At 29.4% G+C, this 57,671-nt stretch carries 60 protein-coding genes, 1 tRNA gene and 2 pseudogenes (2 of these 63 only partly in view); 45 read left to right on the top strand and 18 right to left on the bottom strand.

The window, feature by feature from the left end; translation table 11 throughout:
• From KMP11_RS07475 to KMP11_RS07460, 4 genes are all read left to right on the top strand, one after another.
• On the top strand, window positions 1–134 hold the end of the coding sequence (locus KMP11_RS07475; RefSeq protein ID WP_215756930.1) for an amidase family protein. It extends 1,909 nt beyond the left edge of the window; only the last 134 of its 2,043 coding nucleotides appear in the window; the start codon falls outside the window, past its left edge; the stop codon is at window positions 132–134.
• 434 nt (window positions 135–568) lie between these two features.
• On the top strand, window positions 569–1,006 hold the full coding sequence (locus KMP11_RS07470) for an Rrf2 family transcriptional regulator (RefSeq protein ID WP_215756929.1): 438 nt from the start codon (window positions 569–571) through the stop codon (window positions 1,004–1,006).
• The gene (locus tag KMP11_RS07465; protein WP_215756928.1) at window positions 984–2,003 is read left to right on the top strand and encodes an NADP-dependent oxidoreductase; all 1,020 of its coding nucleotides are present in this window, start codon (window positions 984–986) and stop codon (window positions 2,001–2,003) included. The genes KMP11_RS07470 and KMP11_RS07465 overlap by 23 nt, the downstream gene beginning before the upstream one ends.
• A 5-nt stretch (window positions 2,004–2,008) precedes the next feature.
• Entirely contained in the window at window positions 2,009–2,845 is an 837-nt protein-coding gene (locus KMP11_RS07460; RefSeq protein WP_215756927.1) for an alpha/beta fold hydrolase, read from the top strand.
• A gap of 342 nt (window positions 2,846–3,187) precedes the next feature.
• Here the strand turns inward: KMP11_RS07460 and KMP11_RS07455 are convergent, their stop codons facing one another.
• The 3 genes from KMP11_RS07455 to KMP11_RS07445 form a co-directional block, all read right to left on the bottom strand.
• Window positions 3,188–4,468, bottom strand: coding sequence for a hydroxymethylglutaryl-CoA reductase, degradative (locus KMP11_RS07455; RefSeq protein WP_216279838.1), 1,281 nt, complete (start codon window positions 4,466–4,468; stop codon window positions 3,188–3,190).
• A gap of 88 nt (window positions 4,469–4,556) precedes the next feature.
• Window positions 4,557–5,717, bottom strand: coding sequence for a hydroxymethylglutaryl-CoA synthase (locus tag KMP11_RS07450; protein ID WP_215756925.1), 1,161 nt, complete (start codon window positions 5,715–5,717; stop codon window positions 4,557–4,559).
• A gap of 26 nt (window positions 5,718–5,743) precedes the next feature.
• Window positions 5,744–6,925: an acetyl-CoA C-acetyltransferase gene (locus tag KMP11_RS07445; protein WP_215756924.1), complete on the bottom strand. Its 1,182-nt coding sequence runs from the start codon at window positions 6,923–6,925 to the stop codon at window positions 5,744–5,746.
• A 554-nt stretch (window positions 6,926–7,479) separates the two neighbouring features.
• Between KMP11_RS07445 and KMP11_RS07880 the strand changes: the two are divergent.
• The 5 genes and pseudogenes from KMP11_RS07880 to KMP11_RS07415 all read left to right on the top strand — a co-directional run bounded on the left by KMP11_RS07880 (window position 7,480) and on the right by KMP11_RS07415 (window position 11,348).
• Window positions 7,480–8,758: pseudogene (locus tag KMP11_RS07880) on the top strand (proline reductase-associated electron transfer protein PrdC).
• A gap of 20 nt (window positions 8,759–8,778) precedes the next feature.
• Entirely contained in the window at window positions 8,779–9,108 is a 330-nt protein-coding gene (locus KMP11_RS07795; RefSeq protein ID WP_252344735.1) for a hypothetical protein, read from the top strand.
• Between the two features lie 11 nt (window positions 9,109–9,119).
• A pseudogene (locus KMP11_RS07790) lies at window positions 9,120–10,015 on the top strand (proline racemase family protein).
• A gap of 99 nt (window positions 10,016–10,114) precedes the next feature.
• The gene (locus KMP11_RS07420; protein ID WP_215756921.1) at window positions 10,115–10,480 is read left to right on the top strand and encodes a hypothetical protein; all 366 of its coding nucleotides are present in this window, start codon (window positions 10,115–10,117) and stop codon (window positions 10,478–10,480) included.
• Window positions 10,481–10,535: 55 nt separating this feature from the next.
• On the top strand, window positions 10,536–11,348 hold the full coding sequence (locus KMP11_RS07415; protein WP_215756920.1) for a C39 family peptidase: 813 nt from the start codon (window positions 10,536–10,538) through the stop codon (window positions 11,346–11,348).
• Between the two features lie 419 nt (window positions 11,349–11,767).
• Here the strand turns inward: KMP11_RS07415 and KMP11_RS07410 are convergent, their stop codons facing one another.
• Window positions 11,768–12,640 carry a LysR family transcriptional regulator gene (locus tag KMP11_RS07410; RefSeq protein WP_215756645.1) on the bottom strand — a complete coding sequence of 291 codons (873 nt, stop codon included), beginning with the start codon at window positions 12,638–12,640 and terminating at the stop codon, window positions 11,768–11,770.
• Window positions 12,641–12,776: 136 nt separating this feature from the next.
• Between KMP11_RS07410 and KMP11_RS07405 the strand changes: the two genes are divergently transcribed.
• The 10 genes from KMP11_RS07405 to purN all read left to right on the top strand — a co-directional run bounded on the left by KMP11_RS07405 (window position 12,777) and on the right by purN (window position 24,540).
• Window positions 12,777–13,346 (top strand): DapH/DapD/GlmU-related protein, encoded by a 570-nt coding sequence (locus tag KMP11_RS07405; protein WP_215756646.1) that lies wholly within the window; start codon window positions 12,777–12,779, stop codon window positions 13,344–13,346.
• Between the two features lie 2 nt (window positions 13,347–13,348).
• A complete protein-coding gene (locus KMP11_RS07400) occupies window positions 13,349–13,837 on the top strand; it encodes a cyclophilin-like fold protein (RefSeq protein WP_215756647.1) in 489 nt (162 codons plus the stop codon).
• A 14-nt stretch (window positions 13,838–13,851) separates the two neighbouring features.
• Window positions 13,852–14,817: an alpha/beta hydrolase gene (locus tag KMP11_RS07395; protein WP_215756648.1), complete on the top strand. Its 966-nt coding sequence runs from the start codon at window positions 13,852–13,854 to the stop codon at window positions 14,815–14,817.
• A gap of 259 nt (window positions 14,818–15,076) precedes the next feature.
• Window positions 15,077–15,562 carry a 5-(carboxyamino)imidazole ribonucleotide mutase gene (purE, locus tag KMP11_RS07390; RefSeq protein ID WP_215756649.1) on the top strand — a complete coding sequence of 162 codons (486 nt, stop codon included), beginning with the start codon at window positions 15,077–15,079 and terminating at the stop codon, window positions 15,560–15,562.
• The gene (gene purK, locus KMP11_RS07385) at window positions 15,549–16,682 is read left to right on the top strand and encodes a 5-(carboxyamino)imidazole ribonucleotide synthase (protein ID WP_215756650.1); all 1,134 of its coding nucleotides are present in this window, start codon (window positions 15,549–15,551) and stop codon (window positions 16,680–16,682) included. The genes purE and purK overlap by 14 nt, the downstream gene beginning before the upstream one ends.
• Before the next feature lie 45 nt (window positions 16,683–16,727).
• A complete protein-coding gene (locus tag KMP11_RS07380) occupies window positions 16,728–20,462 on the top strand; it encodes a phosphoribosylformylglycinamidine synthase (RefSeq protein WP_215756651.1) in 3,735 nt (1,244 codons plus the stop codon).
• 147 nt (window positions 20,463–20,609) lie between these two features.
• Window positions 20,610–21,350, top strand: coding sequence for a phosphoribosylaminoimidazolesuccinocarboxamide synthase (purC, locus tag KMP11_RS07375; protein WP_305798417.1), 741 nt, complete (start codon window positions 20,610–20,612; stop codon window positions 21,348–21,350).
• Window positions 21,351–21,360: 10 nt separating this feature from the next.
• Window positions 21,361–22,830: an amidophosphoribosyltransferase gene (gene purF / locus KMP11_RS07370; protein ID WP_215756653.1), complete on the top strand. Its 1,470-nt coding sequence runs from the start codon at window positions 21,361–21,363 to the stop codon at window positions 22,828–22,830.
• Window positions 22,831–22,949: 119 nt separating this feature from the next.
• Complete coding sequence (purM, locus tag KMP11_RS07365; RefSeq protein ID WP_215756654.1) at window positions 22,950–23,978, top strand: phosphoribosylformylglycinamidine cyclo-ligase; 1,029 nt, start codon at window positions 22,950–22,952, stop codon at window positions 23,976–23,978.
• Window positions 23,968–24,540: a phosphoribosylglycinamide formyltransferase gene (gene purN / locus KMP11_RS07360; protein ID WP_215756655.1), complete on the top strand. Its 573-nt coding sequence runs from the start codon at window positions 23,968–23,970 to the stop codon at window positions 24,538–24,540. The genes purM and purN overlap by 11 nt, the downstream gene beginning before the upstream one ends.
• 26 nt (window positions 24,541–24,566) lie before the next feature.
• On the opposite strand, the gene KMP11_RS07875 is transcribed toward purN, so the two are convergent.
• Window positions 24,567–24,692, bottom strand: coding sequence for a hypothetical protein (locus KMP11_RS07875; protein WP_256442625.1), 126 nt, complete (start codon window positions 24,690–24,692; stop codon window positions 24,567–24,569).
• Window positions 24,693–24,895: 203 nt separating this feature from the next.
• On the opposite strand from KMP11_RS07875, the gene KMP11_RS07355 reads away from it, so the two are divergent.
• Together KMP11_RS07355 and KMP11_RS07350 are read left to right on the top strand one after the other, a co-directional pair.
• Window positions 24,896–26,299: an ABC transporter permease subunit gene (locus tag KMP11_RS07355; protein WP_215756656.1), complete on the top strand. Its 1,404-nt coding sequence runs from the start codon at window positions 24,896–24,898 to the stop codon at window positions 26,297–26,299.
• Between the two features lie 8 nt (window positions 26,300–26,307).
• Window positions 26,308–27,042 (top strand): amino acid ABC transporter ATP-binding protein, encoded by a 735-nt coding sequence (locus KMP11_RS07350; protein WP_215756657.1) that lies wholly within the window; start codon window positions 26,308–26,310, stop codon window positions 27,040–27,042.
• Window positions 27,043–27,516: 474 nt separating this feature from the next.
• Here KMP11_RS07350 and KMP11_RS07345 read toward each other — a convergent pair whose 3' ends face one another.
• Window positions 27,517–27,930: a TlpA family protein disulfide reductase gene (locus KMP11_RS07345; protein ID WP_216280201.1), complete on the bottom strand. Its 414-nt coding sequence runs from the start codon at window positions 27,928–27,930 to the stop codon at window positions 27,517–27,519.
• 171 nt (window positions 27,931–28,101) lie between these two features.
• Window positions 28,102–28,590, bottom strand: coding sequence for a cytochrome c biogenesis CcdA family protein (locus tag KMP11_RS07780; protein ID WP_305798197.1), 489 nt, complete (start codon window positions 28,588–28,590; stop codon window positions 28,102–28,104).
• Between the two features lie 553 nt (window positions 28,591–29,143).
• On the opposite strand from KMP11_RS07780, the gene KMP11_RS07335 reads away from it, so the two are divergent.
• From KMP11_RS07335 to KMP11_RS07310, 7 genes are all read left to right on the top strand, one after another.
• Window positions 29,144–30,034: a LysM peptidoglycan-binding domain-containing protein gene (locus KMP11_RS07335; protein WP_215756658.1), complete on the top strand. Its 891-nt coding sequence runs from the start codon at window positions 29,144–29,146 to the stop codon at window positions 30,032–30,034.
• A 175-nt stretch (window positions 30,035–30,209) separates the two neighbouring features.
• On the top strand, window positions 30,210–31,118 hold the full coding sequence (locus KMP11_RS07330) for an SAM-dependent methyltransferase (RefSeq protein WP_216279837.1): 909 nt from the start codon (window positions 30,210–30,212) through the stop codon (window positions 31,116–31,118).
• Entirely contained in the window at window positions 31,111–31,272 is a 162-nt protein-coding gene (locus KMP11_RS07775; protein ID WP_252344712.1) for a hypothetical protein, read from the top strand. Before KMP11_RS07330 ends, KMP11_RS07775 begins: the two co-directional genes overlap by 8 nt.
• Window positions 31,254–31,670 carry a tRNA 5-(aminomethyl)-2-thiouridylate-methyltransferase MnmM gene (locus tag KMP11_RS07325; RefSeq protein ID WP_371741382.1) on the top strand — a complete coding sequence of 139 codons (417 nt, stop codon included), beginning with the start codon at window positions 31,254–31,256 and terminating at the stop codon, window positions 31,668–31,670. The genes KMP11_RS07775 and KMP11_RS07325 overlap by 19 nt, the downstream gene beginning before the upstream one ends.
• A 1-nt stretch (window position 31,671) precedes the next feature.
• Window positions 31,672–32,247: a CYTH domain-containing protein gene (locus KMP11_RS07320; protein ID WP_215756660.1), complete on the top strand. Its 576-nt coding sequence runs from the start codon at window positions 31,672–31,674 to the stop codon at window positions 32,245–32,247.
• Between the two features lie 103 nt (window positions 32,248–32,350).
• Window positions 32,351–32,611, top strand: a complete 261-nt coding sequence (locus tag KMP11_RS07315) for an RNA-binding S4 domain-containing protein (protein WP_215756661.1) — start codon at window positions 32,351–32,353, stop codon at window positions 32,609–32,611.
• 13 nt (window positions 32,612–32,624) lie between these two features.
• Window positions 32,625–33,131: a septum formation initiator family protein gene (locus KMP11_RS07310; RefSeq protein ID WP_215756662.1), complete on the top strand. Its 507-nt coding sequence runs from the start codon at window positions 32,625–32,627 to the stop codon at window positions 33,129–33,131.
• Window positions 33,132–33,151: 20 nt separating this feature from the next.
• Here the strand turns inward: KMP11_RS07310 and KMP11_RS07305 are convergent, their stop codons facing one another.
• The gene (locus KMP11_RS07305) at window positions 33,152–33,826 is read right to left on the bottom strand and encodes a DUF998 domain-containing protein (protein ID WP_215756663.1); all 675 of its coding nucleotides are present in this window, start codon (window positions 33,824–33,826) and stop codon (window positions 33,152–33,154) included.
• A gap of 951 nt (window positions 33,827–34,777) precedes the next feature.
• On the opposite strand from KMP11_RS07305, the gene KMP11_RS07300 reads away from it, so the two are divergent.
• Complete coding sequence (locus KMP11_RS07300; protein ID WP_215756664.1) at window positions 34,778–34,942, top strand: hypothetical protein; 165 nt, start codon at window positions 34,778–34,780, stop codon at window positions 34,940–34,942.
• Between the two features lie 412 nt (window positions 34,943–35,354).
• Here KMP11_RS07300 and KMP11_RS07295 read toward each other — a convergent pair whose 3' ends face one another.
• From KMP11_RS07295 to KMP11_RS07255, 9 genes are all read right to left on the bottom strand, one after another.
• Window positions 35,355–36,506, bottom strand: coding sequence for an iron-containing alcohol dehydrogenase (locus KMP11_RS07295; RefSeq protein WP_215756665.1), 1,152 nt, complete (start codon window positions 36,504–36,506; stop codon window positions 35,355–35,357).
• A gap of 409 nt (window positions 36,507–36,915) precedes the next feature.
• Window positions 36,916–37,452: a hypothetical protein gene (locus KMP11_RS07290; protein WP_215756666.1), complete on the bottom strand. Its 537-nt coding sequence runs from the start codon at window positions 37,450–37,452 to the stop codon at window positions 36,916–36,918.
• Between the two features lie 297 nt (window positions 37,453–37,749).
• The gene (locus KMP11_RS07285) at window positions 37,750–38,349 is read right to left on the bottom strand and encodes a hypothetical protein (protein ID WP_215756667.1); all 600 of its coding nucleotides are present in this window, start codon (window positions 38,347–38,349) and stop codon (window positions 37,750–37,752) included.
• Between the two features lie 604 nt (window positions 38,350–38,953).
• Window positions 38,954–39,223 (bottom strand): hypothetical protein, encoded by a 270-nt coding sequence (locus tag KMP11_RS07280; protein WP_215756668.1) that lies wholly within the window; start codon window positions 39,221–39,223, stop codon window positions 38,954–38,956.
• A 1-nt stretch (window position 39,224) separates the two neighbouring features.
• The gene (locus tag KMP11_RS07275; protein WP_215756669.1) at window positions 39,225–39,764 is read right to left on the bottom strand and encodes a hypothetical protein; all 540 of its coding nucleotides are present in this window, start codon (window positions 39,762–39,764) and stop codon (window positions 39,225–39,227) included.
• A 503-nt stretch (window positions 39,765–40,267) separates the two neighbouring features.
• On the bottom strand, window positions 40,268–42,106 hold the full coding sequence (locus KMP11_RS07270; protein WP_216279836.1) for a hypothetical protein: 1,839 nt from the start codon (window positions 42,104–42,106) through the stop codon (window positions 40,268–40,270).
• Between the two features lie 11 nt (window positions 42,107–42,117).
• Complete coding sequence (locus KMP11_RS07265) at window positions 42,118–42,909, bottom strand: metal ABC transporter permease (protein WP_216279835.1); 792 nt, start codon at window positions 42,907–42,909, stop codon at window positions 42,118–42,120.
• Window positions 42,909–43,592, bottom strand: coding sequence for a metal ABC transporter ATP-binding protein (locus KMP11_RS07260; protein WP_215756672.1), 684 nt, complete (start codon window positions 43,590–43,592; stop codon window positions 42,909–42,911). The genes KMP11_RS07265 and KMP11_RS07260 overlap by 1 nt, the downstream gene beginning before the upstream one ends.
• A complete protein-coding gene (locus KMP11_RS07255) occupies window positions 43,585–44,517 on the bottom strand; it encodes a metal ABC transporter solute-binding protein, Zn/Mn family (RefSeq protein ID WP_215756673.1) in 933 nt (310 codons plus the stop codon). Before KMP11_RS07255 ends, KMP11_RS07260 begins: the two co-directional genes overlap by 8 nt.
• 750 nt (window positions 44,518–45,267) lie before the next feature.
• Between KMP11_RS07255 and gdhA the strand changes: the two genes are divergently transcribed.
• The 4 genes from gdhA to rpsR all read left to right on the top strand — a co-directional run bounded on the left by gdhA (window position 45,268) and on the right by rpsR (window position 48,205).
• Window positions 45,268–46,617, top strand: coding sequence for an NADP-specific glutamate dehydrogenase (gdhA, locus tag KMP11_RS07250; RefSeq protein WP_215756674.1), 1,350 nt, complete (start codon window positions 45,268–45,270; stop codon window positions 46,615–46,617).
• A gap of 472 nt (window positions 46,618–47,089) precedes the next feature.
• On the top strand, window positions 47,090–47,377 hold the full coding sequence (gene rpsF, locus KMP11_RS07245; RefSeq protein ID WP_215756675.1) for a 30S ribosomal protein S6: 288 nt from the start codon (window positions 47,090–47,092) through the stop codon (window positions 47,375–47,377).
• A gap of 15 nt (window positions 47,378–47,392) precedes the next feature.
• A complete protein-coding gene (ssb, locus tag KMP11_RS07240; protein ID WP_215756676.1) occupies window positions 47,393–47,938 on the top strand; it encodes a single-stranded DNA-binding protein in 546 nt (181 codons plus the stop codon).
• An 18-nt stretch (window positions 47,939–47,956) separates the two neighbouring features.
• Window positions 47,957–48,205: a 30S ribosomal protein S18 gene (gene rpsR, locus KMP11_RS07235; RefSeq protein WP_371741345.1), complete on the top strand. Its 249-nt coding sequence runs from the start codon at window positions 47,957–47,959 to the stop codon at window positions 48,203–48,205.
• A gap of 178 nt (window positions 48,206–48,383) precedes the next feature.
• Here the strand turns inward: rpsR and KMP11_RS07230 are convergent.
• Window positions 48,384–48,465, bottom strand: a tRNA-Leu gene (locus KMP11_RS07230).
• A gap of 295 nt (window positions 48,466–48,760) precedes the next feature.
• On the opposite strand from KMP11_RS07230, the gene spxA reads away from it, so the two are divergent.
• The 12 genes from spxA to KMP11_RS07170 form a co-directional block, all read left to right on the top strand.
• On the top strand, window positions 48,761–49,159 hold the full coding sequence (gene spxA, locus KMP11_RS07225; protein WP_215756458.1) for a transcriptional regulator SpxA: 399 nt from the start codon (window positions 48,761–48,763) through the stop codon (window positions 49,157–49,159).
• Between the two features lie 102 nt (window positions 49,160–49,261).
• Window positions 49,262–50,140: a CvfB family protein gene (locus KMP11_RS07220; protein WP_215756457.1), complete on the top strand. Its 879-nt coding sequence runs from the start codon at window positions 49,262–49,264 to the stop codon at window positions 50,138–50,140.
• A gap of 2 nt (window positions 50,141–50,142) precedes the next feature.
• Window positions 50,143–50,424: a hypothetical protein gene (locus tag KMP11_RS07215; protein ID WP_215756456.1), complete on the top strand. Its 282-nt coding sequence runs from the start codon at window positions 50,143–50,145 to the stop codon at window positions 50,422–50,424.
• A 12-nt stretch (window positions 50,425–50,436) separates the two neighbouring features.
• Window positions 50,437–51,354, top strand: a complete 918-nt coding sequence (gene rnz / locus KMP11_RS07210; RefSeq protein ID WP_216279834.1) for a ribonuclease Z — start codon at window positions 50,437–50,439, stop codon at window positions 51,352–51,354.
• A 21-nt stretch (window positions 51,355–51,375) separates the two neighbouring features.
• The gene (locus KMP11_RS07205) at window positions 51,376–51,936 is read left to right on the top strand and encodes an NUDIX domain-containing protein (protein ID WP_215756454.1); all 561 of its coding nucleotides are present in this window, start codon (window positions 51,376–51,378) and stop codon (window positions 51,934–51,936) included.
• The gene (locus KMP11_RS07200; RefSeq protein WP_215756453.1) at window positions 51,933–52,379 is read left to right on the top strand and encodes a Fur family transcriptional regulator; all 447 of its coding nucleotides are present in this window, start codon (window positions 51,933–51,935) and stop codon (window positions 52,377–52,379) included. Before KMP11_RS07205 ends, KMP11_RS07200 begins: the two co-directional genes overlap by 4 nt.
• A 1-nt stretch (window position 52,380) precedes the next feature.
• A complete protein-coding gene (locus KMP11_RS07195; RefSeq protein ID WP_215756452.1) occupies window positions 52,381–52,818 on the top strand; it encodes a hypothetical protein in 438 nt (145 codons plus the stop codon).
• Window positions 52,819–53,002: 184 nt separating this feature from the next.
• Window positions 53,003–53,719, top strand: coding sequence for a prepilin peptidase (locus KMP11_RS07190; protein WP_215756451.1), 717 nt, complete (start codon window positions 53,003–53,005; stop codon window positions 53,717–53,719).
• Window positions 53,713–54,489 (top strand): RadC family protein, encoded by a 777-nt coding sequence (gene radC, locus KMP11_RS07185; RefSeq protein WP_216279833.1) that lies wholly within the window; start codon window positions 53,713–53,715, stop codon window positions 54,487–54,489. The genes KMP11_RS07190 and radC overlap by 7 nt, the downstream gene beginning before the upstream one ends.
• Before the next feature lie 634 nt (window positions 54,490–55,123).
• Window positions 55,124–56,035, top strand: coding sequence for an ABC transporter ATP-binding protein (locus tag KMP11_RS07180; RefSeq protein ID WP_215756449.1), 912 nt, complete (start codon window positions 55,124–55,126; stop codon window positions 56,033–56,035).
• Window positions 56,028–57,242 carry an ABC transporter permease gene (locus tag KMP11_RS07175; RefSeq protein ID WP_215756448.1) on the top strand — a complete coding sequence of 405 codons (1,215 nt, stop codon included), beginning with the start codon at window positions 56,028–56,030 and terminating at the stop codon, window positions 57,240–57,242. The genes KMP11_RS07180 and KMP11_RS07175 overlap by 8 nt, the downstream gene beginning before the upstream one ends.
• 86 nt (window positions 57,243–57,328) lie before the next feature.
• Window positions 57,329–57,671: the beginning of a Tle-like phospholipase domain-containing protein gene (locus KMP11_RS07170; RefSeq protein ID WP_215756447.1), read on the top strand. The gene runs 641 nt beyond the window's last position; 343 of the gene's 984 nt are visible here — the first part of the coding sequence; the start codon lies at window positions 57,329–57,331; its stop codon lies off the right edge, out of view.

Here is a 57,671-nt window from a genome sequence, read left to right as displayed (position 1 = left end):
ATTCAAAAGTAGATATAGAAAAAGAAAATAGCAAGCCTGCAATACCTAAAAATTTAAATCCTTATTTACTTATAGGAAGTATTTTTATTTTACTACTTTTAATAACAGTATTTTACAAAATTAGAAAAAAATAAAAAATAAAAAATAAAAAATAAAAAATAAAAAATAAAAAATAAAAAATAAAAATAATGTCTAACAAGTAGGCATTATTTTTATTTTTACTTTACAAAAATCAGAATGTATAATTTTTTATGATTTTCATAAAAGTTTAAAATTTTATTGATATTAAGAATAAAATATATTTCCATAAAAGGGAGAAACCCTTAGTATAAATAGGCTAAGGGTTATTTATGAAAAAATCTAAAAATATAAGTTCTAATATTATTATAGTTGATGAAACTTAAATTGACTTAAAACTAATAAAAAATTTTTATAATTAAATATTAAAAAACTCTTGACAAAAAGAAAAATTAAAATTATACTTATACTTGTATCTAAAACAAGAATAAGTTAAAAAGAAAATTTTTAAAAAGATATAAGATTTTTAATAAAGAAGAAAGGATAATTTATGGATACAAGATTTTCTGTTGCTTTACATATATTGCTCTACATTTCAGAAACAAAGAATGTGGCTTCGTCAGAATTATTGGCAACAAGTGTTAATACCAACAGTAGCCACATTAGAAAAATAATAGCACTGTTAAAACAAGCAGGCTTAATTGAAAGTAGTCAAGGTAAATCAGGATTTAGTTTGTCAAAAGATGTAAAGGATATTAGCCTAGCTGTTATATATAATTCAATTTATCAAGATAAAAAAATTCTAAATATTCACGGCCAAGCAAATATTGAATGCCCAGTCGGTGCAAATATAAAAGATGTACTAGACCCAGTTTTTGAAAGTTCAGAAAGAGCCTTTATAAAAGAATTAGAAAGTAAAACATTACATCAATTAATAGAAGATTTATATAAAATAGGAGAAAAAAATGAAAGTAGCAATACACACTAAATACAATAAAAATAATATCAAATTAGAATTTAAGGAAGTTTCAAAACCAGAAATTTCATTTAATGAAGTTTTAATAAAGGTTTTGGCAGCTGGAGTAAATCCTTTAGACAACATGATTTCAAGAGGAGAAGTTAAATTAATTGTTCCTTATAAACTACCACAGGTGGCAGGTAATGAATTTGTGGGTGTCGTAGAAAAAGTAGGGAAGTCAGTTTCAAATTTTTCGGTTGGTGATAGGGTATTTGCAAGGCTGCCACTAGAGAAAATCGGTGCATTTTCAGAGTATATAGCAGTAAATGAAGAAGCATTAGCCAAGGTGCCAGCCTATCTAAGCGATGAAGAAGCTGCAGCTATTCCACTAACAGCACTGACGATAATGCAGGCTTTAGATATAATGAACTACCAAAGCGGAAAAATAATTTTTATTTCTGGTGGAACTGGTGGTGTCGGAGGTATGGCAATCCCAATAGCCAAAGCCAAAGGCTTAAAAGTAATTACAAATGGTGATGGTTCAAATGCACAAAGAGTTTTAAATTTGGGAGCTGACCAATTTATAGACTATAAAAAAGAGGACTATAAAAAAGAGGACTATACAAAAATACTAAAAGATGTTGATTATGTGTTAGATACTTTAGGTGGGAACGAAACAGAAAAACAGATGAGTATTATGAAAAAAGGTGGTAGTTTAGTATCACTTCGTGCTATGCCAAATGGGTCGTTTGCTAAGAGAATGAATTTACCAAAATGGAAACAATTTTTATTCGCTCTAGTTGGTAAAAAATTTGATAAAATGGCAGAAAAATACGGAGTAACCTATAATTTTATTTTTGTTAAATCTAACGGTAAACAACTACAAGAAGTTGCTGATATATTTACAAAATTAGAAATTAAACCGTCTGTTGATACAATTTTTAAATTTGAAGATGTTAATGAGGCTTTAGACAAGATAGCAAATGGACGTTCAAGAGGAAAAACAGTACTAACATTTAAGGAGTAGGATAGATGACATATTTAGAACAGGCAAATAAATATATATTTGTAAATGGGGAAAAAATTGCATACAGAGAATTGAGTGCAGGAAAAAGCCCAATACCTTTAGTAATGTTGGTACATTTGGCGGCAACCCTAGATAATTGGGACCCTAAACTTTTAGACCTTGTTTCAGAAAAACACCACATTATAGTTTTAGATTTGCCAGGAGTAGGAGCAAGTACTGGTAAGGTAGCTGGCAGTATTCCTGCTATGGCAAGCCAAACTATTGATATTATCAAACAACTGGGCTATAAAAAAATAAATCTACTAGGTCTTTCAATGGGAGGTATGATTGCACAAGAAGTTGTAAGAAAAGATAAAAATTTAGTAGAAAAATTAATACTAGCTGGTACTGGCTCAAGAGGTAGCAAGGAACTAGATAAAGTAACAGGAAAAACTTTTAAATTTATGCTAAAGGCAGCCTTAAAAAGAGTTGACCCAAAACGCTATATTTTTTATAATCATGATGAGGCAGGCTATAAAGAAGCTATGAAAGTGCTGGATAGAATGGGAAAAAGAAGACCAGAGTTTAAGGATAAGGAAATGAATATACCTGGTTTTTTAGTACAATTAAAGGCTATAAAACTTTGGGGTAAATCAGAAGAAGATGACCTAAAATATATTACACAGCCAACTCTTATTGTAAATGGCGATAATGATATGCAGGTGCCGACTGAAAACTCTTATGATATGCATAAGAAAATTGCAAATAGCAAATTAATTATATACAAAAATTCTGGACATGGTTCAATTTTTCAATATGCAGAAGAATTTTCTAAAGACTTACTAGGTTTTTTAAACAATTAAATATAAATAAAGGTTTACTCAAGTATCTTAAATTAGATAAGCTAGAGTAAACCTTATTTTTTGGAAAAATTAATTTAATAAGTTGTGGGCGATTTTAATGTAATTTATTTAATAAAAATTTTGTATAAAAAGGAGAGACCCTTAGTCTAAATAGGCTAAGGGTTGTTTATGAAAAAAATTTAAATCTTTAAGCTTTGCTGCTATATTAATATTATATTTAATAAAACTTAAATAAACTTAAATACAGATAAAAAATTTTTTATCTTTTAGTTTTAAAATAAAATTTTATTAAAATTTATTTTTTTTGGTATCTAGTCTATAAAAATTTTGTTTGGATAGAGATTATTTAATTTTTTCTTTATTTTCTTTTATTAGGAGTTTTGCTGTTTCTAGGTTCATGTGTTTACTTTCTTGTAATTTTTCGGCTATTATTTCTACTTCTTCAGCTTTTGCCCCAGCTAAAAGGGCTAAGGATTTGGCGTGAAGTTTCATGTGTCCTTGCTGGATACCTACACTAACAAGGGCTTTTAATGCTGCAAAATTTTGTGCTAGACCAAGAGCTGTGATAAGGCTAGCCAATGTTTTTGCATCAGGATTTCCTAAAATTTCGTGGCTTATTTTGACACTGTTGTTAAGACCGATAGAACCACCGACACTGGCTATTGGCATGGGTAGGGTTATTTCACCAGATAAAATATTTTCGTTTTTATTAAATATCCAAGTTGACAAGCCCTCATAAGTTCCATTTCTTGTGGCGTAAGTGTGGCAGGCAGCTTCTACGGCTCGCCAGTCATTGCCGCTTGCAATTACGAGTGCGTCTATACCGTTAAAAATTCCCTTATTGTGAGTAGCCGCTCTATATGGGTCTAGTTTGGCAAATTTACTAGCTAATTCAATTTTTTTGGCTATTTCTTTTGCTTTTTCTATATCTTTATCAATATGCTGAATTTTAATTTTACAGCTTGCCGTAACCAAAGATTTTGTGGCATAATTTGATAGTATTGCCATAAGGGCAGAAGAATTTGTTAAATTTTCTAAGTAAGGTTTTATAGCTTCTAACATATTATTTAATATATTAGCCCCCATAGCTTCCTTAACGTCAACAGTAAGATAGACTACTAAAAATTTCACTTCATCATCTTCTAAAATCTTCCAACTAATATCGCAGGCTCCACCACCACGTTTTACTATTGAGGGGTGAGCCTCATTAGCTATTTGTAATAAATACAACTTATTTTCCTCAATTTTACTAGTTGCTTGTTCAAAATTTTCAACATCATATAGGGCGATTTGTCCAATCATTTTTCTATCTAAAATTTTTGTTTCAAAGCCACCAGATTTAGCAATTATTTTGCTGGCATTACTTGCTGCTGCTACAACTGAGGGTTCTTCTGTAACCATAGGTAGACTATATTCTTTATTATTAACTAAAATTTGTGGGACTATGCCAAAAGGTAGGGCAAAAGTTGCTATGTGATTTTCTGTCATATTGCCAGCAACATCTACATCTAAGGTAATATTTTCTAATAATTCGTGGCTGTGTTCATCACTAATTAAATTTAAATTTTTTAAAATTTCTATACGTTCCTTGCGAGTTTTTTTATAAAATCCTGTAAAAGTCATAGGCTACTCCTAATATTTTATTTTACATATATATTATCATAGTAAATAGTTTGTAACAATAAAAACTAGGTAGAAAATTAATCGCTACCTAGTTTTTGTTATATATTCTTTTGTGATTTTCAATTTTTTGTAGGGCAAATTTTGACTTGTCATCAAAACTAGCACTACCATTTTCATCTAAATCTATGGTTTTAAAAAATATTTCTTCGTATTGGTCAATATCAAGCCTAGTTCTATTTGCAAAATCACTTGTTAGTCTATTCTTTCTCAGTTTCAAATCAAAATCTTTTACAAGTGTAAGACTAAAAATTTCACAAACAGCTCCACTACCATAACTATATAGGGCTATATTATTTCCAGCTTTTAAATTTTTGCTGTTTTCTAGTAGTGAAAGGAGTCCTAAAAATAGGGAACCAGTATATATGTTACCAACACGTTGGCTATATAGTATAGAGGCTGTAAAGTTTGCTTCTAGTTTATTTTTTTTATCTTCTTCTATATTTGAAGTTATTGCTTGTAGTCCCTTAAGCCCTAATTTTGGATAGGGTAAATGGAAACAAATAGCAACAAAGTCAGAATAATTTTTTTTGTTTTTTTCTAAATATTTTTCCCATGTTGTCGTTAAACAATCTAGGTAGAGTTCCGTAGAAAATTTACCATCTACAAAGGGATATGGGCTGTAATTAGGTCGCCAAAAATCCATTAAATCTCTAGTTTGATAAACATTGTCGTTATTTATTAGGGCGATACTAGGATTTTGCTTTATTAACATTGCGACACTACCAGCACCCTGTGTAGATTCGCCACCAGAATTTATGCCGTATTTTGCAATATCACTAGCTATTACTAGAACATAAGAATTAGGTTTGCTAACTATGTGATTACGGGCAAATTCTAATGCCGCAGTAGCACCGTAGCAAGCCTCTTTTATTTCTACTGAACGGGCAAATTTTTGTATGTTAAGCAAGCTATGAATAAAAACAGAAGCGGCTTTACTCTGGTCAATACCAGTTTCAGTTCCTACTATAATCATGTCTATTTTTTCTTTATCTTCGTCTGTTAAAATTTCATAAGCAGCTCTGGCACCCAATGTTACTATATCTTGTGTGTGGGGAGCAATACTCATTTCAAGTTGCATAAAACCCTTTGTGAATTTTTCTGGTTCTACACCTCTTTTTAGGGCTAAATCTTCTATATTTAGATAATAGTCAGGCATAGCAAATCCAATTTTATCAATTCCAATATTCATAATTTATACCTTTCTTAATAAATATATTAATTCTTTTTAGATATTAATAGAGAAATTCCTTGACCGCCACCGATACAAAGTGAGGCAAGTCCTAATTTTTTGTTTTGTTTTTTTAATTCATGTACCAGGGAAACTAATATTCTAGCTCCGCTGGCACCGATAGGATGACCTAGTGCGATAGCTCCACCATTGACGTTGACCTTGTTTTTATCTATATCTAGTTCTCTAATGACGGCTATAGATTGGCTGGCAAAGGCTTCATTTATTTCAAACAAATCTATCTTATCTATTGAAATATTTTCTTTAGCCAATAATTTTTTTGTTGCATAGACGGGTCCTAAGCCCATAAGTTCTGGTTCTAGTCCTGAAGTAGCAAAACTTTCTATATATGCTAGCATTTCTATATTTAATTCTCTAGCTTTTTCTTCAGACATAAGAACAAGAAAAGCAACACCATCATTTATCCCAGAAGAATTGCCAGCAGTACCTATTCCATTTTTATCGAAGGAAGGTTTTAATTTTTCAAGTTTTTCTATTGTACTATTAAATCTAGGGTATTCGTCCGTATCAAAAATTTTAGTTTCACGACCGTCTTTTACTTCTAGGGGGATAATTTCATCTTTAAATTTATTATTTTTTATAGCATTTTCAGCCTTCTGCTGGCTTTCTAGAGCAAAAGTATCAGCCTCTTGTCTTGAAATATTATATTTTTTAGCAAGATTTTCAGCTGTAATTCCCATGTGATAATTATTAAATGCGTCAGTAAGACCGTCGTTTATTAAACTATCTACAAGTTCTATTGAACCCATTTTTGCTCCAAAACGACTTTGTTTACTTAGGTAGGGAGCTTGGCTCATAAATTCCATACCACCACAAATAACAATATCATTTTCTCCTAGCATAATGCTACTAGCAGCCAAGGTTACACTTTTCAAACCAGACCCACAAACCTTGTTGATAGCAAAGGCAGATACCTTATTTGGTAAACCAGCTTGTAGAGCAACTTGACGAGCAACATTTTGCCCTAAACCTGCCTGCAAGACATTTCCTAAAATCACTTCATCTACAAGGTTAGGGTTTAAATTAATTTTTTCTAAAGAAGCACGGATAACTTTTGCAGCAATTTCTGTAGGTTTTTCATCTTTTAGGCTTTTACCAAAAGAAGCAATAGCAGAACGTTGTGCTGAAACTATAGCTACCTTTTTCATTAAATTTTCTCCTGAAATTTTATAGTTTTATTATAGTTAGTATATTCTACTATAAAAAATTAATAAATTCAAATTTATAATATTAAAATAAAGAAGAAATTACTATAATTTTAAATTTTAAAAATTATATTTTGAAACACAATTAAAAAATAGCAAACATATATTGGTCGCTATATCAAATTGTTAAATAAAAAATTTTTATAAAATTTAAAAATAAAATATAAAACAATATATAACAGAATGTAACAGAAAACAGAAAACGACATGCAAGATCTGTGTTATAATGATAATAATTATCAATAAATTTGTTAGGTGTGTTTTTTATTGTTTTATTTACTTTGTATAAAAATCTTTCTAGCAAAATCATTGCTTTTTATATGATTATCGTTTATAAGTAACTGTTACAAAGTTGTTTTATTTTTCAAGAATATACTTGTTTTTTATTTCTGTATTATAATAAAAATTTAGTTTAAAGGTATAGAACACTACTTGTGAAAACTATTAATGTTTCAAGAAAGGAGAGAAAACTGGTTTACAAATTTAATTTTGAGAATATAAACATTCCTCTAAAACAATATCTAGGTGTACCATGTAAGCCTATAGTGGAAGTTGGACAGAGATTTAAAATATGAGAATTAATAGCTATCCCTAACGGGCTTGGAGCAAATATTCATGCTTCTTTATCTGGGGTTATTGAAGAAGTTACAGAATCTAATTTGCTCTTGAAGCTAGATGCTGAACAAAGTAATGATTATGTAAGACTTCCTGATACAAATGATATATTGTAAAGAATAAAAGATTCAGGTCTTGTTGGTTTAGGTGGGGATGGTTTCTCTGTTAGAATAAAATTATCTACTAAAATAGAGGGTGGATATATTTTAGCAAATGCAGTAGAGCATTAGCCAATTCTTTCTCATAATGTTAAATTTATGGAAGAAAAATCAGAAGTTCTTGTTCGTGGTCTGCAATATATGATGGAAATAACAGGAGCTACACAATCTTACATATCGATTAAAACAAAATATCGTAAATCCTTGCTTGCTGTTGGTAAAGCGTGTAAAGATGTACTTAATGTATCTGTGAAAATATTACCAGATATGTATCCAGCAGGTGATGAACGTGTAATTGTGCGTGAAGTTCTTGGAAAAGTTTTAGAAATTGGTCAATTACTACTAGAAGCTAATGCTGTGGTTTCAAATGTTGAGACTATTAGAAGAATAGGATAAGCCATAGAAGATGCAAAACCACTTATAGATAAAGATATAACAGTTGTTGGTGATGTACAACAGGAACAAGCTTTCTTAGATGTGCCAATTGGTTTGCCAATAGGAGAATTCATACATCATGCGGGAGGATATATTCATCCACATGGTGAAATTGTCAAGGGGGGATCATTCACAGGTAAAAGCACTACAGAAGAAGCATCTATTGAAAAAACAACAGAAGGTATCTTGGTAGCTATGCCTTACCCTACAGGTAAAGAAAAAGTATGTATACTTATTTGTGAATGTGGTGCAGGAGAAGAAAGACTTTGCGAAATAGTGGCTGGTATGAGGTATGAAGTTGTATATGTTGAAATCTGTAAACGCATGAAACCAGATAAAAACAGAAGATACCGTTGTGAACTTCCAGGTATTTGCCCAGGACAGGCTGAAAAAGTATTAAAAATGAAAAAAGACGAGGCTAATGCGGTAATAAACAGGTACATGTTAGGATTGAACTAACACTGGTACAGGAGTCGCTCCTAGGTTAGGAGTCGTAGTATACCATAGTATCGATCATGTACTTAGAGATGCTGGACACAAATTATACCGAAGCATTGTAAAAAAATAAATAAATAGGAGAACATGTAAATGTCAATTACAGAAGAAATCCTTAAAGCACTTAAAGCTGTAGATGATTATAATTTAGTAGTAGATACAATTCACTTAAAACAATATCTCCTTCCAGGTAACAAAAAAGTTGTTTTCGTTAAAGAAATTATGGGACAAGGTGCTATGCATGATAATCTAATTATGCCAGTAGAACAAATAGGAACATTAGGGGTAAAACCAAACGTAGACTTGGGTAACTTACCAGTTATGCTTGCTTCAACAGAAATTTTAGATGGTGGTATTCATGCCCTAACTTTTATCGAACCAACTTCTAAAGAGTGTTCAAGACACTATACCGTGAACCATTAGTATTAGAAGCGATGGCTGATGAAGAAATTGACTTGATAGGGATATTATTAGTAGGTTCTCCTCAAGCAAACTCTGAAAAATTCTATGTACCTAAACGTTTAGGTATTACTATCGAAGCTATGGGCGTAGATGGAGTTATCGTAACAACAGACGGATTTGTTAATAACCATATTGACTTTGGCTCTCATATAGAAGAAGCAGGTAGACGTGGAATTTCAGTAGTTGGTATGACATACTCAGCCCAACAAGGTGCTTTAGTAGTTGCTAATCAATACATGGATGCTATGGTAGATAATAATAAATCTAAACTAGGCATTGAAAAGCAAATTCTTTCAAATAATACGCTATGTAAAGAAGATGTTGAGTTAGAAGTAGAGGGTGTAGGAAAAGTAAAATTTTATATTTCGTTTGGAGGAAGTTTCTTTGCGATAATTTCAGCAGAGCAATTAGGACTTACTGTATGTCCATAAAATGCTTCTTTATTAAAAGAAAAAGCATTGAAATTACGTGATGCAGTAAATGCACAAATAGAAATACAACATCCAACATTATCACATATTAAGTCGGTTGACTTAGTTGAAATCTATGACAAACCAACGAATCCAGAAGCAACATATAAAAATGTTGTAGTGTTCGGAGATGGTAATATTGACCGTTCACCATGTGGGACAGGAACATCAGCTAAACTAGCTACTCTATACAAAAAAGTGAATTAAAAGTGGGAGAACCATTTGTATATGAAAGTATCTTAGGAACTATATTCAAAGGAAGAATATTAGAAGAAAAAGACTTAGCAGGTTATGTAGCAATTATCCCAGAAATCACAGGTTCAGGCTATATTACTGGATTTAGTAATTTTGTTTACTACCCTGAAGATCCGTTAACATATGGTTTCTTACTAGGATAAAATTTAAGAATATAAGACCATTAGGAACTAATATTTTTAAAGTTTTAATCTATGAAAATTATTTTCTAATGGTCTAAAAACAAAAAAGGAGATAAAACTATGAGTTTATTATTATCATTACAACTATTATTGGGGGCAGGTGCTGTCTACTTTGTAGTTATGTTATGTATTGATTTGTTAAAAAATAAAAATAATTTAGGGAAAGAAAATCCAATAGTAGCATTCCCAATTATGATGGCGTCTTGTGCTGGTCTTATGGCGATTGGTTCACAATCATTCATTAAAGAAGGAAAGTATACAAGAATAGGTTCTATCATGATAACAATTGGTGGATTACTAGGGGTTTGGGTTGCGTTCAAATTTGTTACTAACCTAAACTTAGAAATACTTACATGGGTAATCATTGTAGTAGTTATCTTTACAGGATTCTCAATGTTAAATAAGGGTTACAAAAAAGCAGCATAATATAATAATTAAAATACGAGGGATTTTCTCTCGTATTTTTTAAAAGGTGATATTTATGAAAAAATATTTGAGTTTAATTTTAATTTTAATTTTTTGTCTAGGATGCTTTTTCATAATTAAGAATAAATTTTATTCTAAGAATATAAGTAGTAATAATATTTCTACTGATATGTCAGATAAAAATAAGAAAAAGGATAGGGAAGCATCTTCTGAAAAATTAAAAAATGAAGATAAAATTGAAAATAAAACTGACAAAACATCAGAAACAAAAAGCCCTGAAATACCAAATTATACTGTTGTAGATGGTGTTAAGATAGGAAAAAAATTTGTTTTAGATGTTAATCAGCAAATTCAAAAAGAGTGGTATTACTGTGCACCGACTACGGTGAGTATGATACTTAGTGCCAAGGATAAAGATGTTGACCAATATACACTCGCTAAAGAAATGGGAACTTATGAACCTTTTGGAACTCATAATAAAGATGCTATCCGTATTTTGAATAAATATATGTTTGGCTATGAATATCCAGCTGACAATCAGAGTGGTTATAGATTAGAAAGTGTTAGTCTTGTTAATGAAGAAGTTTTAGCAACTTTTAAAAAACGATTAAAGAAAAATATTGAAGATGGATATCCCATGTATTACACTTTTGATATGTCAAAGGTATATGAAGGTAGGCAAGGTGAGCATAATGTAGTAGGCATAGGATACGCATTGACACCAGACGAAAGTGATATAGCCTTGCTTTATTATATAGACCCCTCTTATAAAGTGCAAGATGCTACTTATGGAGGTTTGAAAGTAATTACTCCTGAGCAGCTGCTAACAGCCATGTTGACATGTGAAGAACCAAATTATGCTTGGTAAGAATTACCTCTACTAAATTTAGTAGGGGTAATTTTTTATTTTTAGATTGCTAGGAAAGTATAATAATTATGGTTAATTTTGATTGTATAAATAAGGACTTGTTTATAAAAAATAAAAAGACGACTAAAAGTCGTCTTTAATAAAAGATATACACTTAAAAATAAAATTTTGTCGCAAAGGAGTTTTGTAATCAATGTATTAAAAGTTTATATTGATTACAATCATATAAAAACAAAATTATTACTTTCTATATTTATTTTAACATAAAGAATAAATTGTGTAAAGAGTGTATTTAAAAATTTAAAATTTTAATTCTAGGATTGTCAAATATATGTGATAAAACATTTATAAAGACAGCTAAGTTGAGTTTTTAAAATACTTCTTAAGTATTTCGTCTGGAGTTTTAAAATTTTAGTAAATTATATAGTTTTGTTAAGTTCTTCTAAAAATAAGGAAGCAGATTGTGAAAGTAATTTTTTGTTAGACCATATTATTTTCATTGGCGATGAGAAGCGGGGTTCAATTTCTTTAAAACATAAATCGCTTTGTTGGCTAACATCTACTAGCTTATTAAAGCACAGGGCATAACCTAAATTTTCTTTTACAAAAAGACTTGCATTATATAGAAGGTCATAAGTTCCCACAATATTTATTTTATCTTTCATTTCTTTTAGTTCGTTGGGCATTTCATCAGAAAATCCTTGTCTTGATATAATAAGGGGTAAGTTTGCAATTTCTGGAATGGTAATTTTTTCTTTTTTAGCAATAGGACTATCCTTTCTCATTAGTATTCCCCATATATCCTTGTAGGGTAGTTCTTTGTACTTATAATTTGAAGTGTCAACCGACTGAACAGTTATGGCAAAATCTAAAATTCCCTTGTCTAATTTTTCTGTAACAGTTTGATAATTGCCGCTATACAAATGAAATTTTATATTCGGATATTTTTGATTTAATGATTTTATTGTTTTGGCAATAGTAGTTATTCCATAAGATTCTGCACAACCTATATGTAATTCTCCCCCATTAAATTTATTCATTGTATGAAATTCTGCTGTCGTTTTATCCACTATATCTATTATATCTAAAGCTCTTTTGTAAAAAATTTCTCCTTCTGTGGTTAGCTGTATACTATGGTTTAGCCTATTAAATAATTTTTGTTGTAGTTCTTCTTCTAAGTCTTTTAATTGTCTTGATATTGTAGGTTGAGTAACATGTAAATTTTTGGCAGCTTTGGTAATATTTTTTTCTTTTGCTATTTCTATAAAATATCTTAAAACTCTAATTTCCATAACTTATTCTCCTAAAAATATTTAATTTATTATAACATAAGAAATACTAAATTACTATAACTAGATATAATATATAGGTATTTGCTATTTCTATTTTTAAATTTTATAATTATTTATAGGAGCAAGGCGGTATAAGATGAATTTAGAAAAATTTTTAGAATATATGGAGCAGGATAGGATAATAAAAGCGGGTTCTGAAATACATGAGTATATGCATTATTTATCTCAAGAAGCTATAAAAATTACTATGGAGATAAATAATAAATACCACAGCCAAGAAGAGATAAAAATTTTAATGGAGGAATTAACAGGAAGAAAAATTGATGATAGTTTTGTTCTTTTTCCTCCCTTTTATACAGATTGCGGAAAAAATATTCAAATAGGTAAAAATGTTTTTATTAATGCCGACTGTAAATTTCAGGACCAAGGAGGTATTGAAATTGGTGATGGTAGTCTTATAGGTCATGGAGTTGTTTTAGCAACAATTAATCATGAACTTAGTCCTGAAAAAAGAGGGAATATGCTAGCCTCTAGAATTAAAATAGGCAAAAATGTCTGGATTGGTTCTAACTCTACAATATGCCAAGGGGTAGAAATAGGAGATGGAGCAGTTGTGGCAGCTGGTTCGGTTGTTACAAAAAATGTGGAGAAAAATACTCTTGTCGGCGGAGTTCCTGCGAGATTTATAAAAAATATTAAGGAGTAATTTTGAAAAAGATATTCTTTTTACTGTTGATTGCAATATTCTTATTGTCAGCTTGTAATCACAGTTTCAATAAAAAAGTTGATACAAATTCAAATAATAATTCGGAAGAAAAAATAGAAATGAATAAAAAAATAGATAATTTAAAATTAAATGTAAAAATAGATAATTTTAATTTCACAGCAAAATTAGAAAACAATGTAGCTGTTAGAGACTTAATAAATTTATTAAAAGAAAAACCTATCATTATAGATATGCAAGATTATTCAGGTTTTGAAAAAGTTGGTTCTCTTGGTCAAAGTATAGCTAGTGATGATAAGAAAATTACAAGTCAAAAAGGTGATATTTTTTTATACAATAGTAGAGATATTGTAATATTTTACGGCACGAATACTTGGAATTACACAAAAATAGCAAGTATAGATGATGTAGGAGATTTAGAAAAAGCTATGAATAATAAAAATGTTAGAGTAGAATTTTTACTTATAAAATAAAGGAGGAATAATTTGTGGAAAATTTAAATTTAACTAGAGAGTGGGATAAAACTTTTGAAAAAAGTGTAGATATTGAACATAAAAAAGTAATTTTTGTAAATCGTTACGGAATTACACTTGCGGCTGATTTGTATAGCCCAAAAAATCAAGAAGAAAAACTACCTGCTATTGCAGTTTCTGGACCCTTTGGAGCGGTAAAAGAACAATCTTCTGGTCTGTATGCACAAGAAATGGTAAAAAGAGGCTTTATTACTCTTGCCTTTGACCCGTCATTTACTGGTGAAAGTGGCGGAGCTGTCAGAAATGTTGCTTCTCCCGATATAAATACGGAAGATTTTTCAGCGGCGGTAGATTTTCTTTCGGTACAAGAAAATGTGAATGCAGAAAAAATTTCTATAATTGGTATATGTGGTTGGGGAGGTATGGCATTGAATGCCGCTGCCATAGATACGAGAATTAAAGCAACTGTTGCCTCTACGATGTACGATATGACAAGGGTAATTTCAAAAGGATATAATGACCAAGTAGATGCTGAGCAAAGATATGAAATTCGTAAACAATTAAATGAGCAAAGAAGCCTAGATTATAAAAATGGAGATTACTTGCTTGCTGGTGGTGTAGTTGACCCGCTACCAAAAGATGCTCCTGAATTTGTAAAAAATTACTATGATTATTATAAAACTGCTAGGGGTTATCACAAACGTTCTTTAAATTCTAATAAGGGTTGGAATGTAACTTCAAGTATTTCTTTTATGAATATGCCAATTCTGCAGTATACAGATGAAATAAGAAGTGCCTGTTTAATCATACATGGCGAAAAAGCTCACTCTCTTTACTTTGGCAAGGAGGCTTTTAAAAAGTTAAGAGGGAATAATAAAGAACTTTTTATAATTCCAAATGCAAATCATGTAGACTTATATGATAGGTTAGATATTATACCTTTTGATAAAATAGAAGATTTTATCAGAAAAAATATTTAGAATATTTATATTAAAAATTTTATAAAAAATTTTCAGGTCAAAGCTGTCAACCTCCCCCTAAATACATCTAAAATCTATATTACTAAATTTAGTAGTATAGATTTTTATTTTTATAAAACACAAACATTATTTTTAAAAACCAAGAAAATTTTTATTTTTTACGAATATTATTTGCTAAAGAGATAAACAAGTGATATAATTAAAAGAAAATACGAATATTAATTTTAAATATTGAAATAAACAAAGGAGTTTACGAATAATGAAAAAAGTAGCGGTCATAATGGGTAGTTCTAGCGATTGGCAGACGATGAAACTTACCTGTGCTTTACTTGATGAATTTGGTGTAGACTATCACAAACAAGTGGTCAGTGCCCACAGAAGTCCAGACCTAATGTATGATTTTGCTAAAAATGCAAAAGATAGAGGCTTTAATATTATTATTGCGGCAGCAGGTGGGGCTGCTCATCTTCCGGGAATGGTAGCCAGCCTTACGACTTTACCAGTAATTGGAGTTCCTATAAAAAGTAGTAATCTAAGTGGTGTAGATTCTTTGTATTCGATAGTGCAAATGCCAGCTGGAGTACCAGTAGCTACTATGGCAATAGGAGATGCTGGAGCAAAAAATGCTGCCCTATATGTTGTTAGAATGCTTGCTTTAAGTGATGTTGAAATTCATAAAAAATTATTAAACTATATAGAAAAAGCAAAAATTCAGGTAGGAGTGATGAATAATGACCTTGTTTAAAACTATAAATCCGCCTGCTTGTATCGGAATAATTGGAGGTGGGCAACTAGGTAAGATGTTGTCAGTAGCTGCTAAAACTTTAGGTTATAAAACTATTGTTTTAGACCCGAGTGAAAATGCTTGTGCAAAAGGTGTGGCTGATGAATTTATTTTGGCAGACTATAATGACAAGCACGCTTTAAAACTTTTGGCAGAAAAAACAGACCTTATAACTTATGAATTTGAAAATATTCCGGCAACTTCTGTAAAATGGCTAGAAGAATGTGGAGGTTATGTCCCACAAGGCTACAATGCTCTAGCAATTTCTCAAGATAGGTTGCTAGAAAAAAATAAGTTAGTAGAAGCTGGTTTTGAAGTTGCCCCCTATAAAAAAGTAGATACAAAAGAAGAATTAATAGTTTCATGTAGAAGTCTAGGTTTTCCTTGCATTTTAAAAACTCGCTTTGGAGGTTATGACGGCAAGGGACAAGTAAATATTTTTAAGGAAGAAGATATAGAAGAAGCCTCAAAATTATTAAGTCTACCCTGTATTTTAGAAAAAAGACTTGATTTTGAAAAAGAAGTTTCGGCTGTATGTGTTAAGTCGGTGGCAGGAGATTTTGATATTTTTCCCATAGGAGAAAACAGTCATAAAAATAGTATCCTCCACATAAGTTTAGTACCTTGTCAAATAGAAAAATCTTTAGTAGATAAAATACAGGTTTCAGCCAAAAAGTTTTTTGAAAATTTTAATATTGTGGGAATACTGACCATAGAATTATTTTTGGTTGATGGGAAATTACTTGCCAATGAAATTGCACCAAGACCCCACAATTCTGGACACTGGACAATAGACGCTGCTAATATTAGCCAGTTTGAACAACACATCAGGGCAATATGTAATCTCCCCTTGTTGAAATCAGAATATTTACAAGCCAATGCTATGATTAATTTACTGGGTCAAGACTATGAAATTTTAATAAAAAATATTTCTGAAATAGGCAGTATATCGAAAATACATTTATACGAAAAAAAAGGTAATGCACATAACAGAAAGATAGGGCATTTAACTGTTTTGGATAAGGATATTGAAAATTTAAAGAAAAAAGTAAGAACAATAGAAAAGATATTAGATAAGTAAGTTAGTAGCTTAATAAATTATAAAATAAAATATAAGGAAGTTATTATGATAGATAAAAGAATTTTTGTTGAAAAGAAAAGTGGTTTCCAAGTAGAAGCGGAATCGCTACAAAAAGAATTAAATGAATTTTTAGGAATAAATATAAGAGAACTAAGAATAATAAATGTTTATGACATATTTAATGTAGATGAAGAGTTACTAAATCGTGCTGAAGAAAGTATTTTTGCTGAGAGAGTAACTGATAATATATATAGTGAGTTAGAAATTAAGGATTATAATCTTTACGCAGTAGAGTTATTGCCTGGGCAATTTGACCAGAGGGCTGACGCAGCTATACAGTGTTTTAATTTGCTTGAACCTGAAAATGAAGTTAGTGTTAAAAGTGGCAAGATATATTTATGGCAGGGGGCGTCTTTAGAAGCAGAGATTACAGCTATTAAGAAATATCTTTTAAATCCTATTGAATCAAGAGAAAAAAACTTGCAAGTCTTTGCCTTGGAAGAAAATTTATATCCAGAAAATGAAGTAGTCCTAGTTGATAATTTTACAAATCTTGCTGGAGATGAACTGAAAAATTTATCTACATCATTAGGTTTGGCTATGAGCTTAGAAGATTTACTACATATTCAAAAATATTTTAAAACTTTGAATAGGCAACCAACTTTAACAGAATTAAAAGTTTTGGATACTTATTGGTCGGACCACTGTCGACACACAACTTTTTTAACTGAAATAGAGAATGTGAGTATAGAAAAATCTTTTATTTCTAAAGCAATAGAAAAAACTTATGACTTATATAAGGATTTACGAAAAGAAGTTGGTCGTGAAAATAAACCAGAAAATCTTATGGATATGGCAACAATAGTAATGCGTCATCAAAGAGCAAAAGGAATGCTTGCAGATGTAGAATTTTCCGAAGAAAATAATGCTTGTTCTATCTTTGTTTATGTAGATGTGAACGGAGTTTATGAAAAGTGGCTGGTGCAGTTTAAAAATGAAACCCACAATCACCCAACAGAAATAGAGCCTTTTGGTGGAGCTGCAACCTGCTTAGGTGGAGCAATTCGTGACCCCTTATCAGGAAGGTCATATATTTATCAGGCTATGCGTATTACGGGTGCAGGAGATATTACAGAGCCTTTAGAAAATACTCTTGCTGGTAAATTACCACAACGTCTTATTTCAAAAACTGCTGCTCATGGTTATTCTTCTTATGGAAATCAGATAGGTCTAGCTACAACTTATGTAAAAGAGGTATTTCATAAAGATTATGTTGCCAAACGTTTAGAAGTTGGGGCAGTGGTAGGAGCAAGTCCATATTCTGCTATTCGTCGTGAAAGTCCAGCTCCAAAAGATATAGTGTTAATGATTGGAGGAAGAACAGGGCGAGATGGTATTGGTGGAGCAACTGGTTCATCAAAAAGACACAATAAAAAATCGGTAGAAGTTGCTGCATCTGAAGTACAAAAGGGAAATGCTCCAGAAGAACGTAAACTACAACGCCTATTTAGAAATAAAGAGGTAACAAAATTAATTAAAAAATCTAATGATTTTGGTGCTGGTGGTTTGTCGGTAGCTGTTGGAGAATTGGCTGACGGAGTTCATATATATTTGGACAAGGTTCCTTTAAAATACCAAGGCTTGACAGGTATGGAAATAGCCTTGTCAGAATCTCAAGAACGTATTGCTGTTGTTATTGAAGCTAAGGATGTAGAGAAATTTAAGGCTTATTGCTATGAAGAAAATATTGAAGTAACCCATGTCGCAGATGTAACAGAAGAAAAAAGACTTTATATGACATATGGAAATAAAGTTTTTGTCGATTTAGAACGTAGCTTTTTAGATACTAATGGAGCGACCGTAAAAACAAATGTTTTATTAAAAAAACCAAGTCTGCCAAATCCTTTTGTAAAAGAAAAAGTTATAAACTACAAGGAAGAATTACTGAATGTTATGCAAGACTTAAATGTTGCTAGTCAACAGGGGCTTGTAGAAATGTTTGATGCCAGCATTGGACGAACAACAGTTTTAATGCCATACGGAGGTAAATATCAACTAACTCAAGCTGAATGTTCTGTTCAAAAAGTATCTGTTCAAAAGGGAGATACAGATACTATAACCTTATTATCCCATGGTTTTAATCCCTACTTGGCAGAGTGGTCGCAATTTCACGGAGCAAGTTATGCAGTGGTAGAATCTCTTGCTCGTATAGTAGCAACAGGTGGTAATTGGCGTAAAATAAAATTTAGTTTTCAAGAATATTTTGAAAGACTGGGCAAGGTTGAAGAAAAATGGGGAGCACCTTTTTCAGCCTTACTCGGAGCTATTGAAGCACAAAATGAATTTGGCCTAGCTGCTATCGGTGGCAAGGACTCCATGTCTGGAACTTTTGAAAATATAACTGTTCCGCCAACTTTTATATCTTTTGCCTTGACAACAGGTAAGGTTCAAGGTGTCCTATCTCCAGAATTTAAAAATCTTAATTCTTATGTCTATGTATTGGAGCATAATCCCAAAGAAGATTTTACACCCAACTACAAGCAATTAAAAAATAATTTTGATATATTAGAAAGCTTGCGTGAAAGTGGCGACTTACTAGCTATTTCATCTGTCAAAGATAAGGGACTACTAGAAACTTTTGCAAGTATGTCCCTGGGTAATAAGATAGGTCTTGAAGTAGAAAATGAAGAGATATTAGCAAAATTAAATAGCCTATCTTACGGAACTTTTGTAGTTGAAAGTAGTAAAGCCTTAGAAAATAAAGAATTTATCTTTGTCGGAAAAACTAGGTCGGGATATATTCAAATAGCTGAGGAGAAAATAGATATTGACGAAATTATTTCAACTTGGCAAAAACCTTTGGAAAAAGTTTATCCAACTACATACAAGCATGAAAAAAATTATAAAGAATATGCTTTAAAAGACTTGCTTCAACCAAAAAAAGAAATAGTTACTTCTAGTAATATTTGTTTAGGTAAGGCAAAACCCAAAGTGGTAATACCTGTATTTTACGGAACAAACTGTGAGTACGACATAGAAAATTCATTTGTGCGTGCTGGTGCAGAAGTGGAAATATTACCACTAGGAACATTAAATCCAGAAATGTTTAGAGAGTCAATCTTAGGCTTAGAAAAAGCTATAAATTCAGCTCAAATACTTGCTTTGGCTGGTGGTTTTTCAGCTGGAGATGAGCCGGACGGTTCAGGTAAGTACATAGCCGTATTTTTACAAAATCAAAAAATCAGACAAGCCATAGAAAATTTACTATTGCGAGATGGGTTAATAATAGGTATCTGCAACGGATTCCAAGCCCTTGTCAAGTCTGGACTTTTACCTTACGGTCAGTTCGATAATGTTATAGAAACTAGCCCAACCCTATTTAGAAATGATGTAAATCATCACATTTCAAAAATTGTAGCAACAAAAGTTGTGGCCAACCATTCACCTTGGTTGTCTAATATGGAAATAGGAAGTATTCATAATATAGCCGTATCACATGGAGAGGGTTCTTTTAAAGTTGCAGATGATAGTTTGAAAATATTGATAGAAAATTCTCAAATAGCCCTGCAATATGTGGACTTTGACGGCAAGCCAACAATGCATCCTAATTTCAATCCAAACGGTTCAACTTTTGCCATAGAGGCTATTACAAGTAGAGATGGAAAAATTTTAGGGAAAATGGGGCATTCTGAAAGATATACAAAAGACCTTTATAAAAATATTAAGGGAGACAAGTTCCAAGATATTTTTGGTTCAGGAGTTAAATATTTTACAGACTAACTTACTAACAAACAAAGAGGTTCTGTTAGTTGGTATAAATATAGAAGTAAAAATATTAGCTAAGTGAAAAGAGAAAAAATATTTTATTGAAAATTAATTCTAGTTAGCTTCAATAAAAATATAAATTAAAAAATATTTTAAATAAAAATTAAAGAAGAGGAAATTATGGTTGTAAGAGGAATATTACTATATAAGGGTAAAGCGAAAGAAATTTATTCAACAGATGATAAAAATAAAATAATAATGAAATATAAGGATGATGCTACAGCATTTAATGGTTTGAAAAAAGATGTTATAAATGCTAAGGGAATTTATAATAATAAAATATCTACCTTGATATATAAATATTTAATATCAAACGGTATAGCTACTCACTGGCTAGAAACTTTAAACGAGCGTGAGCAACTGTGTGAAAAAGTAGATATATTTCCGCTGGAAGTAATAGTTCGTAACAGGGCAACAGGCAGTTTAACAAAAAGACTAGGTGTAAAAGAAGGGAAAATTTTTCAAGAAGCCATATTTGAAATGTCTTATAAAAATGACGAATTAGGCGACCCCCTAATTAATTCTGCCCATGCTCTAGCCTTAGAACTAGCATCAAAAGAAGAATTAAAAGTAATAAAAGAAAAGGCCTTGTTAATAAATAATTTACTGCAAGAATTGTTTGCTAAAATAGGATTTATTCTGGTAGATTTTAAAATAGAATTTGGAAAAAATGCTAGTGGAAAAATTCTTCTTGCTGATGAAATAAGTCCAGATTCTGTACGTCTTTGGGAAAAGGAAACACTAGAAAAGTTTGATAAGGATAGATTTCGTCAAGATTTAGGCAATGTGGAAGAAGCCTATGAAGAAGTTTTATCAAGATTAGAAAAATTACTTGATAAGTAAGGAGATTTATATGAAACAGTTAAATGAAGAATGTGGCGTTTTTGGTGTATATAATCATAATAATGCCAGTAACATCAGTTATTTCGGATTGCATAGTTTACAACACAGGGGGCAAGAAGGGGCTGGTATAGTAGTTAGTGATGGAGAAAAATTAAGGGGACACAGAGATTTAGGTTTACTGTCAGAAGTTTTTGCTGACAAAGAAAAATTACATTCCTTAGCTGGAAATATAGCTATTGGTCATGTTAGATATTCAACTTCAGGTAGCAACAGCATTCAAAATATTCAACCTTTTTTATTTCATTTTTTTGATATGAGTATAGGTATTTGCCACAACGGCAACTTAATAAATGCCAAAAGTTTGCGTAAGGACTTGGAAAAAGAAGGGGCAATTTTTCATTCATCTTCCGATACGGAAGTTCTTATCCACCTAATAAGAAGAAGTAAAAAGTCTACCTTTAAGGAGCAATTAAAAGAGAGTTTGCAGAAGGTAAAAGGAGGCTTTACCTATCTAATATTAGAAAAAGACACTCTGTATGGAGTGGTAGACCCTAACGAGTTAAGACCCCTAGTATTAGGTAAAACAAAATCAGGAGCCTATGTCCTAGCTAGTGAAACTTGTGCTATTGATACGGTGGGTGCAGACTTTATTTGTAATATAGGTGCTGGTGAATTGGTAATAATAAATAAAGACGGTTATAAAATAGAAAAATATACAGACAATACTACCGTTTCGATAGCTGCTATGGAATTTGTTTATTTTGCAAGACCTGATTCTGATATAGCTGGAATAAATGTTCATACAGCTCGTAAAAATACAGGTAAAATTTTGGCAAAAGAAGCTCCAAGTCCCAATGCAGACATAGTAATAGGTGTTCCCAATTCTTCCTTATCAGCAGCAAGTGGTTATGCTGAAGCAAGCGGCTTGCCTTATGAAATGGGTCTTATAAAAAATCAATATGTGGCTCGTACATTTATTCAGCCTACTCAAGAATTACGTGAACAGGGTGTTCGTATGAAACTTTCTGCCGTAAAAGGAGTTGTTGCAAATAAAAGTGTCGTTATAGTTGATGATTCCATAGTAAGAGGGACAACTTCTGCTAGGATAGTGAAATTACTTAGGGAGGCTGGAGCAAGAGAAGTTCATGTTCGTATCGCCTCACCCCGTTTGATATTCCCTAGTTTTTACGGAATAGATATATCAACGACACAAGAATTAATAGCAGCTAACAAAACACTAGAAGAAATTAGAGATTACATTCAAGCAGACTCTCTAGCCTTTCTAAGTGAAGATGGTTTGATAGAGGGGATAGGAATAAATTATGATGCAGCTTACAAGGGACTTTGTATGGAATGTTTCAATGGAGATTATTCAGCTGGGCTTTACGACTACGAAGAAGAATATTTGAATAATTTAACACCGATACAAAACGAATATTTGGCTAGTCATAAAAGATATTTTGATGACCTAGCAAAATAAATTGACTTTTATAGCAATAAAAATATTTTTATTGGCAGTAAGTTAAAGTTTTGTTGTGTTCATATTTTAAGAAGTTATTTAAAATGTTGACAAATACATTTTTATTAAGGAGAAAATAAATGGCAAGTGAACGATATGCAAATTCTGGAGTTAGTCTAACAGCTGGTTATAATTCTGTCGAAAGAATAAAAAAACATATAGAAAGAACAAAAAATAAGGGGGCAGTAGACTTTTTCGGCTCTTTTGGAGGAGTTTTTGATTTAACAAAATATGGCTATACTTCGCCAGTTTTAGTTTCTGGCACAGACGGAGTAGGAACAAAATTGATGTTAGCCTTTATGGCAGACAAGCATGACACGATTGGGCAAGATGCAGTTGCCATGTGCGTAAATGATATTATAGCCCAAGGAGCAGATCCCTTGTTCTTTTTAGACTATATTGCTTGTGGTAAAAATTTTCCAGAAAAAATAGAAGAGATAGTAAAGGGTGTAGCTGATGCTTGTGTTCTGTCAGAAGCGGCTTTAATAGGTGGAGAAACTGCAGAAATGCCTGACATGTATTCTATTGAAGATTATGATATTGCTGGTTTTGCAGTAGGAGCCTGTAATAAAGAAGATTTGATAGACACTGATAATGTAAAAGCTGGTCAAGCTATTATAGGCTTTGCATCTTCTGGTTTCCACTCTAACGGTTATTCTTTGGTGCGTAGTGTGCTTTTCAAAGAAAATAATTTTGATATTAATCAAACTTATGGCTTGAGTGAAAAATTAGGAAATTTATTACTAGAACCCACAAAAATTTACGTTAAATTAATAAAGGCAATCAAAGAGCAGGTTAAGTTGACAGGTATGGCACATATCACTGGTGGAGGATTTCATGAAAATATACCTAGATGTTTAGGTCAGTACGGAGCAAAAATTGATGTTACTCAAGTAAAAGTTCCAGAAATAATAGATTTTGTTATTGACAAAGGAAATATTGACAGGGCAGAAGCCTATAATATATTTAATATGGGTATTGGTTTTATAGTTATAGTTGCTGATAAAGATGTGGATAAGGTTTTATCTATTGCCAAAGAGCAAGGGGAAGTAGCTTATAAATTAGGTCATGTGGTAGAAAAACAAGGAGTAGAAATAAATGGTATCTAGGGTGGCAATTTTTTCTTCAGGGAATGGAAGTAATTTTGAAGCTATCGTCAAAGAATGGCAGGCTGGTAACATAAAAAATATGGCTATAGATTTATTGTTAAGTGATAAGGCAGATGCATATGTACTTAAAAGAGCCGAGAAATATAATATAGAAAAAGCCGTATTAACACAGAAAAATTTTTCTGACAAGGCATCCTACGAAAAGGAAATTTTAAAACTTTTAATAGAAAAAAATATTGATTTTATAGTTTTAGCTGGATATATGCGACTTATCGGAGAAACAATTTTAAATTCCTATGAAGGAAAAATAATAAATATTCATCCGTCAATACTTCCTGCCTTTAAGGGTAAAGACGCTATCCAAATGGCACTTGATTATGGTGTTAAGTACACAGGTGTTTCTATTCACTGGGTTGATAGGGGTATGGATACAGGAAAAATAATTGCACAAGAAGTAGTAGCTGTTGAAGATAATGATAACTATGAAAGTTTAGCAAAAAAAATCCATAAGATTGAACATAATTTATATCCAAAAGTTATTAATGAATTACTAAATAAATAAGCTAGAGAATATTAAAATTCTCTAGCCTATTTTATATTGAACCAACCGATATTTTTAATAATTTCTTTCACTAGTTTAGGAGGTAGTTTTAAATCTTCTAAATTTTTTAAATTTAATTTTTGTTCGATAGCTTCATTATTTTTTATTTTCAAGTTATTGGGTAGAATTATTTCTTTAAAAATTTTTGAATAACTACTTAACTCCTTTGTTTTACACTTTTAATTATACAAAAATACTTAAAATTCAATCTGACTGGCTAAATTTCTAGATAATTGCTATTGAGTAACTTATAAAATTGTAGTAGAATATTAGGAATATATTTAAAATTGTTAGAAAATTTAGCTGGAGGTAGCTCATGATTTATGTAAGAAAAATATGTATTTTTATTTTATCATTTATTTTAGTAGCAAATATTTTTTTTGTCAGTGCTTTTGCTAAAGAAAAAATTGTAGTTGGATTGGATCCGACTTTTGCACCCATTGGTTTTGTAGATGAAAAGGGGGAATTTGTTGGTTTTGATATTGACCTTGCAAAAGAATTTGCCAAAAGGACAGGCAAGGATATTGAATTTAAGGCAATAAATTGGGATACGAAAGAAATTGACCTTGATAGTGGTAATATTGACTTAGTTTGGAATGGGCTAACCCATACACCAGAAAGAGCTAAGGCTATGGAATTATCTGACAAGTATCTTGATGATAATTTAGTTTTAGTATCCTTGCAAGATAAAAAATATGAGAGTTTAGAAAGTTTAAGGGGTAAAAATATTGCTGTACAGGTAAATAGTAGTTCTGAAAAAGTGGCTACTGAAAAAAAAGACTTATTTAAAGAAATAAAATCTTATCCCGACTACAACCAAGCCATGTTAAACTTAAAAAATTCTTCTGTTGATGGAGTTTTGATTGACGAAATAGTAGCCAGATACATTTCAAAAAAAGAAAATATTAATATCTATGTGTCGAAAAATATTGTTGAAAGTGCAGATTTTTCTGTTGCAGCTAAAAAAGGAAATTTAGGCTTGATTGAAGAGATCAATAAATTTTTAAGGGAAGCTAAAGCAGACGGGACCATATCCTCTTTAGAAGAAAAGTGGTTAGGGGCAGACCCTAATACACAAGAAAAAGAAACTGCAACTTTTTTTACGATTTTAGACGGTATGTATAATACGGCTTATGTTTACTTTGTTACGGTATTTATTTCCTTTCCTTTAGCCATAGTTTTATCGAGTATCTACCTTAGAAAAAATCAACTCATCAATAAAATTATTTCTGTCTATACTTGGATTTTTAGGGGTAGCCCTTTGATGTTACAATTATTTTTCTTCTATTATGGCGTCTTTCCCATGTTGAAAATAAATGTGGGTGCAATTACTTGTGCGATTATTACTTTTTCCCTAAATTATCTAGCCTACATACTGGAAATTTTGCGTGGTGGTATCGAAAGTATAGACAATGGTCAGTATGAAGCTAGTTATATTTTAGGCTATACTACTTGGCAAAGGGCTGTTTATATTATTATACCCCAAGCTATCAGAATAACCCTGCCTAGTATTGCCAACGAGGCTATTGCCTTGGTTAAGGATACATCTTTAATAAATGTTCTTGCCATTACAGAAATACTACTGATTACAAAACAAATTGCCAACAGGACAGCCAGCATTACGCCCTACATCTATGCCTTTATTATCTACCTAGCCCTAAATGCAGTTATTGTTTTTGTATTTAATAGACTAGAGAAAAAATATGCAATAAAAAATTAGGAGGCCCCATGTTAAAGTTAGAAAATGTTAGTAAAGTTCTTAACGATAATAAAATTTTAAACAATATATCCCTTGAAATATCAGAAGGAGAAATAGTCGGCTTAATCGGAAAAAGTGGGAGTGGCAAGTCTAGTTTACTACGTTCAGTAGCTGGCTTGTCGGGTATAGATGGGGGTCTTATTACATACAAAAATGAAATCATAAGTAGCGAGCAGGCCTTTAAAGCAAAAAGCCCCTTGAGTAGTGAAATAGGTATGGTGTTTCAACACTTTAACCTATTCAATCACTGGAATGTCTTGGAAAATGTTTATAAAACTTTGGTATTAGTAAAAAAAATAAGCAAGGAAACAGCCCTACAAAAAGCAAAAAAAGCCTTGGAACAAGTCGGCTTGGCTAATTATTTTGACCGTAGCATAGGTCAATTATCCGGAGGACAAAAACAAAGGGTTGCTATAGCAAGAACTTTGGCAATGGAAAGCAAGCTAATTTTATTTGACGAAGCAACAAGTGCCTTAGACCCGGAAAGTAGTAAAGAAATAATGAAACTAATGATAGATTTAAAAGAAAAATACCTAGTTACCATGATAATAGTTTCCCATGAATTATCATTTATCCGAGATATTTGCGACAGGGTTTATTTTATGGAAAATGGAATTATAGTAGAAGAAAATAGGGCAGACATTATTTTCAGTAAGCCAAAAAACAAGAGAACACAAGAATTTTTAAAAGACTATATAATTTAAAGTAAAATTTTATTTTCTGTATTAATAAGTTTAGGTTTAAATAAGTAGTTATCTTAAAAAATTCACTTAGATATAAGCCAGTAGCAAAATAATTTTTTAGATTTTACTTAGAAAAATTATAAATAAAGGCTAGTTACAAGATAGTAGCTAGTTTTTTGCTATCAAAGACCCTAATATTTAACTTAAATATTGAGATGAATTTAGTAGAAATTAATTTAATAGCAAGAAGTAAAATTTAGAAATTTAGAAAAAATTTTATGGCATTTATTTTTGAATATACTATTTTAAATTTATATTTTGATAGCAACTATATAATGTAAGATTTTATCCTAGCTTTTTAAATTTTATGTTAGGGATATTAGCGTAAATTTAAAATTCACTTAGGCTATAAGCTAGTAGCAAAATAATTTTTTAGATTTTACTTAGAAAAAATATAAAATAAAGGCTAGTTACAAGATAGTAGCTAGTTTTTATTTATGTTAATTCATTAATATTTTTTTCTAATATTTCTTTATTGATAGAACCGGGGAATTGATAATTAATAGTTCCGTCAGAATTTATAAAAATATGAGTTGGAAATGAACGGATAGCGTAGTTTATAATAAATCTGCCGTTGTAGTCGAATAAAACTGGGTAGCTAATACCCAAACTTTTTACCCTGTCTAAAATAACATCTTTTTTATTGTCTTGTGCATTGACATTTTTAAATTCTGCATCGCTTGGCGAAGTCATTGACAATAACACCACATCATCTTTATTTTTTAATTTTTGATAGACTTCCTCTAGTTCTGGAATTTCTTTGATACACGATCCGCACCAAGACGCCCACATATTAATATAAACTTTTTTGCCCTTAAAATCACTAAGTTTTACCTCGTTGCCGTCAATATCTCTTGCTGTAAAATTAAAGACTTCTTTTTTGCCTGTCGTTTGACTTTTAGTAGTTTCAGTTTTTTGGCTAGGCTCTTGTGTCGCTGTATTTTTTCTTCCTTAGAGCAAGCCGTAGTTATTAAGGATAAAGTCAATAGAATTGGTATAATTTTTTCATTTTAAAGCTCCTTAAATAAAATATCTAATTACTATATTTTGGAAATAACCAGTTAAAATAGAAATACCTATAAGAATTAAGATTATTCCAGAAATAGTAACTGCGTATTTTAAAATATTTGTTTTCTTTTTTAATATATTCAGTATTTTTGTTGTAAAGATTGTCACAATTAAAAATGGTGGAATAAAACCCAGTGAATGTACTAAAATCATTATCATGCCCATTAGTCCTGTGTGGCTACTCGCATACAAAAAGACGCTGGCAAGTATTGATCCAATGCAGCTTGTCCAAGAAAAGCTAAATGTAAAACCCATAATAATAGCAACTAGGGGATTTATTTTTTGAAATTTTCTTTTCTTTAGAGAAAATTCTTGCTTAAAGAAATTAAAATTGATAAGTCCTATTTGGATTAAGCCCATACTGATAATTAGAATACAACTAATAATTTGAATAATTTTAATTTGTATGTTTAAAAAAGCTACTGATAAAGCAAGTAGCAAAATCTATAATAAAAAATGTTATAGCTATAACCATAATAAAGAAAAGTGAATTAATTATAGCTTTCTTTCTATTGAAAGTAATATTACCCCGAGCATCTAATTCTCCTCCCTTACTGAAAGCATACTTATATATGGGGATAATAGGTATAATGCATAGCGAAAAATGAAAGTAAATATCAATAAAAAGAGCTAGTAATTTTATATTTTGCAAATTCTCTAATCTCCTTTGCTTAAATATATAATAACAATCCCCTATAAAAATAACACTATAAAAGATGATTAAAATAAAGAAATAAATTTTATATATTTTTTGTAATATATTTAAAGAATACTTGCTATATCAAGCTTTCTTAAATTTGTTTTTGCAATACTATTTCAGAGGAATATCACTTTTATTACAAAGGTGTTACAGCTATTGCATTAATAAAAAAAGTATATTAGAATTTATATTGTAGTTAAGGATATAAATTATTTTTAACTTTTGTATTTTAAAAAATAAGATAAGGGATATTAATTTATAAAAAAGAAATTAATGATTAAAGGAGAAAATTTAATGGGAAGATTACAAAAATTTGTAGCAGGAACGGCACTTATATCAACTATAACACTAGGACTTTCTACAATAGCTGATGCTGATACTTACACAGTAAAATCAGGAGATACTCTTTGGGATATAGCACGTAACAATGGGACAACAGTTGAACAACTTATGAGAGATAACAATTTAACAAGTAGTTTAATCCACCCAGGGGATCAACTTACATATAATACTGTATCTGCTCAAGTAGCACAAGCAGAAGAAAATGGATTTTATACTGTTCTTCCAGGAGATTCATTATACAAAATCTCTCTTAAATTCGGAGTTTCAGTAGACGTTTTAGCAAAAAATAATAAAATTGCAAATCCAAACTTTGTTTTAGTGGGTCGTTCACTTAATGTAAGTAAAGAATTGTTAGTAACAGAAGAAGTTGCTCAAGCTAGTTCTGAAGAAGCTGTAGCAGTTGAACCAGTAATTGCACCAACTCCAGTGGTAGCACCGGCAGAAGAAGTTGTAGCCCCCCCAGCACCTGTGGTAGAAACTCCAGCACCTGTGGTTAGCCCAGTAGCAAATGTAAGTGGGAAGGGAGCAGCTATCTTAGCAGCGGCTAGAGCCCAAGTTGGTGTCTACCAAGACTGTACAATGTTGGTTACTAACTCATTAAGAAGTGTAGGAATTAATTTCCACGATTGGCCAGCTGGCTACTTAAGTTTAGGAAGTGTAGTTTCAGCAGAAGAAGCTCAACCAGGAGACTTAATTTACTATGCTGACGGTGGATACGGAGTGCCTCACATTGCTGTATATGCGGGTAACGGTCGTGCTATTCACGGTGGTTATAACTGGAATCAAACAGTTGAAAGCAGTGCTTATGGTGGCAGTGGAAGAGTATTTGTTCGCGTAGCTTAATAATAAACAAAAATCTTGTAACTTAGTTACAAGATTTTTTATTTTACCTAACAATAAAAAATAAAAGCAACTAAATTTCCCTAAATACAATAACAAAATAAATTATAAATTTAAATTATGTTATTAAAAAGTTATTTATAGTATAATACTACTAATAAGTCATAAGGAGTATTGTATGATATACATAGTAGGTCTTGGACCAAATGAAGAATATAGTATTAAGGAAAATATAAGAAATTTATTATTAAATACTAAGGCGTGCATTATTGCTAGAACAAAGGAACATCCAGCAATAAAATTTTTATATGATAACAAAATAAAATATGAAACTTGTGATATTTTTTATGAAGATAGTGAGGAATTTTTTGAAACTTATAACAAGATAGCAACTTATGTTTTAGATAGGGCAAAAGATGAAGATGTAATTTATCTTTTACCTGGTCATCCTATGGTGGCAGAATTAACAACAAAAATAATTTTGGAAAAAAGTGAAGAAGTAAAAGTTATAGGCGGAGAAAGTTTTTTAGATATTTGTTTTAATTTGGCTAAATTTGACCCAGTAGAAGGTTTTAGTCTGCTAGATGCAACAAATACTAATGCTTTTTCTAATGTTAATGCCAAGCAACATCTTTTAATTACTCAATGCTATGATGATTTGACGGCTGCAAATATTTCGGTAGAGTTAGATAGCTACTATCCTTATAATCATCAAGTTCTTGTCATGGAGCAAGTCGGTTGTGCAAATGAAAAAGTTTATAGGGCAGAGCTGGCAGAATTAGCTTCTGTGGTGGGTGAAGAAGTCAATAATTTGCGAACTATATATGTTCCTCCCTTTTTACAAGCCCTAGATACTAATATAAAAAACTATCTTCCTGACTACAAAGAAGGTTTAGAAAGTAACTCATTAATAGAAAATATAGAAAAAAGTTTAGAAAATATCAAAGTAAATAAGTCTGACGATAAAAAAATCACCTCGGAAATAGCCAATATTTTTAAAAATTTATTAGATTTTACCATAGTGGAAGATGCCTACATAGATATTGATGCTTTACTAGAAAATTTAAAAGGTAAAAATAATGGATAAGGTACTAGCTTTTTCAAAAAAAATTTTAAAAGAAAAAATTGATAAAAATAGTATCGTGGTAGATGCAACCTGTGGGAATGGCAATGATACTTTATTTTTGGCTAAAAGTTCGGCAAAAAAGTATATGCCTTTGATATTCAGGATATTGCCATAAAAAATACAAGAAATTTACTCTTAGAAAATAAGCTTAGTCATAAGGCTAGCTTGATAAGAGATAGTCATGAAAAGTTTGACAAGTATATAGATGAAAAAATTAGGGGAGTAATTTTTAATTTGGGCTATCTACCTAGGGCAAGTCATGTTATTACAACGCAGGGTGAAATTACAAAAAAAACCTTAGAAAAAATGCTGACTAGATTAGAAATTGGAGGGCTGATAGTTGTAATAGTCTACTGGGGGCATGCAGAGGGAAAAGTAGAAAAGGAAATAATTTTAGATTTTGCCTTTAGCCTAGACCAAAAATATTTTGAAGTCTTGAATTATCATTTTATCAATCAAAAAAATAATTCTCCCTTTTTATTAGCCATTGAAAAATTAAAGGAAGTTGAATGATATGCCGGAAATAGAAATAGAATTTAAAAATATGTTGAATAAAAAAGAATATGAGGCTATTTACAAATACTATAATTTAGATAAGTTAGGGACTATTAAGAATAGTAATTACTACTATGAAGATAGCAGGCAAAGCCTAAAAAATAATAATGCAGCCCTGCGTATTCGTCATACTAATAATAAAAGTGAGATAACCTTAAAAATAAAAGGAGCTAGATCTAATATAGAAATTAATGAAGTATGGGAAAATAAGGAACTTGTAGCAAGTTTGAAAGTTGCCAGTTTGCCAAGGCTGATAAAGGAAAAATTATTAGCCTTTAATGTAGACGAGGATTTAGTCTTAATTCAGCAGATAAAAACTATTCGCAAGGAAAAAGAAATCCCAGAGGGGCTTTTGGTGATGGATAAAACATATTTTTTAAAAGAGCTAGTAGACTATGAATTAGAATTTGAAGTTGCAGACTATGAACAGGGGAAAATTGACTTTGAGAAAATACTAGAAAAATTTTCTATTGCCTCTAAAGAAGCTAAACCGAAAATAGCAAGAGCCATAAATTATAGTAATGAAGTCAGCTAAAAATTTTAAAATTAGTTATAAATTTTAACTTTTTATAAATTATAATTGCTAAACTTATATTTATGTGTAATAATAATTATACGAATAAACGGAGGTTTATTTTATGAGATTGGATAAATTTTTAAAAGTTTCACGCATAATAAAAAGAAGAACCATTGCCAACGAAATATGCCAAAAAGGATATATCTGGGTAAATGGGAAAGTTGCTAAAGCATCTACTTCGTTAAAAGTAGGAGATAAAATTAGGATTTACTTTGCCAAAAAAGAAGTGGAATATGAAGTTTTAGAAATAAAAGACAGCGTCAAAAAAGAAGATGCAGTAAAAATGTTTAAATTAATTTCAGAAAAAGAAAGATTAGAATAAGGGGGGATAATCAATGTCTAAAGAAAAAATAAGAAAAGATGATAAAAACTTTAGACGAGATGTTATTAAGGCAAAAATGAAATACAGAAAAAGAAGAGCCTATATAATTTTATCTGTGTGCCTAGTCTTATTAACATTAACATTGGTTAGAACCTATTTCTACTCTAAGGAGAAAAGAAGGCTGGAAGAAACTCTACAAAATCAGGAAAATCAAATCAGCCAGTTGCAAACAGAAAATAAGGTAAATGAGGTTATAATTAATAAGCTAAAAGACCCCTACTTTATTACAGACTTTGTCCGTCAAGAATATGCCCTTAGCTATGACGGAGAAATTATTTTTAATTTGCCAATAGGGGAAAATTATCTTAAAAATGCCAGCAAGTCTATTATGTTTGACAATTTAGATGAGAAATTAGCCAATATAGACAAATCAAAGCAAATTAACGAAAGTATTATTAAAAAACCTGATGAAAAGAAAAATGATAAAAAATCAGAAAAAGAAAAAAAGAGTGATGAATAAAGGAAAATACTAATAATAACCTATTTATTGTTAGTATTTTTATATTTTCTTAAAAAAATTAGCCCCGTAATAATCTGCCAAAGGGTGATAGGATAAACTGTTAGGCGTTCAAATACAACCATGAGTAGTTGATTATGATTATTTATAGCATTTTGCATACCAAAGGCTGAACAAATTCCAAAAATTCCAAGAACTAGGCTAATGATTTTATATTTTTTTAGGTCTTTATCTCTTATGGCAAGTCCACTTAGAATTAAAGTTGAATTACCTGCTAAAAATGATAATCTTGCCCCTAAGCCGTGTAAGCCATCTTCTGAAGGAACACCACCTTGGAAAAGTCCGACTAGGATACTACCTGACATGAAAGTTATAGAAATCAGCAGTAAAATATAGCTAAAGGCTTTATTATCTTTTTTTACTATTTGGAATATTAGCAAGTAATAAGCAAGAAAGAAAACTAGTCCAGTAAATATAAAACCGAAATTCATAACCCAGGCTAAAGGAGAAAAACCTTGCGGAATATCTTTTACAAAATCATTTGGATAGACACCTAGTGAACTGATAAAGTTATAAAGGTAAACATCTTTTAGGGGGTAGCCTGTGCCGATAGCTGCGATAAATTCTGTTGTTAAATAGACAGCGGCATTTAATAAAAAAAGAATAGCCCCTGTCTTTTTAGAAAATAATTTATTCATATAACCCTCACTTCAATATAAATTTAATAATTTTTTAAAGATTAATTATATAAAATATATTTAACTTAGTAAAGTTATAAATACTATTTGCTGTTTTGATTAGGAAAGGGTAGCTTTAAAAGGGTAAAGATTGAAATTTTAAAATGTGGAGAAAAAATTAAAAGATGCTAAATTTTAAACTAGATTAAGTAAATATTGAATTATATAAGAAATTTTCAAGCAGATAATATATTTTAATATAGGTTTTAGGTCTGTAAATGGGTGAAGATTTTTAGGGGAGAAGATATAAAAATTTTATAATAAATTTTAAAAATAGCTATAATTTTTTATAGGATTAAGAATTTGAAAATTGATATGGGAAGAGGTAATTTTTATTAATATTTTTTGCTATTAGCAAGGCTAGAATTATTAAAATAAATAATAAAACTTACCTAATAATTTAAATTTAAATATTATCTTTGGAAGCCTCAACTACATCATTATACCATATATTTTTAGCAAATAAAAGACTTGTTTTTTATGTTTTTTTTTATACTATTTGAACGTAAATAAAAAATTTTTATTTATTTTATGTAGTAGCAAATACATAGAAAAATCAAAATAGGAGCAACCGCACTAGTATTAAGTAGTAATAGGTGTGGATCTAATACATAATGTTAAGAAAAGAAGTATAATAATTAAGGTAATAATTAGAATACTAAATATTTTAGTTATTAGTTATTTTGTATATAAGATTAATGAAAATTTAGCTATTTGGACAATTCATGCAATAAATTTAATGTACTTATAATATTAAAATATAGGAAAAAAGATAATAAATAGTCGTTTTTTTATATTATATAAAATTATTATTGAATTAAAATATTAATATTTTATTGAAAATTTTTTGTGCTATCTTTTGGCTAGTATATGTACATAATACTAAATAATTAATAAAAGTAAGGGTTTCTCATGATTAAGATATTAAAATATGAGTTTTTGGCTAGCATGTTTTCTGCAATAACTTTATTAATACCTGTTACTCAAGAGGCTAGCGTAGGCGGGAAAAATGCTTTTAATTTAAAAGAACCAGCTCCAGTAACTGTTACTGAAATAAGTTTATGTATCAACTATTAATGGAGGTGAAATTCTACATCAAAAAGCTAAAAGAATACAAGTATATTATTCATCTTTAAGTTCTACACCCTTGGAACTACTATTATTCTGAATAGTCTGAAGAATACGATACTTTGATTGGAGGAAACTTAAAAATATATTCAGTGGTGCAAATAAATGATCATAAATATCTAGTAACATTTAGCGGTTATATACATGATTAAGTAAAATAAAGTAATAGTTAGAAATGCTAATTATTAATTTTTTAGACGTGCAAGAAAATTTTAAAAATATTATAAAATAAAAGAAGACCTGCGAGTCTTCTTTTTTAATTAGATAAGCTGAAAATTTTTTATAATTTTTAAGTGTTATTTACTTTTTTAATAAATGTAATAAGTAATTATAATTTCTTAAAAATTTTATTATTTATATCTTATAAACTCATTTCATAAATTTTGTAGACACCTTCTTTTGATAGGGGCTGCATTGTTCCTACTGGTCTAGCTATTGCATTTACTATACTAGGTATATCTTCTTTTTGAATATTTTTTTCTGTTAATTTTGTAGGTGCTCCGATTTCTTGCCAGAAGTTTTGTAATTTATTAATACCTTCTAGGGCTATTTCTTGGTCTGTTTTACCTTCAGTATTTACATCGAATACATTGACAGCAAATTTTTTGAATTTGGCAGTGTGGTTTGGCATAACATATTTCATCCAGTTAGGCATTAGAATAGATAAGCCCTCTGCATGTGCTATGTCAAAAACGGCACTAACTGCGTGTTCTAAACCGTGGCTAGCCCAATCGCCGTCAAAGCCCCAACGTAATTGACCGTTAAGTGCTATGGTACCTGCCATCATGATAACAGAACGGGCTTCATAATCTTGGGGATTTTCTAAGCATTTAGGTCCGTAGTGAATAATTTGTTTTAAAACTCCCTCCATCATAGCATCGTGCAAGTCGCTATTGTCAGCTTCGTTAAAGTATTGTTCACAGATATGGCTCATCATATCAACTATACCATTCACAGTTTGGTTTTTTGGTAGTGTGAAAGTGTAAGTTGGGTCTAAAATAGAAAATTTAGGAAAAACAAGTGGCGAAGCCCAGCCAACCTTTTGCTGTGTTTCTAAATTTGTTATAACGCTACCTGCATTCATTTCTGATGCTGTTGCTGCAAGTGTTAATATCGTTCCAAAAGGAGTAGCTTTTGTAGGAATATGTTTTCTTGTTACTATATCCCAAGCGTCACCTTCATAATGAGCCGCTGCAACTATAAGTTTTGTGCAGTCGATAACAGAACCACCACCTACGGCAAGAACAAAATTAATATTATTTTCTTTTATCAAATCAGCGCCTTTTTGGGCTGTAGTCACACGAGGGTTTGGTTCCACTCCGTAAAGTTCTACAATATTAAAATCGGCTAATTGCTTAAAAATTTTATCGTAGATACCATTACGTTTAATACTTCCACCACCATAAACAAGTAGCACGTTTTTTCCGTAGTTAGCAATTTCGCTAGCTAGATTACTTATTTGATTTTTTCCGAAAATAATTTTTGTTGGATTTTGAAAGACAAAATTATTCATAATATAAAACTCCTTAATCAAATTTAATAGTGTAACAATTTTAACATAATGATTTTTTTATTACAAATTTATAATTTTCAAAAAAATTTTTAAGTTAATTTATATAAAAAAAGACGACTTTTTAGTCGTCTTTTTTGTTTAAAATTATATACCTATACATCAACATTTTACTTCAATAAATATAAATAAATATAAATATAAAATATGTATACGAATATTAATGGTAATTTATACATGGGAATGTGACTATATTTATTATATGTTATTTTTTCATAAATAAATGTTGTCATAATTATTAAAGATGATATTAATATATAATTTTTTATATTGTCTATATGATTGTGTATATTAATCATTAAGCAAAAAAGACTGATTAAAGTACCATTATATTTGTAGATTATAATTTCTTTTAAGGACATGCTACAGTACTACCTATTGCATATGCTAAACCTGTAAATGCAGATAATCCAGCTCCTACAGGGCCTCCTATTAAAAGACCGTAAAATGTAGAATGTGCTAGTCCTACCCAAGCAAATACATTTCCACATGCACTTCTAAATAGGCTATCGCCATTTAACTTGGAATAATATTGTATTTCTTTAATGGAATCATTTATTAGTCCTTCTCCATTTTCTTTAATCAATCTATCGTTTAATTTTGATATATATTCATTTATATCTTTAGATGTTATATTACTTCTTATATTATTCAATCTAATATCTAAAGATTTATCATAATAAAATGAAAAAACATATATATTATTTTTTTTATTAAAACTAATATAATCCTTTATTATTTCACCTTCTTCAATTACTTTCTCATTAAAGAGAATTTCATTCTTTTCAGCCTTAGCCACATTATTATAATTATTAACTAAAGCAGAAATAGGTGTAACTAATAGACTTGAAGCTAAGATTGCCGATAAAAATTTTTTGTGTCCCCTCATTTTTATTTCCCCCTTTGTTTTTTTATTTAATATATTTATTTGCAACTAAATATATTTTAAAATTATTTTTATATGATGGTTAGTATAAAAAATTTTAATTTCAAATAAAAAATAAAAGTTACTTAGTCATTGTTTTTGTATGCTTTTATAATATTTTTTAATTTATTTATTATAAGAATTGTACATAGTATAATATAGAAATTATATGATATTTTTTTAATAAGTATAATACCTATAAAAAAATTATTTATTATAAATACTATATTCAATAAAATAAAGATATAGAAAATTAATTTTTTAGTCAAAGCAATCATTCAGTCCTCCCAAACCAAAAAATTCCATAAAAGCTGCTTTCGCCTCGCCAGGCATAGAATTAGCAGTTTCTGTAACGGCCAATTTCATTGCACCCCATTTATTATTTTTATAACTTCTATAATTGTTTATTAAATATTTATATCTATTGTATATATTAGAAGCTACCGTTTGCAAGCCCCCTAGTGCTTTTGCTCCTTGTTTTAGTTTTAATATTTTAGACCAAGGCAACAAGTTTACTACTGCAGTACCTATACCATAGACGCAAGACCAACTTCTGTAATAACTTTGAAATTTAATAGAATCTCCTGTCGCTATAAATTCACCAAATCCAAAGTCCTTCCCTTTGTTTTCATTTAACCATTTTATGCCTTCTTCAATTGTTCCTTCTGCTACATTCATTGGCATTTTATCTAATAGTTTAATATATTTTAAATCTTTATTTAAAAGATTTTCTTCTGTATTATTTGCTATATTAACATAGGCTTTTGATATATTATTGTTTTGATGAATTAAGTGTGAAATAGGTGTAACTAATAGACTTGAAGCTAAGATTGCCGATAAAAATTTTTTGTGTTTTCTCATTTTTATTGCCTCCTTTATTTTTTTATTTAATATATTTATTTGCAAGAAAATATATTTTAAAATTATTTTTTACTAAGATATATATTACACCTTAATCATAGCATATAAAACATTATAAAACAAGGAAAAAAAGACTGAAAAACACCGCTATATTCATGAAAAACAGCCATCTGTTTAATTAAGATAAAAATATAAATAATACAGAAAAAATAATATTATATTATAAAAATTAAATAACTGAAATACTAAATTAAAATTATATAATACAACTTTAAAATTAAACTGTATTAATTAAAAAATTTTTAGTTTATATATTTATAATATTTAAAATTTTTACAAATAAAATTATTTTTTGTTTAATATTAAAATTTTAATTTTAGAATTTAAAAAAAGACGACTATTTGTCGTCTTTTTCTATTTTGTATATAGTTACTACTAGTATTTTTATAATAAGCATATTAATTAACAGAACTAATAACAGAAATATATCATATAGTCCGTATCTATAAGGAACTTGAATGTCATTTATTTGATAAACGTATAAAATTATAGTTATTATTGGTAATAATAATGTAATAAATAATGTTATTTTTAATATTATTTGTTATATTTTTTTGTTTAGAATAGTGGAACTATTTTGCTCTTTTTCTTTATTTGCTATCTGACTTGAATGGGTATCTGATATTTTATTATTTTTATACTTCTTACCATTTTTTATTATATATGTTGTTAAAATTATCATGTATAGACTAATTACGAAAAAATCATATCTATCGTACATTATTTTATAAATTATAGCATATATTATTGTGAAAGTTGTAAAGTATATATGCCATTTATAATAACCATTTAATTTTTTAAACCATTTAATCATTTTAATGTCCTACACACCTTAAAGAATGCCAAGCGAAAATTCCTGCTAGCACCCAAGGACTTCTTTTGGCGGCTTGTTTTGAAACCCTTTTTAGTATAAATTCAGCTAATTCTGTCCATGCTTGTCTTTCTAAAATGCTCGCTCCTAAAGTTCCTAGCTGAACGACTTTGCCTATTTCATCCATAATTCTATCTTTCATGCATATGTACCAACTTCTAAAACTAACAAAAGAATTATTATTTATTTCATTTGCTTTTTTCTCTAATTCTATTATAACATCATCTGAAATTCCTTTTATCTTTTTAGCTTCTTCCTTGTTTATGAAGTATTTACCATTTTGGTAACACACTACTTTTGTAAAGAAAAATTCTAATTCTTTAGCAAATTCATTTATTTCTTTTTCAGTGGGTTCATAATTATTTAATGTTTTAAGTTCATTAGCCTTAGCCACATTATCATAATTACTAACTAAAGCAGAGATTGGTGTGATAATTAAGCTAGATGCTAACACTGAACTAGCAAATTTTAATTTTCTACTCATTTTAATTATCCTCCTTTGGTGATAAAATTTTAATTTTGAAATATTGTGATCACTTCTATTTACACTTTTATTATATCATTAAGAATATAAGAAAACAAGGTCTATCTTTTTTAAAAAATACATGGTATAATTAGGAGGGTTACGCTTGCAAAATAAAGAAATTATTTCTAAAAAATAATAAAATTATTTTTTCTGTTTGATATTAAAATTTGAGTTTGAGAATTAGAAAAAGACGACTAAATATTTTCGTCTTTTTCTATGTTGTCATTTTTTATTTTTAATAAACTATTTTGCAAAAAATATTTAGTTAGGAGTAAAAATTTTTTTAAAATATTTTTTACTATAATTTATTGACAGAATTTTTTATAAAAAAATCTGTCCTAACATTTTTTAATTTTTTATCAATATATTTTTTACAAAAAAATTCTCTATAAATATTGAAATACTTATAGAGAATTATAATAAACCTAAAATTTATTTTGTCAGATACTATATTTTAAAAATTAGTCATTAGAAGTTTCACTTGCTTTTTTAAATTGTGGCAGTTCACCATTAATATACTTAATTTCATTATTCTCTTCTGTAAATTCTGAGATATTAAAAGTTTTTGTTTGGCCATTTTTATAGACATCAAATGAATTTCCAAGTCTAAAGACATCACTTGCATCAAGATTATATGCTTTCATTAAAAATCTTTGAATTTTTTTCACATCAAGTTTTATTTTAACACGCAAATATTCTTCTTTATTGTCTGGGTGATTTACTATATATTTCATAGTCGCAATTACATCTTCTGCTGAATTATTACCAAAAGTTCCCTCTTTAACTTTTTTAATTAGGTCTATTAGACTTTCAGCATGATAGTGGTCGCCATGCAACCAGTAGAATATATTTTCTGTAGCACCGTTAGAACCAAAAACTGCTGAAGTAGGATTTTCTAAATTACCAAAATTAGTCATGGCTTTTAGGTTGGTAGACAGATAAGGAATTACAGATTCTACTAATCTTTCTTCAACATCTTCATATCTGATAATTTCATTTTCGTTTAAATGTACATCATCTAAGTCGTCATCATCTTCTAATATGTATTCAGCGTCGGGATAATGTTCTTTTGGATTTGTTTTAACAACAGCAACTTCTTTACTGCCTGCATATAGGTGCCAGTGGTCGCTATGGTCAACTATTTTTGTTATGCCACTTGGCCAAGAAATATTTTCTGTTGGTTTATCGGAAACATTATTATTTTCTTTATCCTTGTCTGCATAATCTCCTATACCAGAAAAAATATCTGATGGGTCAGCATAAGTTATGTATTCTTTCTTATCAGCTGTGTAGATATGATAATGGTCATTATGTTTTAAAATTTTTGTAATGTTTTTTAAGGCTTTTATTTCATCGGCTGACAAGACGCTGATAAGTCCAGAGTGTTCATCTTCTTCAGGTATATTATTTACAGAATTTGAATTGTTGTTATTGGCTGAATTATTATTTTCTGAACCAGCAGAACTAGAATTATTTTCATTTACCGAACTTGAATTACTATTATTTACAGAAGCAGAATTATTTTCACTTACTGAATTTGAATTACTATTATTTACAGAAGCAGAATTATTATTACTTTCAGAATTTGAATTTTCAGCTGGCTTGTTATGATTTTCATGGCTTCCTGCATAGACACCAAATTCAGCATTAGGATACAGGTGTCTAGGGTCAGAGTAACTAACAAATTCTTTGCCGCTAGCTGTATAAATATGGTAGTGGTCGCCATGTACTAATATTTTTATTACTTCATCTTTATTTTCTTTATTTTCTTCATTTATGATTGGATTACTCACATAACTTGTTGTAGGATTTGCAACTGGAGAGTGCGAACCAACATATTCTTCAATAGCCAAATTAGAAAATAGGGAACTTGGATTTTCGTATGTTAAAAATTCTCGCCCATCACTCGTATAAACGTGCCAGTGGTCGCCATGTACTTTTATAGAAGCAATATTCAAACCTTTTAATTGATTTAATGACACGACACTAACCAAAGAAAAATTATTATCGTTAGTCTTAGTTGGGTCAGTATAAGTTATATGCTCCTTACCATCTTTAGTAAAAATGTGCCAGTGGTCGCCGTGCTTAATTATTTTTGTAATATCTTCTTTTTTAACATTAGGACTGTCTATTAATACTTCAGTAGTATTATCTTTTACATACTTTTTATTTTTTTCTACATAATCAGTCTTATTATTTTTTACTTCATCTTCATTTTTTTTATTATTACCACAAGCAGATAATAACAAGGTAGATACTAAAACCATATTAACTACTAAAAATTGTTTTTTATTTTTCATATTTTACTCCTTTATTTCTTTTTTATTAAAATAATTACTATCAAGCAGATAACTGACAATAATACAATCACTGAACCAGGTTTTAAGTTGTAAAAATAGGAAATAAATAATCCTAAATATACAAAGGTCATTGATAAAATTATTGACAATATCAAGGTGTTTTTATAAGTTTTTGCAATTTGCATAGCACAGATTGTCGGAATAATAAGCAGTGATGATACTATTAAAGAGCCGATAGTTTTTGCAGATACAGAAATTGCTGCGGCACTCAGAACCGTTACTATAAAATTTATAAATTTCACATTGATACCTAAAATTTTTGCATTGCTGACATCAAAAATTATTAAATATAATTTTGTATAAATAAATTTATAAGTTAGCAAGACAAGTAAAGAAATAACTATAACTATATAAAATTCACTATCACTTATTGTTACAATAGAACCAAAAAGGTAGGAACTTATCGAGTTAGAATTATTGGTAAAGCTGGTAAAAATTCCTGCCAAACCGATAGAAGTTGCTAAAATTATGACGGTTGATATTTCTTGATAGGATTTTAATTTATTTCTAATAAATTCTATACTTAGCCCCGCAACAATACAGGCTATAATGGAACCGAGCAAGGGATTAATACCCAAACAAAGTCCTATGGCAACACCAGCAAGAGATGAGTGGGCGAGGGTATCACCCATGGCTGACAATCTTTTTAATAAAATCGGCATACCAACACAGGGAAGAATAATAGCTAACAAGCCACCAACAAGGAAGGCTCTACGCATAAAATCATAATAAAATATTTCCATTAACATCTCCCCAAACTCTCTTTAAATTTTATTTTTTCTAATCTTTGACACTGACAATTTTTTATTTGTAAGATGTAGTCAACATAATTAACTATTTCTTCAATATCGTGGGTTACTATAAGTATCGTTTTATCTTCTCTTGCCAAATTTTTTAAGAGGGCAAAGAGTTCCTTAGAAAATTTTTTATCAATATTTGATGTTGGTTCATCTAAGATAATTAATTTTGCTTCCTTAATTAAGGCTAATAATATTGCCACCCTCTGCAACTCGCCACCAGAAAGTTGACCAAGAGATTTTTTTGCTTTTTTTTCAAGGTCAACTATCCTTAAATAGTCTTCAACATTCTGCTTTTTTTTCAAAAATTTTAAATGTTGCTTGATGACTTCTTCCACAGTAGTAGGTAAGTGGCGATAATTCGCTACTGAATTTTGGGAAATATAGGAAATTTCTTGATAATGTTTTTTTTCTTCTACATCATTTTCAAAAATTTTTATCCCGCCACTTGTAGCTTTTAAGTTATTTAAAATAAGTTTTAAGAGGGTAGACTTGCCGACACCATTTTCTCCGACAAGGGCAACAAATTCATTTTTGTATATTTCTAAATTCAGATTTTCAAAAATATAATTTTTACTTTCCTTGTCATAAGTAAAATCTAAATTTTTTATTTCTATAACTCTATTCATCAAAAGAACTCACCAAGGCTTCTAAATTCATTTCCATTAACTTTATATAACCCAGTTTAACTTCATCATCTGTCAGATTTTCCATAGTGTAGAGAGTTGAAGTTTTTGTATTAGTATTTTTTGCTAGGGTTTGGGCTACTTTTGGCGTTGTTTTACCCTCAAAGAAAATAGTTTTTATATTATGTTTTTCTACAAAATCGGCTATTGTTTTTAATTGTTTAGCAGATGGTTCATCTTCAGGCGATATACCAGTTATAGCTACCTGTTTTAAGCCGTAATCATTTGCCAAATAATTAAAAGCTGCGTGCGAAACTACAAAATATTTTTCTTTATTCTTAACTTTTGCTAATTCTTTTTCAAATTTTTCATCTAGTTGTTTGAAATTTTTACTTGCTACTTCTAAATTTTTTTTGTAGTAAGCTTCATTTGCTGGGTCAATAGATGCAACTTTTTTATAAATTGTATCAAGTTCGATTAAAGCATTTTTAACACTTAACCAAGTGTGCGGATTAATACTAAGATGTTCATTTTTTGAATTTTCTTCAAGGCTACCACTTTCTAAAAGTGTCAATCCCTGTGATAAGTCTAAAAATTTATCATCTTGCTTGCTAGCCATTTTCAAGTCATCAATAAAATTTTCCATGTTAGCCCCATTAAAAATAATTAAATCTGCTTTTGATATTTCTTTCATATCCTTTGTTTGCAGTTCAAAATCGTGAGGTTCTTGATTACCCTTGATAATATTTTTTATTTCCATCTTATCCCCAACAATTTGTTTCGTTAAATCATAAACGGGAAAAAAGCTCGTATAAATAATTTTTTTATCAGAACTTGGTTGACTTGTGCTGGTATTTTTAGAGCAGCCAACCAGTAAAAGACTGACGCTAAGTAAAATACCCATAAAAATATTTAATTTTTTTTTCATATAAATACCCCTTTTAAAAATATAAATCGTAATGATTACTATTTTAATTCAAAAAAATATAAAATGCAAGAAAAAATTTAAAATAAAAATTTTTATGAGTAAAACAAAATTTCAAAATAAAAAAATTTATAAGTAAAGAAATTTAAAAAAAATTAATTTTTAAAATTCATAAAATAGTTAATCGCAAATATTCCAGTTTAAAATATAATTTTTAAAATTTCTCTGCTATAATTAAAGAAAGAAAATTATTTTAACAATAAGGAGAGTGTTATGAAAAAAAATTTTTTAAAAAAACTACTGAAGATAAAAAATCAAACCAAAAATACCAAATTAATAAGGAATTAATATTTGTTTTACTTGTTTTTACCTTAGGAGCAATAGCCGTTTTATGTGTGCCATTATTGTTTTAAATTTTTATTTAAAAGAAAGAGTACATAGCTATATCTTTTCTATTCAAGAAAATATATTAAAATTGATGACAAGCAATACAATCTGTATATAATAATGAATTATATTTTAAAATACTGGCATATTTAGAACAAGATTTTAGTAGTTAGATACAAGTAATTTATGAAGCAAGAAATATATTAATTTTTGTATATAAATCTGAAAAAAATTAAGTAAAGTTAGTTACACTAAAACAGTTTATTTATAAAAAATTTGTCTAGCTATATTGACAAAAATAATCAGAAAATTTATAATTATTTTACGACAATATAATTTTAAAAATAAAATACATGGAGAACGATTATGACTAAAGGTAGAGAATACGTAAATAATGTTTTTGCAAAAGTAAAAAAAGAAAATGCACACGAGCTAGAATTTTTACAAGCGGTAGAAGAAGTTTTTGAATCACTTGTTCCAGTTTTCGATAAATGTCCTAAGTACATAGAAGAAAATATTTTGGAACGTTTGGTAGAACCTGAACGCATAATAACATTTCGAGTTCCTTGGGTTGATGACAAGGGCGAGGTTCAGGTAAATCGTGGTTATAGAGTTCAATATTCATCAGCCATCGGTCCATACAAGGGTGGACTTCGTTTCCATCCGTCAGTCAATCAATCAATTATAAAATTTTTAGGTTTTGAACAAATTTTCAAAAATTCCCTAACTGGGCAAGCTATCGGTGGCGGTAAGGGTGGTTCAAATTTTGACCCTAAAGGCAAATCTGATAATGAAATAATGAAATTTACTCAAAGTTTTATGACGGAGTTGCAAAAGTATATTGGACCAGACATTGACGTTCCAGCTGGCGATATTGGTGTTGGAGCTAGAGAAATTGGTTATATGTTCGGACAGTACAAACGTCTTAGGGGATATGAAAATGGAGTTCTTACAGGTAAAGGTTTAACATATGGAGGTTCGCTGGCTCGTAAAGAAGCTACTGGTTACGGAACAGTTTATTTTGCGCAGCAAATGTTAAAAGCAAAAGGAGAAAATTTTGCAGGTAAAAAAGCTATCGTTTCTGGTTCAGGTAATGTTGCAATTTATGCCGTAGAAAAATTATCGCAACTTGGTGCAAAAGTAATAGCAGTATCAGATTCATCAGGTTACGTTTATGACGAAAATGGAATTAATTTAGCAACATTAAAACAATTAAAAGAAGTTGAACGTGCAAGAATTGTAAAATATACTGAACACCACCCAACAGCAAAATTTGTGCCAGTAGGGCAGTCAACAATTTGGAGCTTAAAAGCAGATTTAGCCTTCCCTTGTGCAACACAAAATGAATTGAATAAAGAAGATGCAGAAACTTTAGTAGCTAATGGAGTTCTTGCAGTTGCAGAAGGAGCAAATATGCCGTCTACCTTAGAAGCAGTAGAAGTATTCCAAAAAGCTGGCGTACTATTTGGGCCAGCCAAGGCAGCCAACGCAGGAGGAGTTGCAGTTTCAGCACTAGAAATGGCGCAAAACTCTAGCCGACTTGCTTGGTCATTTGAAGAAGTAGACAAAAAATTATATGCTATTATGAAAGACATTTACGAAAATTCTTCAAAAGCTGCCGAAGAATTTGGACAAGCTGGCAATCTAGTTTTAGGAGCAAATATTGCAGGTTTCCTAAAAGTTGCAGAAGCCATGTCAGCACACGGAGTAATCTAATAACAAAAAACAATACTTAGAAAATGAGTATTGTTTTTATTTTTAATTTTAAATAATAATTTCTAAGTAATTAATTTAGCTGTTGCTACTTAATATTAAAATGATAAATTTAAAAATAATTTTTATGGTATTTAAAAATTTAATTTGAAAAATATTTTAAATGAATTAGTATTTTATTTTTTAAATATTTAATTTTGTAATTTTTTAATTTAAATTAGAAAAATTTTAAATTTATTTTTATTTAAGATTTGTAAATTTTTACAAAAATTTTTCTAGTTAAATAAAAATTATTTTTTCTTATTAAATTAAAATAATAAATTTAGTAAAAAATATTTACAAGATATTTTAGAAACATTTATTATTTTATTGCATTTATCTAAAATAATTGATATAATAAACGTCGAGTAATTTTAATTACTCCTTACTCTCTTTTTAGAAGGGAGTCGCAAAGACCACAAGGAGGTAAAATACAATGAGAAAATATGAAGTAATGTTTGCTGTTCAACCACGTATTGATGAAGAGTCTAAAAAAGCTTTGGTTGATAGATTTGTAAATATTCTTTCAGAAGGTGCAGAAATTGCTGAAGTTAAAGATTTAGGTAAAAAGCAATTAGCTTATGAAATCGAAGACTTCTTTGATGCTTACTACTACTTAGTAGAATTAAGTTCAGAAAGTGATTCTTCTACAAAAGAATTTGACCGTTTAGCAAAAATCAATTCCGATATTATTCGCCACATCGTAGTAAGAGTAGAAAAATAAAAGAGGTAAACTATCTTGATTAATAATGTAGTATTAGTAGGAAGATTAACAAAAGATCCAGAACTTAGATATTCTAGTTCTAATATTCCAATGATTTATTTCACTTTAGCAGTAAATAGAACATTCGCCGACCAAAATGGTCAAAGGAATGCAGATTTTGTTAGCTGTGTTGTTTTTAGAAAACAGGCAGAAAATATGGCTCGTTTTTTAGCAAAAGGGAGCTTAATAGGTGTTATTGGTAGAATACAAACAAGAAATTATCAAGGAAAAGATGGTAATATGGTATACGTTACTGAAGTAGTTGCTGATAATATTCAATACCTAGAATCAAAATCTAATACAAATAGAATGCAAGATAATGGTTTTGGATCTATGAGCTTTAATCAACAACCGCAAAATAATTTTTCTAGCTTCAGTGGAAATACGAATAATAACAATAATACATCAATGTATGATTTTATGAACGATAATTCATCATTTACAGATTTTGGAGAAGATTTCCCAAGCAATCTTGATGATGACTTTATGCAGGATGTAGTAAATCCTTTTAAAGAAGATTAATATAGGAGGGCAATTTCAATGGCACAATTTAACAATCGTCGTAACAATATGCGTCGTCGTAAAAAAGTATGTTACTTTACTAAAAACAACGTAGAAACAATCGACTATAAAGATACAGAATTACTTAAAAAATTCATATCAGAACGTGGAAAAATTTTACCACGTCGTGTAACTGGTACTTCTGCTAAGTATCAAAGAATGTTAACTACAGCTATAAAAAGAGCACGTCACATGGCTCTACTACCTTATGTAGTTGATGAAAAATAATAATTTTAAAAACACCAACGAAAATACCTTGGTGTTTTTTATTTTTTATAAATTTTATTTTTTGAAAAATATTTTTTAAAAAATTAAATAAAAATATCATCAAGAAAAAATAAAAAAAATTTACGCTTATGAATTAAACAATAAAATAAAAAAGACAACCTAAAAGGTTGTCGTGCGATACCAGTAGTCGGGGTCGAACCGACACGAGTTGCCTCGCTGGATTTTGAGTCCAGTGCGTCTGCCAATTCCGCCATACTGGCAAAATATTATTCTAATATAATATCACAAACTATAATAAAAATCAATGATGATTTTAGTAAAAAATTAAAGTTAATAAATTAAGATGGCAAGGTATAGGCTAAGGTTAAATTAACAGCATAAAAATAAAAAAAGAAAGTTTTAAAATGAAACTAGCCTCCTAATAGAATAAAAAAACAAAAAAATTTTTCATAAATTTTTTTTGTTATATTGCAAATGACATATTAGTATAGTATAATTATAAAATAAGATGATTATGGAAATAGAAGTTATTTTTATAAGGGAGTGTGAGTTCTGGTGGTAGTTACTTTATTTACATCTCCTAGTTGTACTTCTTGTAGAAAAGCAAAAGCGTGGCTAGTAGAACATAATATAGAATTTGAAGAGAGAAATATTTTTTCTGAACCCTTGACAATAGAAGAAATCCAAAATATTTTGTCAATTACGGAGCAGGGAACAGAAGATATTATTTCAGTAAGGTCAAAAACATTTCAAAAATTAAATATTGATATAGATACATTATCTATGAATTCTCTATATAAAATTATTCAGGAAAATCCTGGTATGTTGAGAAGACCTATTCTCGTTGACGATAAAAGGTTACAGGTTGGATATAATGTGGATGAAATAAGAAGATTTTTACCCAAAGAAGTTAGAGAGAATCAATTAAAAGAGATAAAAAAATATGGTTATTAAGCAGGCTAATTTTACCAGCTAATAATTAAAATTTACAAGGGTTGATTTTGTTATCAGCCCTTATTTTTTTGATATAAAATATAAAATTAAGTAAGAGGTAGTATGGAAAAAGAAAATAAATTTATAACAGGAGAAATTCATTTTTTAGAATTAGTAGAAAAAAAATCATCATCATTAGTTTTTAAAACTGAAGACGGAAGAGAGGTTAATTGTAACGAGTCAGACCTTGAAAGTTTAGATGGGTATGAGGTGGGAGAAGAATATTCAATGTTTATCTACCCATCACGCAGTGGCAAATTATTTGGAACTCCTAATATACCAGATGTAATTTATGGAGAATACGGATTTAGTAAGGTAGTAAAAGTTGCTGATGATTATGTAGGTTTGGATATAGGATTTTCAAGAGAGATACAATTACTGGCAGAAGATTTACCAAAATTAAAATCTGTTTGGCCAAAAGAAAGTGATGAATTATTTATAACTTTACGTCGAGATTACAGCGGTCAACTTTTTGCACGTTTAGCAACAGAAACGATAGTAGAAAGTTTATATACAAAAGCTCCCAAAGAATTATTTAACAAAGAAATTGAGGCATATCCTTACCGTTTAATGAAGGTAGGAACATTTCTTTTATCAAAATACGGCTACAAAATTTTTGTTCACGAATCGGAAAGAAAAACAGAGCCACGCTTGGGTCAACTTGTTTCTGTAAGAATTATTGGAGTTAAAGATAATGGCGAATTAAACGGGTCATTTCTACCACGAGCCTATGAAAGAATTGACGCAGACAGCCAAGCCATACTAGACTATATCGAAAATAATAATGGCTACTGTGAATTTATCGATAAAAGTTCTCCAGAAGAAATAAAAGCAATATTTGCCATGAGCAAGGGAAGTTTTAAAAAGGCTGTGGGCAGATTATTTAAAAATAAAAAAATAACAATAGAAGAAGACGGATTATACAAAAGAAAGGGTATATAAAAATGAAAAAAACAAAATTAGATAAAAATATATTATTAGGTGGTATTGTATTAGACCATGAAAAATACCAAGTAGTTCACATGAACTTAAAAAAAGGAAATCAAACAGACAATTACAGTAACAATAGAAATATTTTGATTTTTAATGTTAGTGGGAAAATATCTGTTGCCAAAGAAGACAGTGTAGAAATTTTAAATGAATTTGAAATGCTAGAAATTCCAAAAGATACTATGCACATTATAACTTGTATAGATGACGCTCAAGTAGTTATCTTTAAAATATAAGATAGGTTCTATATGAAAATACACTTTTTAGGAACGGGAGCAGGTGTTCCGTCTAAATATCGTAATACACAGAGTATGGTTTTTAACTTTATGCAGGAACTTAAAGAATGTTGGCTGATAGATTGTGGCGAAGCAAGCCAGCATAAAATAATGGACACAAGCATAAAACCATCAAAAATAAAAAAAATATTTATCAGTCATCTACATGGCGACCACATATTTGGCTTGATAGGTTTCCTATCTTCTCGTAGTTTTTTATTAAATAATGACAAGAGCGATTTAACTATTTTTGGTCCCAAAGGAATAGAAGATTTTGTCAATTTTAATATGAAGATAAGTAATTCAAAATTAAATTACAATATTACCTTTATTGAATACCAAAATGAAGAACGTATCTATCAAGATGACAGAGTTCAAGTAGAAATTTTTCCTCTTGTTCATACCGTTCAAAGTTACGGTTTCAAAATAAAATTTAAAAATCAAAAGGGAAGTTTAAAAGTAGATAAATTAAAAGAATGTGGTATAATGCCAGGTAGCATTTATAAAACTATAAAAGAAAATGAAGAATTTGAATTTAATAATCAAATATACAAGTCAGCAGATTTTTTAGAAGAGGACAAAAAAGGAAAAACAATTACACTTATTCCTGATACGGTATATTTTCCAGAACTAATAAACTTTATACAGGGAAGTGATATAATAATTTCTGAGTGTACATATTTGAAAGCAGAAGAATTAGATTTAGCAAAAAAACATAAGCACTTAAATATTATTAATATATATAACTTTTTAAATTATATAGAATTTGATAAAATATATTTGACACATATCAGCTCACGCTATGACAAAAAAGATATAATAAATATTCAAGAAAGTCTAAAAGAAAAACAAATATTCATCGCTAATGATTTAGACGAATACGACTTATAAAATTTATAAAGAGGTGTAAGTATGACTAATTTAGAAGAAAAAACAATAAATAAAACAACTATTTATAATGGAAAAGTATTAAATGTTGAAGTCCACGATGTCAAATTGCCAGATGGAAGTCTATCTAAGAGGGAAATTTTACGCCATAACGGAGCAGTTGCAATTCTCGCTGTTACCGACAAAGAAGAAGTTCTTATGGTAGAGCAATATAGAAAGGCTGCTGAAATAGTTACCTTAGAAATACCAGCTGGCAAGGTAGACCTAGGAGAAGATAGATTAGAAACTGCCTTGCGTGAACTAAAAGAAGAAACTGGTTATCAAGTAGCCAAAGAAGAAATAAAAAAAATATGTGATACACATGTTGCTGTTGGTTATAGTTCAGAACTAATTACAATTTATTTTGTAGACAACCTAACAGATGATAAATTGGGCAATCTTGCCCTAGATGAAGATGAATTTTTAAATGTAAAAAAATATAAACTAGATGAAATTTTTACTTTATTAGATAATAATACCATTACTGACAGTAAAACAATCATAGCTTTACAATGGTTAAAAAATATAAGGGGTTGTGTTAAATGACTATCTATAAAGATATAATAAAGACTTTACAAGAATCAACCTATAAACTAACACCACAAAGAGAAGTTATAGTAAAAGTTCTTGTAGAAAATAGCAAAGAACATCTTAGTGCTGAAGAATTATATTTTATCTTAAAAGAAGTTAATCCAGATATCGGTTTAGCAACAGTATATAGAACTTTAGATATATTTTACGACTTAAATATCTTAGAAAAAATAACATTCGGCAATGGTATTGCAAAATATCATCTTCGCCAAAAAGTAACACCAGGTATGCACCACCATTTAATTTGTACTTGTTGCCATGGCGTTCAAACAGTTCAAAATCCTATATTCAATAAACTCATAGCCTATGTAGACAAAGAATATGGTTTTGCAACTCAAGACAACACCATAGCAATTTACGGAACTTGTAGTAAGTGTAGAGAAGAACAAGGTAGCTAGTATGAAATTAGAAAAAATTGATAAATTTTTATTGCTAATAGCTAACTTAATTTTTGCTATTTACATATTTTTAATAGCTGTCTGGGTAGGTTCTTTTAGAGAATATGCTTCAACAGATTATTTAAGAGCAAAATTAGTTGCTCAACTAAGAGAACAAACTAAAATGACAATGGATAGTGCAAATGTTTCTACTAAAGACTTGAATTACATAGTAGAAATTATGGGTAAATTATCCTATTTATACATAGGAGTATTTATATTACTACTTGTGTTTATAATATTTTTACAATTTAAAAGTAAAAGTCGTTATATCTTTGGCTATGTTTTACTCATATACACAATACTCATTACCATATTTACCTTAGGAATATTGTTTATTTCCACTATAATTTATTTTTATGTAGGCCTAAAATTACTACTTAGAAGTCGGCAAACTTGATGTGATAGAACTTGCTAAAACAAATTCTTCCCTATTAGGTATTCTAGGCTTAGCTAGCCTACTAATTTTACAAAAAATAAAAAATATAAAATAAGAATTTTTAGAGACCATATTATAGTCTCTTTTTTTGAACTTGTATTCTATCTATATTTATAATAAAATACTATTGAATGGAGAATATTTTATGATAGTTTATTTTTTAGCAATATTATTTTTACTATTATCAAGTTTTATAAAATGTCTTGTCGATAGCAAGTTAAATAAAGAATTTTTTTATCGCAGAAGCCAGTGCTGTAACTGTAATAAAAAATTAAATTTTATCGACCTAGTACCAGTACTTAGCTACATATTTTTAAGGGGAAAATGCAGATATTGCAACTATAAAATACCAACAGATGTATTTCTTTATGAAGTATTTGCCCTTGTTATTTCAATAATATATCTGGCGACAGTAGACAAAGTTTTGTTCTTAAATTTTTTTGATTATTTTACAGTAATGTTATTAATTTTTATTGCAATAGAAGATATAAAAAAATTTGAAATAGATGAAAAATTACAAGTTATTTTATTAGTTACTAACATAGCTAATATATTTTCAAAAAATAATTTTAGTAATTTGAAATATAGTATCTTGCTAGTAATAATGTATCATATAATTTATTTTATTTTAAAAAGTGGTATAGGTTATGGAGATATTAAATTATTTTCTATTTTGTGCCTCACTTTGAATTTTTTTGACGGGCTGTATCTATTTTTATATACATTTATTTTAGCTGGCTTTTTTAGTATATACTTAATCCTTGTCAAAAAGATTGATAGAAAAACAAAAATCCCCTTAGCACCCTATATATGTCTAGCCTATATTATAGTTTTAATAAATGGAGAAGTTTTGTTATGGTAAATAATATAAAAATTAAAGATTTAGATTGTGAAGATAGACCGAGAGAAAAATTAAAAAAATACGGAGCTAGTAATCTTTCTGATAAAGAATTATTAGCCATATTACTTAGAACAGGTACGCAAAAATTAAACGTTATAGAATTGGCAGAAAAAATATTAAAGGATATTGGTGGCATAAATAATTTACGCTATGCAACCTTTAATGAATTGCAAAAACATAAGGGGATAGGTCAAGTCAAGGCTATAAATATTTTAGCAGGTTTAGAATTTGCCAAGAGAATTTTTACAGAAGACATATCAGAAGAAGTAGCCTGCGACAATCCACAAGTAGTAGCAAATTATTTTCGACATAAACTATCAACTTTAAAACAAGAAGTTTTTATTGCTGTCGACCTTAATACCAAGGGGAAAATTCTTGAAGAACGTGAAGTTTTTAAGGGAAGTTTATCATCTTCTTTGATACACCCAAGAGAAATATTTAAAAATTCTGTAAGAAATAGTGCTGCCAGTATAATTTGCCTACATAATCACCCGTCTGGAGATGCCAGCCCATCCAGAGAAGACATTAAAACCACATATAATTTAATAGAAGTTGGTGAAATATTGGGAATAAGTTGCTTAGACCATATAATTATTGCCAAAAAAGGATATTGCAGCTTGATAAAGGTGCTTAATATCTTAGCCAAAGAAAAAATTTCATTAGAGAATTTAAGCAGTGAAATATTAGAAAGAATATTAAAACAATATAATTTGGTGGAAAGTTATACATAAATAAAGAGAATAAATTAATTTTCTAGTAGGTTTTAAATTATTTGAGATAAAGTCTATTAAAGAAAAAGGAGAAAAATATAAAAAGAAAAACTTATATAATTATAGTTTTATTCATAAATTTTATACTAGGTGTATTAATATTTATACTTGTTAATACTAAGTATGAAAATTTAATAATTCTTGGAACTGTCGCTATACTTTTCTTGCATTCAGCTTATTTATTAATTATAAAAAAATTATAATTTATTGGCAGGTATGTAAGAAGGAGAATTTGAACGAAGACAAAACATTATAGAGGAAAAAGTTAAAAATGAAAAACTTTCCTGAATTTTAGGGTATATTTTTTTATTTTTAGAATTAGTTTTTTACTTTTAGCATATTTAAAATTTTGCTGAAATAAATTAGTTATTAGTAAAAATATATAACCAAAAATAAAAAATAAAATCTTTAAATATTAAACATTATAAATTCAAAATTTTAAGTGATTAAGAAATTCTTTGTAAATGATATAAACAATTTCAAAAAATAATGTAATATATATGCTATAATAGTGATAACAGAAAATTATATTTTAGTTTTTCATAAAATAAGAGCTTGATATGATTTTCAAAAATTAGGAAAGGATTTATTTAAAATGATATTAGAATTTCGTAATGTTCATAAAAGTTTTGGAGATACGCAGGTTTTAAAGGGTGTAAATTTTACAGCTAAGAGCGGTATAGCTAACGGATATTTGGGACGAAATGGTAGTGGTAAGACAACGAGTTTCAGACTTTTGTTAGATATTTTTAGGGCTGATAAGGGAGAAATTTTGTTAGACGGCAAGCCTATAGATAGAAAAAAATTAAAAATTGGTTATTTGCCAGAGGAACGTGGTATGTATGATGGTGTTGGTCTGGTTGAGCAGCTAGTTTATTTTGCCATGCTGAAGGGTATGGATAAAAAGACTGCAAAAAAAGAGGCGAAACGCTGGCTAGATTTTTTTGAATTAGAGGATAATAAAAAACAATTAAAAACTTTGTCTAAGGGTAATGCTCAAAAAATTCAAATTATTCAGTGTGTGATTGACGACCCAGATATTTTAGTTTTAGATGAGCCTTTTAGTGGTCTTGACCCTGTCAATGTCGGAAAGTTAAAAGAAATTATTAATGATTTTTTAGCCCGTGATAAGCTGGTTATTTTTTCTTCTCATCAAATGCCAGTTGTTGAAAATTTCTGTGAAGATATTAATATTTTAGAAAAAGGTGAAGTGATTTTATCTGGAAATCTTGAAAATATAAAAAAAGATTTGGGAAATGGTAAAATGCTACTTAGTGTTAGAGAATTAACTAGAGAGCAACTATTAGAAGCTATCTGTTCTACTGCTATCGATGTTGAGTGTAGTTTAGAAAAAGATATGGTTTTATTGGATTTTAAATCAGCAGAGGCTAAGAAAGAATTGCTAATTTATATAGGTGATTTAGGATTTAATATTGAAGAGTTTAGCTTGTTTAAGCCTAGTTTGGAGCAAATTTTTGTAGAAAGAGTAGGAGGCAGTGATGAGTAAACTATTAACAGTATTTAATTTTGAATTTAAAAATTATTTCAAGAGAAAATCTACCATAGTAGTATTTGTTATTTATTTTGTTATAGCTTTTGGAATAACTTTTATTCCTGCTATAATTAATGGAGATAGTTTTGTAAAAAAATTATTTTCTGGTGAAGATAATAGTAATTTTCAGCGTAGTGCCTATATTGTAAAAGATGTAGCTATTGATAAAACTTATTTAAAAGACGCAAAGGAATATTCTAACAGAAGTCAGCTTGAACAAGATATTAAAGATGAAAAAATAGATGAAGCTATAATTTTATCTAATGATAATTATGAATATTTATCTAAGTCTAATAGTCTTACTCTTGGCAATACAGAGTTTAATAGGCTCTTTGATAATTTTGTTAGACAGTACGCTTATCAAAAAAATGGTTTAGATTTTTATAAGGTCGCAGAGGTAGAAAAAAATATTCCTAAAGCAAAAGTAACTGCAATTAGTGCAAAAGGTGATGAAGAAAATAAATTTGTTAATGTCAGCATTATTTATTTTTTATCATTTGCTCTGTATTTTATGATACTTATGTTTGGAAGTGTAATGGCTAGTAATGTAGCACGTGAAAAAACTAATCGTGCTATGGAATTATTGGTAGTAACTGTTAAACCGACAATATTAATAGTTGGTAAGGTGCTAGCATTTTCTTGTATAGCTGTAACCCAAATATTATTAATGTGTGTTTCCTTATTAGCTGGTTTGAAATTAAATTTACCAAATTATTCAGAAGCTACGAAAATACTTGTTAGTAACCTAGATTATAGTTTAATTTGGGTATGGGTTTTATTCTCCTTAACAGGTCTAGTTATGTTTATGTTTTTATTCTCAGCATTTGCATCTTTAGTAAGTCGTATCGAGGAAGTTAATACTGTAATGATATTTCCTACTATGATTTTTATCTTTGCTTTCTTTTTAAATCTTTTCACTATGAATGACGCTGGCAATGGAAAATTTGTTGAGATATTATCATACATCCCCCTAACATCTTATTTTTCTATGGTAACCCGCTATGCTTTAGCAGAAGTTAGCATGATTGAGTTGTTTGCATCTTATGCTATACTTTTAGCAACAACATTTTTAATAGCTCTTATTTGTATAAAAGTTTATCGCAATGCAACTTTAAGATACGGTAAAAAACTTAGTTTCTGGAAAGTTGTTCGTAATAAATAATAATTTTAAAAAGTTTAGTCTTATACTGTTAAGATTAAACTTTTTATGTTATATTTAAGAAATTATATAGTAAAGAGGTAGTTATTATGACAATTTTAGAACCGACTATTCATGCAGCAAAAATAACTTATCAAGTAGAAGCTATGCGACTTGTGAATAGTAATAAAAAAGTGATAGTAAATTTTTTAGACCTACAAAAAAAACTTGGATTTTTTCCAAAAGAATTAGAATATATTAGCAGTTTTTATGACAGCAAAACAGGAAGTAGCGGAAGTTTTTTTGAAGATAGAAAAAGAAATAATTATATTTTAGCCTATACCGGTACTAATCCCTATACAGATTTTCAAAAAGATTTTGAAACTGACCTTTACAGTATTGCACTGGGTCAGGGTAGACACTACCGAGCTTGTATTAATTTTTATAAAAAAG

The organism is Gemella sp. zg-570 (assembly GCF_018866345.1).
GTDB lineage: Bacteria > Bacillota > Bacilli > Staphylococcales > Gemellaceae > Gemelliphila.
Note: the sequence above shows the minus strand (reverse complement) of the source record. Positions and strands in the feature narration are given on the sequence as shown.

Bases quoted from the DNA above. Each gene is read 5' to 3' on its own strand.
- KMP11_RS07470 (WP_215756929.1), top strand. From the start codon at position 569: ATGGATACAAGATTTTCTGTTGCTTTACATATATTGCTCTACATTTCA.
- KMP11_RS07465 (WP_215756928.1), top strand. From the start codon at position 984: ATGAAAGTAGCAATACACACTAAATACAATAAAAATAATATCAAATTA.
- KMP11_RS07460 (WP_215756927.1), top strand. From the start codon at position 2,009: ATGACATATTTAGAACAGGCAAATAAATATATATTTGTAAATGGGGAA.
- KMP11_RS07455 (WP_216279838.1), bottom strand. From the start codon at position 4,468: ATGACTTTTACAGGATTTTATAAAAAAACTCGCAAGGAACGTATAGAA.
- KMP11_RS07450 (WP_215756925.1), bottom strand. From the start codon at position 5,717: ATGAATATTGGAATTGATAAAATTGGATTTGCTATGCCTGACTATTAT.
- KMP11_RS07445 (WP_215756924.1), bottom strand. From the start codon at position 6,925: ATGAAAAAGGTAGCTATAGTTTCAGCACAACGTTCTGCTATTGCTTCT.
- KMP11_RS07795 (WP_252344735.1), top strand. From the start codon at position 8,779: ATGTCAATTACAGAAGAAATCCTTAAAGCACTTAAAGCTGTAGATGAT.
- KMP11_RS07420 (WP_215756921.1), top strand. From the start codon at position 10,115: ATGAGTTTATTATTATCATTACAACTATTATTGGGGGCAGGTGCTGTC.
- KMP11_RS07415 (WP_215756920.1), top strand. From the start codon at position 10,536: ATGAAAAAATATTTGAGTTTAATTTTAATTTTAATTTTTTGTCTAGGA.
- KMP11_RS07410 (WP_215756645.1), bottom strand. From the start codon at position 12,640: ATGGAAATTAGAGTTTTAAGATATTTTATAGAAATAGCAAAAGAAAAA.
- KMP11_RS07405 (WP_215756646.1), top strand. From the start codon at position 12,777: ATGAATTTAGAAAAATTTTTAGAATATATGGAGCAGGATAGGATAATA.
- purE (WP_215756649.1), top strand. From the start codon at position 15,077: ATGAAAAAAGTAGCGGTCATAATGGGTAGTTCTAGCGATTGGCAGACG.
- purK (WP_215756650.1), top strand. From the start codon at position 15,549: ATGACCTTGTTTAAAACTATAAATCCGCCTGCTTGTATCGGAATAATT.
- KMP11_RS07380 (WP_215756651.1), top strand. From the start codon at position 16,728: ATGATAGATAAAAGAATTTTTGTTGAAAAGAAAAGTGGTTTCCAAGTA.
- purF (WP_215756653.1), top strand. From the start codon at position 21,361: ATGAAACAGTTAAATGAAGAATGTGGCGTTTTTGGTGTATATAATCAT.
- purM (WP_215756654.1), top strand. From the start codon at position 22,950: ATGGCAAGTGAACGATATGCAAATTCTGGAGTTAGTCTAACAGCTGGT.
- purN (WP_215756655.1), top strand. From the start codon at position 23,968: ATGGTATCTAGGGTGGCAATTTTTTCTTCAGGGAATGGAAGTAATTTT.
- KMP11_RS07355 (WP_215756656.1), top strand. From the start codon at position 24,896: ATGATTTATGTAAGAAAAATATGTATTTTTATTTTATCATTTATTTTA.
- KMP11_RS07350 (WP_215756657.1), top strand. From the start codon at position 26,308: ATGTTAAAGTTAGAAAATGTTAGTAAAGTTCTTAACGATAATAAAATT.
- KMP11_RS07335 (WP_215756658.1), top strand. From the start codon at position 29,144: ATGGGAAGATTACAAAAATTTGTAGCAGGAACGGCACTTATATCAACT.
- KMP11_RS07330 (WP_216279837.1), top strand. From the start codon at position 30,210: ATGATATACATAGTAGGTCTTGGACCAAATGAAGAATATAGTATTAAG.
- KMP11_RS07775 (WP_252344712.1), top strand. From the start codon at position 31,111: ATGGATAAGGTACTAGCTTTTTCAAAAAAAATTTTAAAAGAAAAAATT.
- KMP11_RS07320 (WP_215756660.1), top strand. From the start codon at position 31,672: ATGCCGGAAATAGAAATAGAATTTAAAAATATGTTGAATAAAAAAGAA.
- KMP11_RS07315 (WP_215756661.1), top strand. From the start codon at position 32,351: ATGAGATTGGATAAATTTTTAAAAGTTTCACGCATAATAAAAAGAAGA.
- KMP11_RS07310 (WP_215756662.1), top strand. From the start codon at position 32,625: ATGTCTAAAGAAAAAATAAGAAAAGATGATAAAAACTTTAGACGAGAT.
- KMP11_RS07305 (WP_215756663.1), bottom strand. From the start codon at position 33,826: ATGAATAAATTATTTTCTAAAAAGACAGGGGCTATTCTTTTTTTATTA.
- KMP11_RS07300 (WP_215756664.1), top strand. From the start codon at position 34,778: ATGATTAAGATATTAAAATATGAGTTTTTGGCTAGCATGTTTTCTGCA.
- KMP11_RS07295 (WP_215756665.1), bottom strand. From the start codon at position 36,506: ATGAATAATTTTGTCTTTCAAAATCCAACAAAAATTATTTTCGGAAAA.
- KMP11_RS07290 (WP_215756666.1), bottom strand. From the start codon at position 37,452: ATGAGGGGACACAAAAAATTTTTATCGGCAATCTTAGCTTCAAGTCTA.
- KMP11_RS07285 (WP_215756667.1), bottom strand. From the start codon at position 38,349: ATGAGAAAACACAAAAAATTTTTATCGGCAATCTTAGCTTCAAGTCTA.
- KMP11_RS07280 (WP_215756668.1), bottom strand. From the start codon at position 39,223: ATGATTAAATGGTTTAAAAAATTAAATGGTTATTATAAATGGCATATA.
- KMP11_RS07275 (WP_215756669.1), bottom strand. From the start codon at position 39,764: ATGAGTAGAAAATTAAAATTTGCTAGTTCAGTGTTAGCATCTAGCTTA.
- KMP11_RS07270 (WP_216279836.1), bottom strand. From the start codon at position 42,106: ATGAAAAATAAAAAACAATTTTTAGTAGTTAATATGGTTTTAGTATCT.
- KMP11_RS07265 (WP_216279835.1), bottom strand. From the start codon at position 42,909: ATGGAAATATTTTATTATGATTTTATGCGTAGAGCCTTCCTTGTTGGT.
- KMP11_RS07260 (WP_215756672.1), bottom strand. From the start codon at position 43,592: ATGAATAGAGTTATAGAAATAAAAAATTTAGATTTTACTTATGACAAG.
- KMP11_RS07255 (WP_215756673.1), bottom strand. From the start codon at position 44,517: ATGAAAAAAAAATTAAATATTTTTATGGGTATTTTACTTAGCGTCAGT.
- gdhA (WP_215756674.1), top strand. From the start codon at position 45,268: ATGACTAAAGGTAGAGAATACGTAAATAATGTTTTTGCAAAAGTAAAA.
- rpsF (WP_215756675.1), top strand. From the start codon at position 47,090: ATGAGAAAATATGAAGTAATGTTTGCTGTTCAACCACGTATTGATGAA.
- rpsR (WP_371741345.1), top strand. From the start codon at position 47,957: ATGGCACAATTTAACAATCGTCGTAACAATATGCGTCGTCGTAAAAAA.
- KMP11_RS07220 (WP_215756457.1), top strand. From the start codon at position 49,262: ATGGAAAAAGAAAATAAATTTATAACAGGAGAAATTCATTTTTTAGAA.
- KMP11_RS07215 (WP_215756456.1), top strand. From the start codon at position 50,143: ATGAAAAAAACAAAATTAGATAAAAATATATTATTAGGTGGTATTGTA.
- rnz (WP_216279834.1), top strand. From the start codon at position 50,437: ATGAAAATACACTTTTTAGGAACGGGAGCAGGTGTTCCGTCTAAATAT.
- KMP11_RS07205 (WP_215756454.1), top strand. From the start codon at position 51,376: ATGACTAATTTAGAAGAAAAAACAATAAATAAAACAACTATTTATAAT.
- KMP11_RS07200 (WP_215756453.1), top strand. From the start codon at position 51,933: ATGACTATCTATAAAGATATAATAAAGACTTTACAAGAATCAACCTAT.
- KMP11_RS07195 (WP_215756452.1), top strand. From the start codon at position 52,381: ATGAAATTAGAAAAAATTGATAAATTTTTATTGCTAATAGCTAACTTA.
- KMP11_RS07190 (WP_215756451.1), top strand. From the start codon at position 53,003: ATGATAGTTTATTTTTTAGCAATATTATTTTTACTATTATCAAGTTTT.
- radC (WP_216279833.1), top strand. From the start codon at position 53,713: ATGGTAAATAATATAAAAATTAAAGATTTAGATTGTGAAGATAGACCG.
- KMP11_RS07180 (WP_215756449.1), top strand. From the start codon at position 55,124: ATGATATTAGAATTTCGTAATGTTCATAAAAGTTTTGGAGATACGCAG.
- KMP11_RS07175 (WP_215756448.1), top strand. From the start codon at position 56,028: ATGAGTAAACTATTAACAGTATTTAATTTTGAATTTAAAAATTATTTC.